Source organism: Massilia sp. DWR3-1-1 (assembly GCF_049898325.1).
Classification (GTDB): Bacteria; Pseudomonadota; Gammaproteobacteria; order Burkholderiales; family Burkholderiaceae_D; genus JAFCUW01.
Map to the genome: position 1 here is coordinate 112,020 of NZ_JAFCXL010000003.1, position 57,671 is coordinate 169,690.

47 protein-coding genes and 1 riboswitch (2 of these 48 cut by a window edge) are annotated in these 57,671 nt (G+C 67.6%); of the genes, 32 read left to right on the forward strand and 15 right to left on the reverse strand.

Annotated elements, in window-relative coordinates; translation table 11 throughout:
• From ACP7EY_RS04645 to ACP7EY_RS04675, 7 genes are all read left to right on the forward strand, one after another.
• Positions 1–35: the end of a sodium:solute symporter gene (locus ACP7EY_RS04645; protein ID WP_426190957.1), read on the forward strand. It extends 1,447 nt beyond the left edge of the window; 35 of the gene's 1,482 nt are visible here — the last part of the coding sequence; its start codon lies beyond the left edge, outside the window; its stop codon occupies positions 33–35.
• Between the two features lie 100 nt (positions 36–135).
• The gene (gene sppA / locus ACP7EY_RS04650) at positions 136–1,992 is read left to right on the forward strand and encodes a signal peptide peptidase SppA (protein ID WP_426190959.1); all 1,857 of its coding nucleotides are present in this window, start codon (positions 136–138) and stop codon (positions 1,990–1,992) included.
• A gap of 227 nt (positions 1,993–2,219) precedes the next feature.
• Positions 2,220–3,635, forward strand: a complete 1,416-nt coding sequence (locus ACP7EY_RS04655) for an efflux RND transporter periplasmic adaptor subunit (protein WP_426190961.1) — start codon at positions 2,220–2,222, stop codon at positions 3,633–3,635.
• A 46-nt stretch (positions 3,636–3,681) separates the two neighbouring features.
• Entirely contained in the window at positions 3,682–6,843 is a 3,162-nt protein-coding gene (locus tag ACP7EY_RS04660) for an efflux RND transporter permease subunit (RefSeq protein ID WP_426190963.1), read from the forward strand.
• A complete protein-coding gene (locus tag ACP7EY_RS04665; protein WP_426190965.1) occupies positions 6,840–10,049 on the forward strand; it encodes an efflux RND transporter permease subunit in 3,210 nt (1,069 codons plus the stop codon). The genes ACP7EY_RS04660 and ACP7EY_RS04665 overlap by 4 nt, the downstream gene beginning before the upstream one ends.
• Before the next feature lie 22 nt (positions 10,050–10,071).
• Entirely contained in the window at positions 10,072–11,481 is a 1,410-nt protein-coding gene (locus tag ACP7EY_RS04670) for an efflux transporter outer membrane subunit (RefSeq protein WP_426190967.1), read from the forward strand.
• 437 nt (positions 11,482–11,918) lie between these two features.
• A complete protein-coding gene (locus ACP7EY_RS04675) occupies positions 11,919–12,965 on the forward strand; it encodes a WD40/YVTN/BNR-like repeat-containing protein (RefSeq protein ID WP_426190969.1) in 1,047 nt (348 codons plus the stop codon).
• Here the strand turns inward: ACP7EY_RS04675 and ACP7EY_RS04680 are convergent.
• Genes ACP7EY_RS04680 through ACP7EY_RS04705 form a run of 6 tightly spaced genes read right to left on the reverse strand, consistent with a single transcriptional unit; the run spans position 12,958 to position 20,240 of the window.
• Entirely contained in the window at positions 12,958–14,298 is a 1,341-nt protein-coding gene (locus tag ACP7EY_RS04680; RefSeq protein ID WP_426190971.1) for a sensor histidine kinase, read from the reverse strand. The two genes, ACP7EY_RS04675 and ACP7EY_RS04680, sit on opposite strands and share 8 nt — an antisense overlap.
• Positions 14,295–15,701, reverse strand: a complete 1,407-nt coding sequence (locus ACP7EY_RS04685; protein WP_426190973.1) for a sigma-54-dependent transcriptional regulator — start codon at positions 15,699–15,701, stop codon at positions 14,295–14,297. The genes ACP7EY_RS04680 and ACP7EY_RS04685 overlap by 4 nt, the downstream gene beginning before the upstream one ends.
• Before the next feature lie 18 nt (positions 15,702–15,719).
• A complete protein-coding gene (locus ACP7EY_RS04690; RefSeq protein WP_426190975.1) occupies positions 15,720–16,922 on the reverse strand; it encodes an ABC transporter permease in 1,203 nt (400 codons plus the stop codon).
• Positions 16,922–18,157, reverse strand: coding sequence for an ABC transporter permease (locus ACP7EY_RS04695; RefSeq protein ID WP_426190977.1), 1,236 nt, complete (start codon positions 18,155–18,157; stop codon positions 16,922–16,924). Before ACP7EY_RS04695 ends, ACP7EY_RS04690 begins: the two co-directional genes overlap by 1 nt.
• Positions 18,158–18,166: 9 nt before the next feature.
• Complete coding sequence (locus tag ACP7EY_RS04700; protein WP_426190979.1) at positions 18,167–18,829, reverse strand: ABC transporter ATP-binding protein; 663 nt, start codon at positions 18,827–18,829, stop codon at positions 18,167–18,169.
• Positions 18,830–18,854: 25 nt separating this feature from the next.
• Positions 18,855–20,240 (reverse strand): efflux RND transporter periplasmic adaptor subunit, encoded by a 1,386-nt coding sequence (locus tag ACP7EY_RS04705; RefSeq protein ID WP_426190981.1) that lies wholly within the window; start codon positions 20,238–20,240, stop codon positions 18,855–18,857.
• Between the two features lie 93 nt (positions 20,241–20,333).
• Here ACP7EY_RS04705 and ACP7EY_RS04710 point away from each other — a divergent pair, with 93 nt between their 5' ends.
• Complete coding sequence (locus ACP7EY_RS04710; protein ID WP_426190983.1) at positions 20,334–22,484, forward strand: S46 family peptidase; 2,151 nt, start codon at positions 20,334–20,336, stop codon at positions 22,482–22,484.
• Positions 22,485–22,555: 71 nt separating this feature from the next.
• Here the strand turns inward: ACP7EY_RS04710 and ACP7EY_RS04715 are convergent, their stop codons facing one another.
• Positions 22,556–24,514, reverse strand: coding sequence for a S9 family peptidase (locus ACP7EY_RS04715; protein ID WP_426190985.1), 1,959 nt, complete (start codon positions 24,512–24,514; stop codon positions 22,556–22,558).
• Between the two features lie 156 nt (positions 24,515–24,670).
• On the opposite strand from ACP7EY_RS04715, the gene ACP7EY_RS04720 reads away from it, so the two are divergent.
• Genes ACP7EY_RS04720 through ACP7EY_RS04735 form a run of 4 tightly spaced genes read left to right on the forward strand, consistent with a single transcriptional unit; the run spans position 24,671 to position 26,876 of the window.
• Positions 24,671–24,952: a helix-turn-helix domain-containing protein gene (locus ACP7EY_RS04720; protein WP_426190987.1), complete on the forward strand. Its 282-nt coding sequence runs from the start codon at positions 24,671–24,673 to the stop codon at positions 24,950–24,952.
• Positions 24,949–25,566, forward strand: a complete 618-nt coding sequence (gene pnuC, locus ACP7EY_RS04725) for a nicotinamide riboside transporter PnuC (protein WP_426190989.1) — start codon at positions 24,949–24,951, stop codon at positions 25,564–25,566. Before ACP7EY_RS04720 ends, pnuC begins: the two co-directional genes overlap by 4 nt.
• The gene (locus tag ACP7EY_RS04730; protein ID WP_426190991.1) at positions 25,563–26,090 is read left to right on the forward strand and encodes an AAA family ATPase; all 528 of its coding nucleotides are present in this window, start codon (positions 25,563–25,565) and stop codon (positions 26,088–26,090) included. The genes pnuC and ACP7EY_RS04730 overlap by 4 nt, the downstream gene beginning before the upstream one ends.
• Before the next feature lie 21 nt (positions 26,091–26,111).
• On the forward strand, positions 26,112–26,876 hold the full coding sequence (locus ACP7EY_RS04735; RefSeq protein WP_426190993.1) for a hypothetical protein: 765 nt from the start codon (positions 26,112–26,114) through the stop codon (positions 26,874–26,876).
• Positions 26,877–26,906: 30 nt separating this feature from the next.
• Here the strand turns inward: ACP7EY_RS04735 and ACP7EY_RS04740 are convergent, their stop codons facing one another.
• Positions 26,907–29,042 (reverse strand): TonB-dependent siderophore receptor, encoded by a 2,136-nt coding sequence (locus ACP7EY_RS04740; protein ID WP_426190995.1) that lies wholly within the window; start codon positions 29,040–29,042, stop codon positions 26,907–26,909.
• Positions 29,043–29,120: 78 nt separating this feature from the next.
• A riboswitch (TPP riboswitch) is annotated at positions 29,121–29,218 on the reverse strand.
• Between the two features lie 73 nt (positions 29,219–29,291).
• Positions 29,292–29,819, reverse strand: a complete 528-nt coding sequence (locus ACP7EY_RS04745; RefSeq protein ID WP_426190997.1) for an SRPBCC family protein — start codon at positions 29,817–29,819, stop codon at positions 29,292–29,294.
• Positions 29,820–29,946: 127 nt separating this feature from the next.
• Here ACP7EY_RS04745 and ACP7EY_RS04750 point away from each other — a divergent pair, with 127 nt between their 5' ends.
• Positions 29,947–30,654, forward strand: a complete 708-nt coding sequence (locus ACP7EY_RS04750; RefSeq protein ID WP_426190999.1) for a glutathione S-transferase — start codon at positions 29,947–29,949, stop codon at positions 30,652–30,654.
• Between the two features lie 4 nt (positions 30,655–30,658).
• Here the strand turns inward: ACP7EY_RS04750 and ACP7EY_RS04755 are convergent, their stop codons facing one another.
• A complete protein-coding gene (locus ACP7EY_RS04755) occupies positions 30,659–31,060 on the reverse strand; it encodes a thiol-disulfide oxidoreductase DCC family protein (protein ID WP_426191001.1) in 402 nt (133 codons plus the stop codon).
• 261 nt (positions 31,061–31,321) lie between these two features.
• On the opposite strand from ACP7EY_RS04755, the gene ACP7EY_RS04760 reads away from it, so the two are divergent.
• Entirely contained in the window at positions 31,322–31,780 is a 459-nt protein-coding gene (locus ACP7EY_RS04760) for a DUF3429 domain-containing protein (RefSeq protein WP_426191003.1), read from the forward strand.
• A gap of 24 nt (positions 31,781–31,804) precedes the next feature.
• Here ACP7EY_RS04760 and ACP7EY_RS04765 read toward each other — a convergent pair whose 3' ends face one another.
• Both ACP7EY_RS04765 and ACP7EY_RS04770 read right to left on the reverse strand, forming a co-directional pair.
• Entirely contained in the window at positions 31,805–32,179 is a 375-nt protein-coding gene (locus tag ACP7EY_RS04765; protein WP_426191005.1) for an Hpt domain-containing protein, read from the reverse strand.
• On the reverse strand, positions 32,176–32,814 hold the full coding sequence (locus tag ACP7EY_RS04770) for a response regulator (RefSeq protein WP_426191007.1): 639 nt from the start codon (positions 32,812–32,814) through the stop codon (positions 32,176–32,178). The genes ACP7EY_RS04765 and ACP7EY_RS04770 overlap by 4 nt, the downstream gene beginning before the upstream one ends.
• 275 nt (positions 32,815–33,089) lie before the next feature.
• Between ACP7EY_RS04770 and ACP7EY_RS04775 the strand changes: the two genes are divergently transcribed.
• From ACP7EY_RS04775 to ACP7EY_RS04835, 13 genes are all read left to right on the forward strand, one after another.
• Positions 33,090–35,009 (forward strand): methyl-accepting chemotaxis protein, encoded by a 1,920-nt coding sequence (locus tag ACP7EY_RS04775; protein WP_426191009.1) that lies wholly within the window; start codon positions 33,090–33,092, stop codon positions 35,007–35,009.
• Entirely contained in the window at positions 35,009–36,538 is a 1,530-nt protein-coding gene (locus ACP7EY_RS04780; RefSeq protein ID WP_426191011.1) for a chemotaxis protein CheW, read from the forward strand. The genes ACP7EY_RS04775 and ACP7EY_RS04780 overlap by 1 nt, the downstream gene beginning before the upstream one ends.
• Positions 36,539–36,547: 9 nt before the next feature.
• Complete coding sequence (gene cheB, locus ACP7EY_RS04785) at positions 36,548–37,609, forward strand: chemotaxis-specific protein-glutamate methyltransferase CheB (protein WP_426191013.1); 1,062 nt, start codon at positions 36,548–36,550, stop codon at positions 37,607–37,609.
• A gap of 14 nt (positions 37,610–37,623) precedes the next feature.
• The gene (locus ACP7EY_RS04790; RefSeq protein WP_426191015.1) at positions 37,624–38,250 is read left to right on the forward strand and encodes a HEAT repeat domain-containing protein; all 627 of its coding nucleotides are present in this window, start codon (positions 37,624–37,626) and stop codon (positions 38,248–38,250) included.
• A 2-nt stretch (positions 38,251–38,252) separates the two neighbouring features.
• Positions 38,253–39,095: a CheR family methyltransferase gene (locus tag ACP7EY_RS04795; protein ID WP_426191017.1), complete on the forward strand. Its 843-nt coding sequence runs from the start codon at positions 38,253–38,255 to the stop codon at positions 39,093–39,095.
• Positions 39,092–39,463, forward strand: a complete 372-nt coding sequence (locus tag ACP7EY_RS04800) for a response regulator (RefSeq protein ID WP_426191019.1) — start codon at positions 39,092–39,094, stop codon at positions 39,461–39,463. The genes ACP7EY_RS04795 and ACP7EY_RS04800 overlap by 4 nt, the downstream gene beginning before the upstream one ends.
• Positions 39,460–41,823: an ATP-binding protein gene (locus ACP7EY_RS04805; RefSeq protein WP_426191021.1), complete on the forward strand. Its 2,364-nt coding sequence runs from the start codon at positions 39,460–39,462 to the stop codon at positions 41,821–41,823. Before ACP7EY_RS04800 ends, ACP7EY_RS04805 begins: the two co-directional genes overlap by 4 nt.
• On the forward strand, positions 41,823–42,062 hold the full coding sequence (locus tag ACP7EY_RS04810; RefSeq protein ID WP_426191023.1) for a hypothetical protein: 240 nt from the start codon (positions 41,823–41,825) through the stop codon (positions 42,060–42,062). Before ACP7EY_RS04805 ends, ACP7EY_RS04810 begins: the two co-directional genes overlap by 1 nt.
• A gap of 14 nt (positions 42,063–42,076) precedes the next feature.
• Positions 42,077–42,451 carry a response regulator gene (locus tag ACP7EY_RS04815; protein WP_426191025.1) on the forward strand — a complete coding sequence of 125 codons (375 nt, stop codon included), beginning with the start codon at positions 42,077–42,079 and terminating at the stop codon, positions 42,449–42,451.
• Positions 42,448–43,623, forward strand: coding sequence for a methyl-accepting chemotaxis protein (locus ACP7EY_RS04820; RefSeq protein ID WP_426191027.1), 1,176 nt, complete (start codon positions 42,448–42,450; stop codon positions 43,621–43,623). Before ACP7EY_RS04815 ends, ACP7EY_RS04820 begins: the two co-directional genes overlap by 4 nt.
• An 83-nt stretch (positions 43,624–43,706) precedes the next feature.
• Positions 43,707–44,135: an ATP-binding protein gene (locus tag ACP7EY_RS04825; RefSeq protein ID WP_426191029.1), complete on the forward strand. Its 429-nt coding sequence runs from the start codon at positions 43,707–43,709 to the stop codon at positions 44,133–44,135.
• The gene (locus tag ACP7EY_RS04830; RefSeq protein ID WP_426191030.1) at positions 44,132–45,181 is read left to right on the forward strand and encodes a sensor histidine kinase; all 1,050 of its coding nucleotides are present in this window, start codon (positions 44,132–44,134) and stop codon (positions 45,179–45,181) included. Before ACP7EY_RS04825 ends, ACP7EY_RS04830 begins: the two co-directional genes overlap by 4 nt.
• 6 nt (positions 45,182–45,187) lie before the next feature.
• Positions 45,188–45,556 (forward strand): response regulator, encoded by a 369-nt coding sequence (locus ACP7EY_RS04835; protein ID WP_426191032.1) that lies wholly within the window; start codon positions 45,188–45,190, stop codon positions 45,554–45,556.
• A gap of 17 nt (positions 45,557–45,573) precedes the next feature.
• On the opposite strand, the gene ACP7EY_RS04840 is transcribed toward ACP7EY_RS04835, so the two are convergent.
• Positions 45,574–46,770 (reverse strand): MFS transporter, encoded by a 1,197-nt coding sequence (locus ACP7EY_RS04840; protein WP_426191034.1) that lies wholly within the window; start codon positions 46,768–46,770, stop codon positions 45,574–45,576.
• Positions 46,771–46,867: 97 nt separating this feature from the next.
• Here ACP7EY_RS04840 and ACP7EY_RS04845 point away from each other — a divergent pair, with 97 nt between their 5' ends.
• From ACP7EY_RS04845 to ACP7EY_RS04860, 4 genes are all read left to right on the forward strand, one after another.
• On the forward strand, positions 46,868–47,782 hold the full coding sequence (locus tag ACP7EY_RS04845) for a LysR substrate-binding domain-containing protein (RefSeq protein ID WP_426191036.1): 915 nt from the start codon (positions 46,868–46,870) through the stop codon (positions 47,780–47,782).
• Between the two features lie 89 nt (positions 47,783–47,871).
• Positions 47,872–49,674, forward strand: a complete 1,803-nt coding sequence (locus ACP7EY_RS04850; protein ID WP_426191038.1) for an amidase — start codon at positions 47,872–47,874, stop codon at positions 49,672–49,674.
• A 214-nt stretch (positions 49,675–49,888) separates the two neighbouring features.
• Positions 49,889–50,671: an N-acyl amino acid synthase FeeM domain-containing protein gene (locus ACP7EY_RS04855; RefSeq protein WP_426191040.1), complete on the forward strand. Its 783-nt coding sequence runs from the start codon at positions 49,889–49,891 to the stop codon at positions 50,669–50,671.
• 281 nt (positions 50,672–50,952) lie between these two features.
• Entirely contained in the window at positions 50,953–53,907 is a 2,955-nt protein-coding gene (locus ACP7EY_RS04860; RefSeq protein WP_426191042.1) for a putative bifunctional diguanylate cyclase/phosphodiesterase, read from the forward strand.
• 26 nt (positions 53,908–53,933) lie between these two features.
• Here the strand turns inward: ACP7EY_RS04860 and ACP7EY_RS04865 are convergent, their stop codons facing one another.
• Positions 53,934–54,359, reverse strand: coding sequence for a DUF4124 domain-containing protein (locus tag ACP7EY_RS04865; protein ID WP_426191044.1), 426 nt, complete (start codon positions 54,357–54,359; stop codon positions 53,934–53,936).
• A 336-nt stretch (positions 54,360–54,695) separates the two neighbouring features.
• Here ACP7EY_RS04865 and ACP7EY_RS04870 point away from each other — a divergent pair, with 336 nt between their 5' ends.
• Positions 54,696–57,233 carry a PAS domain-containing protein gene (locus ACP7EY_RS04870; RefSeq protein WP_426191046.1) on the forward strand — a complete coding sequence of 846 codons (2,538 nt, stop codon included), beginning with the start codon at positions 54,696–54,698 and terminating at the stop codon, positions 57,231–57,233.
• Positions 57,234–57,240: 7 nt separating this feature from the next.
• On the opposite strand, the gene ACP7EY_RS04875 is transcribed toward ACP7EY_RS04870, so the two are convergent.
• On the reverse strand, positions 57,241–57,671 hold the 3' portion of the coding sequence (locus ACP7EY_RS04875) for a peptide MFS transporter (RefSeq protein ID WP_426191048.1). 1,093 nt of this gene lie beyond the right edge of the window; only the last 431 of its 1,524 coding nucleotides appear in the window; the start codon falls outside the window, past its right edge; its stop codon occupies positions 57,241–57,243.

Sequence of the window (57,671 nt, forward strand, 5' to 3'; positions counted from 1 at the left end):
CGCAACAGGTGACGCGGCTGGCCACGGCGGCGTAGCCGCCACCGGCACTTTGTCGTACAGTGATAAGTAATGGTCGCTGCGTGCGCAGCGTCCTTCGTGCTTTATTTAATATTTAACCTTGCCGGTGGAGAACCGATGTCCTTCAAACCCCTGTCAGCCCTGCGCCGTGGTTTCGGCTTGTTCTGGCGCACCCTCGACGCCACCCGGCGCACATTTTTCAACCTGCTGTTCCTGCTGATCCTGGTCGTGCTGGTGATGGCGCTCTTTAGCGGCGGCATCAAGCCGCTGACACCGAAGACGGCGCTGGTGATCAACCTCAAGGGCGCCATCGTCGAGCAGTCCAGCGGCAGCGTGCAGGACACCTTGCTGGCCAACGTCAACGGCGAATCGCGCCGCCAGGTGCAGTTGCGCGACATCCTCACCGTGCTCGACGCGGCCGCCACCGACAAGGGCGTGGGCAGCGTGGTGCTGATGCTGGAAGACCTCGATGCGGCCGGCATGGCCCAGCTCAATGACATCGGCGCCGCCATCGACCGCGTCAAGGCTGCCGGCAAGCCCGTCGTCGCCTGGGCCGGCAACTACGACCAGCGCCAGTACCTGCTGGCCTCGCACGCCACCGAGGTCTACCTGCACCCGATGGGCATGGTCAACGTCAAGGGTTTCGGCCGCTACCGCAATTACTACCGCGACGCCCTCGACAAGGTGGGCGTGACCGTCAACCTGATGAAGGTGGGCACCTACAAGAGTTTTGCCGAGCCCTACATCGGCAACGGCCCGTCCGACGCCGCCGCCGAAGCCGAAGCGGTGCTCTACAACGCCTTGTGGCAGGGCTACACGGCGTCGGTCGAGAAAAGCCGCAAGCTGCCCGCGGGCGCCATCAACGGCATGATCGACCAGTTGCCCCAGTTGATGGAGGCTGCCGGCGGTGATGGCGCCAAGGTCATGCTGCAAGCGAAACTGGTCGACGGCCTGACAACCCGCGACGAACTGCGCGCCATGATGATCAAGCGGGGCGAGTACGACAGCGACGGCAAGAGCTTCCGCCAGATCGGTTTCGACGATTACCTGGGCCGCCACCGGCCGAAAGTGTTCGGCGACGCCGTCGGCGTGGTCGTCGCTTCCGGTGAAATCACCGACGGCAGCGCCGGTCCCGGCGCCATCGGCGGCAACTCGACCTCGAACCAGATCCGCCGCGCCCGCGAGGACGATCAGATCAAGGCGGTGGTGCTGCGCGTCGATTCGCCCGGCGGCAGTGCGTTCGCCTCCGAGCTGATCCGGCGCGAACTGGAACTCACGCGGGCCGCCGGCAAGCCCGTGATCGTCTCGATGGGCAATGTCGCCGCCTCGGGCGGCTACTGGATTGCCATGGCGGCCGATGAAGTCATCGCCGACCCGGCCACCATCACCGGCTCGATCGGCGTGTTCGCCATCCTGCCCACGGCCGAGAAAGTGGTCGACAAGCTCGGCGTGCACACGGCCGGCACCACCACCACCTGGCTGGCCGACGCCTACAATCCCCTGCGTCCGCTCGACCCCCGCTTCCGCCAGCTGGTGCAGAGCAGCATCAACCATATTTACAGCGAGTTCACCACCCGCGCCGCCAGCGCCCGCAAGACCACGCCGGCGAAAATCGACGCCGTCGGCCAGGGCCGGGTGTGGACGGGCGCCCAGGCGCGTGAGCGGGGCCTGGTCGACCGCCTGGGCAGCTACGAAGACGCCCTGAAGGCGGCCGCCGCGCGCGCGAAGTTGCCGGCCGACTATCGGGTCGCCTACATCGAACGGGAAAGCAACCGCGTCGAACGCTTCTTGAACATGTTCGGCGCCTCGGCCTCGCAGGCCCTGACGATCCAGCTCAAACTGGGCATGCTGCCCACCGGCCTGCCCGCGTCGAGCGTGAAGGAAGTGGCCCGGGACATGGCATGGTTGTCGGAGCTCAATAGCGGCAAAGAGCCGTTTGCCGCCATCACCCACTGCCTGTGCAGCATGCCGTGACGGCGCCCGCGCAGGTTTTTATGTAGCGGTTTTGTAACACCATGTACGAACAGCCCGGCAACACCGCCTCCCTCGGGAGGCGGTGTTTTTTTTCATGCTTGTTAAACATCAATTCATGCCACATGACACGCTTTTGTACAGACATCTGTACGTTGTGAAACATAGTGAATGGGTCTGCCATGTTACAGTTTGCTGTGTATTTGTTACCATTTTGACCAAGGAAAAGCATGCAGCAGCCGCCCGTCGACAAAACCGTCCTCCCGAATTCTCCCCGTAGTGGCCGCAGCAAGCTGATCGGGACGATTGTCGCCATCGCCGCCATGATCGGGCTGGGCTGGCTGGCCTGGCACCTGACCCATCCCGCCGCCGACCCCGGCGCCGCGGGCGCGGGCGGCGCACGCGCCGGGCAGGGCGGTGGTGGTGGCGGGCCCGGCGGTGGCCGGCGCGGCGGCGCGCCCGCCACCACGGTGGGCGTGGCCACGGCCGAGACGATGGATATTCCCGTCGTCATCGATGCCCTCGGCACCGTCACCGCGGCGGCCACCGCCACCGTGCGTCCCCAAGTGTCGGGCGTGCTGCAAAAAATCCATTTCAGCGAAGGCCAGCTGGTCAAGGCCGGCCAGGTGCTCGCCACCATCGATCCGCGCGCCTTCGAGATGGCGCTGCTGCAGTCGAGCGGCCAGCGCCAGCGCGATGAAGCGCAGCTCGACAGCGCGCGCCTGACGCTGTCGCGTTACCGCACCCTGCTCGACCAGGATTCGATCGCGCGCCAGGACGTCGACACCCAGGCCGCCCTCGTCAAGCAGCTCGAGGGCACCGTCATGACCGACAAGGCGGCCGAAGGCGTGGCCCGGCTGAACCTGAGCTACACCCAGGTCAAGGCGCCCATCGCCGGCCGCGTGGGCCTGCGCGTGGTCGACATGGGCAACCTGGTGGGCAGCGCGGACGCCGCCGGCATCGCCGTCATCACCCAGCTCGCGCCCATCGACGTCGAGTTTGCGATCGCCCAGGACCAGGTGCCGGCGGTGCAGGAGCGCATCGTCGAAAGCACCGCGCTGCCGGCGCTGGCCTTCGACCGTACCCGCACGAAGCAGCTTGCGAGCGGCCGCTTCAACGCCCTCGACAACCAGGTCGACACCCAGACCGGCACCGTCAAGGCCAAGGCCCGCTTCGTCAACACCGACATGAAGCTGTTCCCCAGCCAGTTCGTCAACCTGCGCCTGGAAGTGCGCAACATCAAGGGCGCCGTGGTGGTGCCCGTCACCAGCTTGCGCCATGGCGCCAGCGGCGACTTCGTCTACGTCCTCAACGCCGACAAGACGGTGTCGGTGCGCGCCGTCACGCGCGGCCAGGCCACCGTCGACAAGGTGCAGGTCGCCAGCGGCCTGAAAGCGGGCGAACAGGTCATCACCGAGGGCGCCGACCGCCTCAAGGATGGCGCCAGGGTAACCTTGCCGGGCGACCGTCCGGCCGCCGGCGCGGGCGGCGCACGGCGCGGCAACCGGGCCGCCGCCGCGGCGGAGGGCGCCAGCGCGCCGGCTGCCACGCCAGCCAGCCCGGCCACCCCGGCCACCCCGGCCACCCCGGCCGCCCCGGCCGACGGCCAGCGCCGCCAGCGCCCCGCCGCCAGCACCGCCCCATGATCGTTCTACTTGAAAACCGGGGCGTGGCCCCGGTGGAGTCGCACCGATGAATCCTTCCGGTCCCTTTATCGCCCGGCCCGTCGCCACCTCGCTGCTGATGCTGGCGATCGTGCTGGCCGGCCTGGTCGGCTTTAAATTTCTGCCCTTGTCGGCGCTGCCGCAGGTCGATTTCCCCACCATCCAGGTGCAGACCCTGTACCCGGGCGCCAGTCCCGAGGTGATGTCGCGCACGGTGACGGCGCCGCTCGAGCGCCAGTTCGGCCAGATGTCGGGCTTGTCGCGCATGAGTTCGACCAGCGCCGCCGGCGTCTCCATCGTCACCCTGCAGTTCGGCCTGGGGCAGACGCTCGACGTGGCCGAGCAGGAAGTGCAGGCGGCCATCAATGCCGGCGGCTCGCTGCTGCCGACCGACCTGCCGGCGCCGCCCGTCTACGCCAAGGTCAATCCCGCCGACGCCCCCGTGCTGACGCTGGCGATCACCTCCGACACCATGCCCCTGACCGAGGTGCAGAACCTGGTCAACACGCGCCTGGCGCTGAAGATCAGCCAGGTGTCCGGCGTCGGCCTGGTGTCGCTGTCGGGCGGCCAGCGCCCGGCCGTGCGGATCCAGGCCGATACCGAGGCGCTGGCCTCGTATGGCCTGGGCCTGGACACCCTGCGCAGCGCCATCACCGCCGCCAACGCCAACAGCGCCAAGGGCAGTTTCGACGGCCCCACCCGCTCCTATACCATCAACGCCAACGACCAGTTGCTGGCCGTGCCCGAATACAAAAACCTGATCGTCGCCTATAAAAACGGCGCGCCGGTCCGCCTGACCGACGTCGCCACCGTCGTCGACAGCGCCGAGAACGTCAAGCTGGCCGCCTGGTCGGGCCTCAAACCTGCGATCATCCTCAATGTGCAGCGCCAGCCCGGCGCCAACGTCATCGCCACCGTCGACGCCATCAAGGCGCGCCTGCCCGAGCTGCAGGCGGGCCTGCCGGGCGCGCTGCGCCTGGACGTGCTGGTCGACCGCACCACCGGCATCCGCGCCTCCGTCGAACACGTCGAGCTCGAACTGCTGCTGTCGGTGGCGCTGGTGGTGCTGGTGATTTTCGCTTTCCTGCACAGCCTGCGCGCCACCGTGATCGCCAGCCTGTCCGTGCCGATCTCGCTCATCGGCACCTGCGGCGCCATGTACCTGCTGGGCTACAGCCTGAACAACCTGTCGCTGATGGCGCTGACGATCGCCACCGGCTTCGTCGTCGACGACGCCATCGTCATGATCGAAAACATCGCCCGCTACATCGAAGAGGGCGAGACGCCGATGGCGGCGGCCATCAAGGGCGCCGCGCAGATCGGCTTTACCATCATTTCGCTGACCGTTTCGCTCATCGCCGTGCTCATTCCCCTGCTGTTCATGGGCGACGTGGTGGGCCGCCTGTTCCGCGAGTTCGCCATCACCCTGTCGATCACCATCCTCATTTCCGCCGTGGTCTCGCTCACGCTGGTGCCGATGATGTCGGCGCGCTGGCTCAAGGCGCTCAAGGACGAAAAACCGTCGAAGCTGGCGCGCCACACCCAGGCCTTCTTCGACCGCGTCGTGCACCGCTACGACGGCGCGCTGACCTGGGTGCTGGCACGCCAGGGCCTGACCCTGATCGTCGCGCTGGCCACGCTGGTGCTGACGGTGCTGCTGTACATGCTTATCCCGAAAGGCCTGTTCCCCACCCAGGACACGGGCCAGCTGCAGGCGCGCATCCAGGCCCGCCAGGCGATTTCCTACGATGCCATGGCCACGCTGCAGCAGCAGGCCGCGCGCGAAATCCTGCGCGATCCGGCCGTGTTGTCACTGAGCTCGAACGTGGGCGTGGACGCCGCCAACAACACCATGCTCAACACGGGCAGCATGCTGATCAACCTTAAACCGGGGCGCGCCGACGACCAGGCCACCATCATGACGCGGCTGCGCCAGCGGGTCGCGCAAGTGGCCGGCGCCACCCTGTATCTGCAGCCGACCCAGGACTTGACGATCGACGCCGAAACGGGGCCCACCCAGTACCGCGTGTCGATCGAAGGGGCCGACAACGCCACCGTGACGCAATGGGCCAACAAGCTCGTGGCCCGCCTGCAAACGAGCAGCTCGGTCGTCAACGCCGTCAGCGACGCCGGCGCCAGCGGGGTGGCCGCCTTCATCGCCATCGACCGCGACAGCGCCTCGCGCCTGTCGATCACCGCCGCCACCATTGACGACGCCCTCTACAGCGCCTTCGGCCAGCGCATCGTCTCGACGATTTTCACGGAAACCAACCAGTACCGCGTCATCCTCGAAGCCAAGAGCGACCCGGCGATGTCGATCGAGAGCCTCAAGCGCCTGCCCATCAAGACCGGTTCCGGCAAGCCGACGCCGCTCGAGGCGATCGCCACCATCACCGAGCAGCCGGCGCCCCTGCAGATCACCCGCGTGGCGCAGTACCCGGCCACCACCATCGGCTTCGACACGGCGCCCGGGGTGTCGCTGGGCAGCGCCGTCGACGCCATCCGCGCCGCCAGCGAGGACATCAAGCTGCCGGCCACGGTGACCATGAAATTCCTGGGCGCCGCCGGTGCCTACCAGTCCTCGCTGTCGAACCAGCTGTGGCTGATCCTGGCCGCGGTGGTGTGCGTCTACATCGTGCTCGGCGTGCTGTATGAAAGCTATATCCACCCGCTGACCATCCTGTCGACGCTGCCATCGGCCGGCGTCGGCGCGCTGCTGGCGCTGCTCATTTCCGGCCAGGACCTGGGCGTGATCGGCATCATCGGCATCATCCTGCTGATCGGCATCGTCAAGAAGAACGCCATCATGATGATCGACTTCGCCATCGAGGCCGAGCGCGAACAGGGCAAGAGCGCGCAGGAGGCGATCCACCAGGCGGCCCTGCTGCGCTTCCGGCCGATCCTGATGACGACGCTGGCGGCGCTGTTCGCGGCCGTGCCGCTGATGCTGGGCTGGGGCGAGGGCGCCGAACTGCGCCGTCCGCTGGGCCTGGCCATCTTCGGCGGCCTGATCGTGAGCCAGTTGCTGACCCTGTTTACCACGCCCGTCATCTACCTGGGCTTCGACCGCCTGGCGCAGCGCTTCCGCCGCCGTTTCGGCGGCGACCGGGCCGACGCGCTGACCAATCAGTACTCGCATGGCGCGCTGCTCGAAAGCGCGCCGGTGCCGGCGCCCGAGGCGACGCCATGAATCTGTCGCAGCCTTTCGTGCGGCGGCCGATCGCCACCGTCCTGCTGACGCTGGGGATCGCGCTGGCCGGCATCGGCGCTTTTTTCGTGCTGCCCGTCTCGCCCCTGCCGCAGGTCGATTCCCCGTCCATCTCGGTGTCGGCCTCGCTGCCCGGCGCCAGCCCCGACACCATGGCCAGCAGCGTGGCCACGCCGCTCGAGCGGCGCCTGGGCGTGATCGCCGGTGTCACCGAGATGACCTCGAGCAGCGGCAGCGGCTCGACCCGCATCAGCCTGCAGTTCGAGCTCAATCGCAAGATCGACTCGGCCGCGCGCGAAGTGCAGGCGGCGATCAACGCCGCGCGCGCCGACCTGCCGTCTACCCTGCGCAGCAACCCCACCTACCGCAAGGCCAACCCGTCCGACGCCCCCGTCATCATCCTGGCCTTGACCTCGAAAACCAAGACGCCTGGCCAGATCTACGAAACGGTGTCGAACCTGGTGCAGCAAAAGCTGGCCCAGGTGCAGGGCGTGGGCGACGTCGAAATCGGCGGCGGCTCGCTGCCGGCCGTGCGGGTGGACCTGCTGCCGTACGCGCTCAACAAGTACGGCGTGTCGACCGAAGACGTGCGCGCGGCCATCCAGGCCACCAACGCCAACCGCCCCAAGGGCGCCATCGAAGGCAACGGCAGGCGCCTGCAGATCTATTCGCAGCCGGCCGGCGCCAGCGGCGGGCGCAGCGCCGCCGATTACCGCTCGCTGGTGGTGGCCTGGCGCGACGGCGCCGCCATCCGCCTGCAGGATGTCGCCACCGTCAGTGACGGCGTCGAAAACGTCAACACGCTGGGCCTGTTCAACGGCGAACCGGCGGTGATCGTGCTGGTCACGCGCCAGCCGGCCGCCAACGTCATCGAAACGGTCGACGGCGTGCGCGCCCTGCTGCCGCAGCTGCAGGCGCAACTGCCCAGCGATATCAAGATCGACGTGGCGTCGGACTCGACCAACTCGATCCGCTCCTCGCTGCACGAAGTGGAAGTGACCTTGCTCATCTCGATCGCGCTGGTGGTGCTGGTCGTGAGCGTGTTCCTGCGCTCGGTGCGCGCCACCGTGGTGCCGGCGGTGGCCACGGTGGTGTCCTTGCTGGGCACCTTCGGCGTCATGTACCTGCTGGGCTTTTCGCTCAATAACCTGTCGCTGATGGCGCTGACGGTGGCCACCGGCTTCGTCGTCGATGACGCCATCGTGGTGCTGGAAAATACCGCGCGCCACATCGAAGCGGGCATGGACCGCATGGAAGCGGCGCTGCTGGGCGCGCGCGAAGTCGGGTTCACGGTGCTCTCGATCAGCCTGTCGCTGGTGGCGGTATTCATTCCCCTGCTGTTCATGGGCGGGCAGGTGGGCCGGCTGTTCCGCGAGTTCGCCGTCACGCTGTCGGCGGCGGTGCTCATTTCGCTGGTCATTTCGCTCACCACCACGCCGATGATGTGCGCCTGGCTGCTGCGCAAGACCGATGTCAACAAGCGGCCCGGCCCGCTGGCGCGCTGGTCCGAGCGGGGCTTCGACAAGCTGCAAAAGGGCTATGAGCATGCGCTCGACTGGGCGCTCGACGCCAAGCTGCTGGTGATGGTGATCCTGGTGTTCGTGATCGGCCTGAACGTGTTCTTGTTCTCGGCCGCGCCGAAGGGCTTTTTTCCCCAGCAGGACACGGGCCAGATCAACGGCGGTATCCGCGCCGACCAGTCGATCTCGTTCCAGGCCATGCAGGGCAAATTGCGCCAACTGGTCAACATCATCAAGAGCGACCCGGCGGTGGCCACCGTGGTCGGCTTCACGGGGGGCGCCCGCGCCGGCGGTGGCTTCATGTTCATCAACCTGAAACCGGTCGCCGAGCGCGCCAAGGGCGACGCCGGCCAGGCCGTGATCGCCCGCCTGCGCCCGCAACTGGCCAAGGTGACGGGGGTGTCGCTGTTTCTCAACCCGGTGCAGGATTTGCGCATGGGCGGACGGCAGTCCAACTCGACCTACCAGTACACCCTGAAAAGCGACAACCGCGAGGACCTGAAAAAATGGGCCACCCGGCTGGCCGACGCCATGAAACGCCAGAGCGCGCTGGTCGATGTCGATACCGACCAGGCCGAGAACGGCGTCGAGACCTTCGTCACCATCGACAAGGACAGCGCGGCGCGCCTGGGCATCAGCACGCGCGATGTCGACAACGCCCTGTACAACGGCTTCGGCCAGCGCCAGGTCGCCACCATTTACGATGAGCTCAACCAGTACCACGTGATCATGGGCGTGGCGACCCAGTACGCGCAGTCGCCCGAAGCGCTCAAGGATGTGTACGTGCCGGCCAGGGCGACCACCACCAGCGCGGCCGCCAATCTCACCGCGGCGCGCGATCCGTCGAGCGGCTCGGCGCTGGCCGGCACCGCCTCGAACATGGTGCCGCTGTCGGCCATCGCCAGCTTCGCCGAAAGCGCGACCCCCACCTCGGTGAGCCACCAGGATGGCGAACTGGCCACCACGGTGTCGTACAACCTGGCCGCCGGCAGCAACACGGCGGCGGGCGAAGCGGCGGTGCGCCAGGCGGAGGCGGAGATCGGCATGCCGAATAATGTGCGCGGCAGTTTCCAGGGCACCGCCAAGGCGGCGCAGGACTCCAACAAGGAGCAGCCCTACCTGATCGCCGCCGCCATCGTGGTCATTTACATCGTGCTGGGCATTCTCTACGAATCGCTGGTGCACCCCATCACGGTGCTGTCGACGCTGCCGTCGGCGGGCGTGGGCGCGGTGCTGGCGCTGCTGCTGTTCAAGATGGAGTTTTCCATCATCGCCCTGATCGGCGTGTTCCTGCTGCTGGGGATCGTCAAGAAGAACGCCATCCTGATCATCGACTTCGCCCTTGAGGCCGAGCGTTCGCGCGGCTTGTCGGCGTTTGACGCCGTGCGCGAAGCGTGCCTGCTGCGCTTCCGGCCGATCCTGATGACCACCCTGGCCGCCGCGCTGGGCGCCTTGCCGCTGGCGATCGGTTTCGGCGAAGGCTCCGAATTGCGCCAGCCGCTTGGCATCGCCATCATCGGCGGCCTGATCGCCAGCCAGGTACTGACGTTGCTGACCACCCCGGTGGTGTATGTATTGATGGACAAGCTGCGCCGGCGCGGTCCCGAGGAAGCCGCCTTGAGCCGCGTCGCCACTGCCACCGCGGCCCCGGCCCCGGCGCATTCCTAACCCCGACTGTGACTGACATTTGATGAATTCGACTTTGCGCCCGACCCGCCTTGCCACCCTCGCAGCCTGCCTGCTCGCCGCCGGCCTGCTGGGCGCCTGCGCCGTCGGCCCCGCCTACCAGTTGCCGGCCACGCCGCAGCCGGCCGCCTTCAAGGAAGCCGGCCCGTGGCAGCTGGCGGCCCCCGCCGACGCGCTCGAGCGGGGCCCCTGGTGGACCTTGTTCAACGACGAGCGCCTCAACGAACTGGCCGCACGCGTGCGCGTCGACAACCAGAACGTCGCCGTCGCCGTCGCCAATTACGCCGCCGCCCGCGCCGCCGTGTCCCAGCAGCGCGCGCAGTTGCTGCCGGCGGTGACGCTCAATGGCGGCGCCGACCGTTCCGGTGGCGGCGGCAGCGGCGCCAACAACAAGAGCTATCGCCTGTCGATCGGCGGCAGCTGGGAGCCCGATGTGTGGGGCCGCCTGCGCGCGGGCGTGACGGGCGCCCAGGCCAGCGCCCAGGCCAGCGCCGCCGACCTGGCTTCGGCCACCCTGTCGGCGCAGGGCGAGCTGGCGATCAATTACTTCAGCCTGCGCGAGATCGACGCCGAACGCGCCCTGGTCCGGCAGACCATCACCGGCTATGAGCGGGTGCTGCAGATCACCCGCAACCGCTTCGATGCCGGCATCGCCGCCAGGACCGACGTGCTGCAGGCGCAGACGCAGCTGGCGCAAACGCAGAGCGACGACCTGGGCCTGGAGCGCCAGCGCGCCCAGCTCGAGCATGCGATTGCCATCCTGCTGGGCCGGGCGGCGTCCGACTTCAGCCTGCCGGTGGCGCCGTGGGTGGTCAATGTGCCGGCGGTGCCGGTGGGGGTGCCGTCGAGCCTGTTACAGCGCCGTCCCGACATCGCCGCCGCCGAGCGCCTGGTGGCGGCCGCCAATGCCGACATCGGCGTCGCACAAGCCGCTTATTATCCGAACATCGGCCTGTCCGGCTCGTACGCCACGGGCGGCTCCGCGGTGAGCGACTTGTTCAGCGTATCGACTGCCGTCTGGTCGCTGGGCCTGTCGGCCGCGCAGACGGTGTTCAATGGCGGCGCCACCCGCGCCGCCGTCGCCGGCGCCAGCGCGCGCCAGGAAGCGGCCGCCGCGCGCTACCGCCAGACCGTGCTAACCGCCTTCGCCGACGTCGAAGACCAATTGACCGCCACCCGCATCCTGGCCCAGCAGCAGGTGCTGCGCCGCCAGGCCTCGGACGCGGCCGACCAGGTCGAAACGCAGATCTTGAATCGCTACAAGGCGGGCCAGGTCAGCTACACGGAAGTGGTGCAGGCGCAGGCCACGGCGCTGTCGGCGCGCCGGTCGCTGGCGCAGTCGCAGGCGGAGCGGCAGACGACGGCGGTGGCGTTGATTCAGGCGTTGGGGGGGGATTTTGGCAAACAAAAGTGAAAACCTACTTTTGTTTGATTTGATTTGAGATGCTGAGGGGTACACCGGCTTAGAGGCGCAAAGATGGTCAGGTAAAAATCACTGGCGGAGCCAGATGATTTTTTAGGGGACGCAGACCCGAGTCTGATCTGGCGTCGCCTCGTAGAGTCAATCGATTCGTGCGCGCGGGTTTACTGCGAATCACCGGCGGAGCCAGATGATTTTTTAGGGGACGGAGAGCCGAGTCTGATCTGGCGTTGCCTCGTAGGTTGCCGCGATTTGTGCGCATCGTTTTACTGCCGGGGTAGAATTGTGCTTCGTTGCATGCGCTGTTCCCCGAGGCGATGGCAGATCCGAATCGGGTTTGCGTTCATCTCAAAAAGGCCCGGCTTCGCCGGGAATTTTTGCCTGACTAAACCAAACAAAAGTAGGGTTTCACTTTTGTTTGAAGGAGTTTTATGCGTCTCTTCCTGTTGCCCTTCGTGTCCTTGTTGCCCCTCTTGTTCTCCGCCTGCGCCAGCGTGCCGGCGGGGCCGCCGTGGGTGGCGGTTGCCAGTAATACCAGCGCGGAATTGCGCGGGCTGTCGGTTGTCAGCGCCAGCGTTGCCTGGGCCAGCGGCGCCCGTGGCACCGTGCTGCGTACCGTCGACGGGACCCACTGGCAGGCGCTCCAGGTGCCGGGCGCCGACAAGCTCGATTTTCGCGACATCCACGCCATCGACGCCAACAGCGCCATCGTCATGAGCGCCGGGCCCGGCGAGGCCTCGCGTATCTACCGCAGCGACGACGGCGGCGCCAGCTGGCGCCTGCTGGCCACCAACACCTTCGCCGACGGCTTCTGGGACGCCATCGCGTTCTGGGACAAGGACCACGGCCTGCTGTTCGGCGACCCGGTGGCGGGCCGCTTTCAAACCTACGCCACCAGCGACGGCGGCGTGAGCTGGCAGGCACTGGCCAGCGCCGGGCTGGACGCGCTGCCCAAGGAAGGCGCCTTCGCCGCCAGCGGCAGCTGCCTGTCGGTGGCCGGCAGCCAGGATGCCTGGATCGTCACCGGCGGCGCCGCCAGCGCGCGCGTGTTTCACTCGAGCGACCGGGGCGCCAGCTGGCGCGCGGCCAGCTTGCCGATCGCCGCCGGCGCACCGGCGCGCGGGGCGTTTTCCGTCGCCTTCGCCGACCCCCGCCACGGCATGGTGGCCGGCGGCGACTACAAGGAAAAAACCATGGCGGGCGTGAACGGCGCGCGCAGCGACGACGGCGGCGCCAGCTGGACGCCGGTGGCGATCCTGCCAGTGGGCTATATGTCGGTGGTGACGCCCATCGCCGGCACCCCCAGCTACGTGGCGGCCGGCCTGGCCGGCTCCGGCTACTCGCGCGATGGCGGGCGCAGCTGGACCGTGCTCGACACCACGCCGCTCAACACGGTGGCCTTCGCCAGCCCGGCGACGGGGTGGGCCATCGGCCCCAAGGGCCTGTTGATGAAGTACGTGGGGCCGTCGCTCAAGTAAAGGCGATCTCGAAGCGGGTCATGCCCTGGTCCGCCGCCAGCCGGTAGCCAAAGCCGTGGCGGCTGAGCACCTCGCGCACGAACATCAGGCCGATGCCCTGGCCGCCCTTCTTGGTGCTGAAAAACGGGGTAAACAGTTGGCGCGCGGGCGCTTCGCCCAGCAGGTTGCCGCTGTCGCTGATGGTCAGCCGCGCGCCGGCCCCGCTGGCCGCCAGCGCCAGTTCGATGCGCCGCTCGGGCGCAGCGCTGGCGGCGACCGCTTCGATGGCGTTCTTGACGATGTTGATGAGCGCCTGCTCGATCAACTGGGCGTCCATCGGCCACGGCGCCAGCGCGTCGCGGCGCGTCCATACCAGCGCGATGCCCAGCCGCTTGCACTGCTCGCGATTGAGCCAGACGATGTCGTCGACCATGGCGCCAATGTCGACCGGGCGCAGTTCCGGGTCGGGCATCTTGACGACGCGGGTGAAGCGCTCGATGAACTCGCCCATGCTGCGGTTGCGGCGCTGGACGGCGTCGATGGCGGTGGCGAAGTCGACGCCGTCGTCGGGCGCGAGCTGGGCGCGGTAAAACAGCAGCGAATCGAGCACCGAGCCGGTGGCCGCCACCGTGTTGTTCACTTCGTGCGCCAGCACCTTGATCAATTTGTCGTAGGTGGCCCGTTCCGAGCGTTCGAGCTCGATCGTCAATTCCTCGACCATCAGGAAATCGCGGGCGAAACCGCGGTCGAAAAACTGGCCCCGCTGGGCGCGGTAGCGGCGTCCTTCGAGATCGGTCAGCAGCGTGCCCGGGCCCAGCGTGAGCGCCTCCAGTTGCGCCAGCAGGGCGGCGCTGCGGGCGCTGCCGGCCGCCGCGGCCAGCGGCCGCCCCTGCGGCGCCTGCAACTGCAGCAGCGCCACGGCGCTGGCGTTGACCAGGCTGACGGCGCCGTCGAAGTCGAACACCACCACCGCCGCCGGCGTCGCATCGAGCAACTGGGCGAGAAAGCCGCGCTGCTCGCCGATCGCCAGGCGCTCCTGGTACAGCGCCCCCAGCATGGTATTGAAGACGTCGATCAAGCGATCGAGCTCGGGCGTGCCGGTCAGGGCCAGGCGGCCGCTGTACTGCTGCTCTTGCAGCAGGTCGCGAAAGCGCTCCGTGTAGCCCAGCGGCTGCAGGGCGCGCTGCATCAGCCACACGCCGCCCGCCAGGCTGGCCAGGATCAGGAGTTCGACGCCGACGAACAGCAGGGGCGATGGCAGCAACAGCCTGGCCGCCAGCAGCAGGCCGGCGCCGTGCACCAGCAGCAGGTAGCCCAGCAGGCGCTGGCGCAAGGTCAGTCGCATGACGCTCATGCGGCGATGCCGTGCCGTTCCAGCCGGCGGTACAGGGCCGCGCGCGACAGGCCCAGCGCGCGCGCCACCGCCGAGATATTGCCCAGGTGCTGGGTCAGCGCCGTTTCGATCATGTGGCGCTCGACCTGGTCGAGCGTCATGCCGCCCACCGCCAGCGCCGGCTCGCCCGCGGCGGCGCCGTCGCCGGGTTCGCCGGCGAGAAAGTCGGCGTGGGTGAGCTGGCTCGAGCCGCACAGCAGCATGGTGCGCTCAAGCGTTTGCTTGAGCTGGCGGATATTGCCGGGCCAGGGCTGCGCCGCCAGCCAGTCGAGCGCCTGCGCGCTGATCGACGGCGTCGGCAGGGCGTAGCTGGCGGCGACCTCGGTGACGATGTGGCGCGCCAGCGCGGCGATGTCGCTGCGCCGCTCGCGCAGGGGCGGCAGGCGGATGGTGATCAGGTTCAGGCGATAGAACAGGTCTTCGCGAAAATCGCCGCTGGCCACCAGTTCGGCCAGCTCGCAGTTGGTGGCCGACACCACCCGCACGTCGGCCTGCTCGCTGCGGCTGGCGCCCACCGGCTGAAAGGTCTGGTCCTGCAGCACGCGCAGCAGCTTGACCTGGTCGGCGCGATTGAGTTCGCCGATCTCGTCGAGGAACAGGGTGCTGCCGTCGGCGCAGGCGATGTGGCCCTTGCGGTCGGTCCTGGCGTCGGTGAAGGCGCCGCGCACGTGGCCGAACATCTCGCTCTCGAACAGCGAGGACGTGATCGCCCCCATATTGATTTTGACGGCGGCGCGCCGGGCGCGCGGGCTGTTGGCGTGGATGGCGTCGGCGATGAGCTCCTTGCCGGTGCCGCTCTCGCCCAGGATCAGCACGGGGGCGCGGGTGGCGGCGACCTGGCCGATGGTGGCCAGCACGCGCAGGATCGCCGGGTGCTCGCCGACGATGGCGGAGAAATCGAATTTCTTGTCGAGCGCGGCGCGTCCGCCGTGGGCGGACAGCTCGCCCGCCGCCGGCGCTGGCGCCTGCGCCTGCAAGGTCGCCTGCACCAGTTGCACCAGTTGCAGATTGTCCCACGGCTTGGTGAAGAAATTGGCGGCGCCCGCCTGCACGCCCTTGACCGCCAGCGCGATCGAGCCCCAGGCCGTCATCAACAGCACCGGCAGCGCCGGCCAGCGCTGGCGGATCTGGCCCAGCAGGTCGAGTCCTTCCTCACCGCTCGTTTGCAGGGAAAAATTCATGTCCTGCAGGACCAGGTCAAAGGCCGCGTCGGACAAGCGCGCCAGCGCCGCCTCGGCGTCGTCACAGCAGGCGGTGGCGTAACCGGCCTGCTTGAGCAGCAGGGCCAGCGAAATTTGCACGGCCTGGTCGTCGTCGACGATCAGGATCCGGGCGCGTGGGGGCGGCATGTCGGGCGGTTTCAACGAAGGGGATCCTGCAAACTATTCATAGTGGAGCGCCTGGGTAGGGCTCATGCGGCTGGCGCGCCAGGCCGGGTACAGCGAGCAGGCCAAGGATAACAGATAGATCACGCCCATCGACAGGGCACTGGCGGCGCCGAACACCTGCCAGTTCAGGCTGTCACCGAAGGCGCGCGTGAGGGGCAACTGCACCAGCAAGAGCAGGGCGAGCGCCATCGCCAGCGTCGACAGCAGCAATTGCTCGCCGATGATCTGGCCGTAGATGGCGGCGCGGGAGGCGCCCACCGCGCGGCGCAGGCCGATTTCCGGAATGCGCGCGCTGGTGCTTTGCCAGAGCACCCCGAACAGGCCGAACGCCACCATCAGCAGCATGAACACGGCGATCACGGCGAACACGATCAGGGGAATGAAGGCGCTGTTGAGGATGTCCGCGCGCAGGTCGGCCAGCGGGGCGATCTCGTAACTGAGATCGTTGCGCACCAGTTTCAGGCGCCGGTTCAGGTCCGCCTCGAAGCCACGCGCGGTGCCGGGACGCGTCTTGATCAGGATGGTGCCGACGCTGTCGCTGGAGGTGGCCGCCACGAAGCGCACGAACATGAAGTACACGGGCGACATCAGCTCGCCCTGGCTGCGAAAGCCTTCGATCACCCCCACCACCTTCAGAGTGCGCGGCGACTTGTCATCGGGCTCGCTGTCGGAGAATTCGCGGCCCAGCGCCGACTGGCCGGGGAACAGGCGCTGGGCCAGGCCGCGGTCGATCACCACCGGGATGGCGCCGGCGCCATCGTCCTGCGCCGAGAACCAGCGCCCCTGCAGCAGCGGCACGGCGGCGGTGGCGGCATAGTCGTCACTGGCCGATTGCATGTGGACGAACACGCGGCCGCCGCCGCCGGGGGCGACAAAATCGGTGCGCTGGATCTGCCGGCCATACGGCGAGTAGGTGGAAAAGGCCACTTTTTCCACTTGCGGCATCGCTTCCACGCTGCGCCGGAAGGCGTCGTAGCGGGCCGGATCGCTGTTGCGGTAGTCACGGTCGGCCGTGCGCATGCGCACCGACCATACATCGGTGTAGGAAAAGCCGATCGGCATGCTGTAGAGCTGTGCCATGCGGGCGCCGAAAGCGAGCACGCCGAACACCAGCACAAAGGCGATCAGTATTTCCAGGCTCACCATCAGGTGGCGGGTCTTGCGCTTCCACACCAGCTTCATCATATGGTTCAACATCAGGCAGCTCCCTTGAGGGCATGAACAGGATCGAGGCGCGCCATCTTCCAGGCGGGGATCACCCCCGACAGCAGGCCGAATATCAACGTGAGCAGCATGCCCCAGCCGAACACGGCCAGGTCGATGTCGACGGCCAGGTAGGGAATCAGCTGGGCCCCTTCGATCCACCACAGCGCCAGCCGGGCGCCCACCAGGCCGAGCAGGCCGCCGACGCCGCACAGCAGCAGGTTTTCGACGATCAGCTGGCGCACCAGTTGCGCGCTGGTGGCGCCGAAGGCCTTGCGCACGCCGATCTCGGCGCGCCGCTCCATGATGCGGCCCATGTTCAGATTGACCAGGTTGAGCGCCGGCAGCAGCATGAACAGCAGCATGGCGACGGCGATCAGGATCACCAGCGTGGCGGCGCCGGAGTCGGCGCTGGCGTTGTTGCCGATCAGGTTGCGGGCGAACAGGTCGATCTTGCTGTCGGCCCACAGGTGCGTGCTGCGGATTTTTTTGGGGTCGTCGTGGACGATGGTGGCGGAAATGGCCGCCACCTCCTGGACGATCAGCGGCAGGTCGTCGGCATGGCGGGCCAGCAGCAGGGCGGTAAATTCGCCCGAGAACTGGGTGCGGTAGTCGGACGACGGCGCGCTGGTGAGCGGGACCCACAGGTCGGCGTAGGCGTTGACGTGGATTTCGTCGGCCACCACGCCCACCACGGTGAAGCTGCGCCCGCCCACGCTGAGGCGCTGGCCCGGCGCGGTGGCGCCGCCGAACAGCCGCTTGGCCGTGCTGGCGTTGATCACCGCGTTGAGTCGCCCCTGGGCGACGTCGTCGGCGTCGAGCACGCGCCCGGCCAGCACGCGGAAATCGAGCACCTTCCAGTAGGCGGCGTCGGTCAGGCGCATTTGCAGCTTGCTCACCCGTTCGCCCTGGTAGACCGACACCGTCTGCGGCAGGCCGGACACGGCTACCATCTCCACGCTGCGCATGGGTTGTAAATATTTTTCGATGATCCGGTAGCCCAGCGGGCTGTTGATGGTGGTGTGCGGGCCCTCGGCGTTGAGCGTGAACACCTGCAGGAAGCGGGCGCTTTTGCCCTCCACGCCGCGCGGATGGAACGCGTGCTCGAGCAGGGCGGTGACGACCATCAGCACGGTCAGGGTGAGAACGATGCACAGCAGGTTAATCGCCGTGAACATCTTGCGGCGCATGAAAACGCCCCAGGCGTTGAGCAGGGTATGACGCAGCATGGCGGCCCCTTACGCGACGAGCTGGCCGTCGAACACGCGCACGGTGCGCCCGGCCAGTTTGGCCTCGCGCTCGTCGTGGGTGACCATGACGACGGTGGTGCCGGCGCGATGGAGCTCCAGCAGGATCTCCATCACTTCGGCGCCCATCTTGCTGTCGAGGTTACCGGTGGGCTCGTCGGCCAGCAGCACCTGCGGCCGTCCCACCATGGCGCGGGCGATCGCCACCCGCTGCTGCTGGCCGCCCGAGAGCTGGTTCGGGTAGTGGTCCATGCGCGCGCCCAGGCCCACCTGTTCGAGCGCGGCGCGCGCTGCCGCCCGCCGCTGGCCCGCCGCCATGCTGCGGTAGAGCAGGGGCAGCTCGACGTTGTCGATCACGCGCAGATCGGGGATCAGGTGAAAGCTCTGGAAGATGAAGCCGAAGGTGCTGTTGCGCAGCTGGGCCACCTGCTTGTCGCGGTAGGTCTTGATGGGGATGCCGTCGATGGCGACACTGCCCGCGCCGGGCCGGTCGAGCAGGCCGATCAGGTTGAGCAGGGTGCTCTTGCCGCAGCCGCTGGGGCCCATCATGGCGACAAATTCGCCCTTGCGCACGTGCAGGTCGATGCCACTCAGGGCCAGTGTCTCGACCTTGTCGGTGCGGTAGGTCTTGCTGACGTTGTTCAGTTCGATCATGCTTGTTTCCTCGGTAGTGACAGGGTTATTCGGTGATGCGGATGCGCTGGGCATCCTTGAAGCGCGCCACGCTCGAGACGATCAGGCGCTCGCCCTCGCGCGCACCTTTGACAATCTGCAGCGACTGGCCGTCGCTGGCGCCGATCTCGATGTCGCGTCGCTGCGCCTCGCCGTTGCCGACGACGAACGCCGCTTGCGCGCCGCGCCCGTTGAAGGCCTCGCCGGCGTCGACCAGCAGGGCGTTGCCGGTGGTGGCGGTGACGATGTCGACATCGACCCGCATCTTGTTGCGCAGCTGCGCATCGTGCGGCGCGGCCAGCGTCAGCAGCAGCTTGATGGCGCCGTTTTGAATCTCGGGCAGGATGGTTTGCACCTGGCCGTCGATGCGGCGGCCGTTCTGCGTCACCGTCACGCGCTGGCCCGCCTCGATGGCGCGCGCATGAAAGTCCGACAGCGTCGCTTCGACCCGGTAGTTGTTCATCTCCGACACCTTCGCCACCAGTTGGCCGGTGGCGACACTGGCGCCTTCCTCGGCCATCAGGGCGCTGACCATGCCGGCGAACGGCGCGCGCACGCTGGTATGGGCCAGCAGCACTTGCTGCTGTTCGAGCTGCTTGCGCAGGATCGCCTGCTGCAGGCGGGCGCCGTCGACGTTGCTGGCGGTGGCGCGCTTGCCGTCCTCGATCGCCTCACGGCTCTGGCGCAGCTGGATCTGGGCGCGCTCGACGTTCAGCTCGGCCGTCAGCAGGTCTTCGCCCGACACCGCGCCGCTCTTGCGCAAGGTGTTAAAGCGCTGCAGCCTGGCCTGGGCGCTTTGCAAATCCAGCGCCAGCAGTTCGATGCTGCTGGCGAGCTGCTTGCGCTTTTGCTCCATCTCCAGCGTCAGCGAGACGATGCGGTTGTCCTGTTGCGCCAGTTGTTCCTTGACGGCGTCGAGCGCCAGCCGCACGGCGGCGTCGTCGAGTGTGAGCAGCAGTTCGCCCGCCTTGACCTCCTGGCCCAGTTTCGCGTGCACGTGCGCCACGTGGGTCTGGATCGGGCTCGACACCAGTTCCTCGTGCACGGGAATGACCACGCCGGCGGCGCTGATGGTGTTGGCGATGTCGCCGCGCCGCACCGTCGCCACGCGCAGCTCGGCGGCGCCGATCGATGGCTGGACGGCGCGCTGCACGGCCCAGGCGGCGGCGGCGCAGGCGGCCAGCGCCAGGCACACGGCGGCCATTTGCAGGGCGCGGCGGCGTTCAATCAGGGCGGGGGAGAGGGCGTGGTCCATGGGGTAGTGGAGCTGGCGATCCTTTGATACAGCAAGCGCCGTGCCAGCGCCGCCGCGCGGTGCAGCAGGGGCGTCGCAGGGCAGGGCGCCGGCGCCACCTGTGCGGTAGCGGCCAGCGCTGTCCGAATCCGGACACATGGCGCCGCGTGCCCCTGTCGGGGGCGATTGCGCTGATATATACTGCCGGGTCGCAGTACCTGATACCTAATAAAACCATCCGGGGATTTCATCTTGTTCAAATCGATCGTCTTGCCTGTCGCCTTGCTGGGCGCCGTTGTCGCCACCCCAGCCCGCGCCGACGAAGGCCAGTGGCAACCGCACCAGCTTACCCAGCTCAAGTCCGAACTCAAACGCATCGGCATCACCATCCCGGTCGACAAACTGACCGACCTGTCGAAGCACCCGATGAGCGCCATCGTCTCCACCGGCGGCTGTTCGGCCGCGTTCGTCTCGACCGATGGCCTGATCGTCACCAACCACCACTGTGGCTACGCGGCGATCCAGCGCAACTCGACGCCCGAGCACAATTACATCGTCAACGGCTTCCTGGCCAAGGACCGCGCGGCCGAACTGCCGGGCGGCCCCACCTTGCAGGTGTACGTGACGGACAAGGTCGAAAACGTCACCGAGCGCGTGCTCAAGGGCCTCTCGCCGACCATGCCGGGGCGCGAGCGCCACGAAGAAGTGCAAAGTCGCATCAAGGCCTTGACCGCCGAGTGCGAGTCCGACAAGGCCTATCGCTGCTCGGTGCCGGCCTTCCACCGGGGCCTCGAGTACTACCGCATCCGCCAGATGATGATCCGCGACGTGCGCCTGGTGTACGCGCCGTCCGACATGATCGGCAACTACGGCGGCGACATCGACAACTACGAGTTCCCCCGCCACACGGGCGATTTCTCGTTCCTGCGCGCCTACGTGGGCAAGGATGGCCGCCCGGCCGATCCGTCGCCCGATAACGTGCCGTACAAATCGAAGGATTTCCTGGTCGTCTCGGCCGAGGGCCTGAAAAACGGCGATCCGATCCTGCTGGCCGGTTATCCGGGCCGCACCAGCCGCTACAAACTGCCGGCGGAAATCCGCTTCGCCCGCGACAGCGACTTTCCCATGCGGGTGGCCGGCATGCAGGCCGACCTGGCCGTCATCGCCGCCGCCACCATGGGCAATCCCGCCTACGACGTGCGCTACGCCAGCGTCGTCAAGAGCATCAACAACGTCATGAAGAAGACCCAAGGCCTGATGGACGGCTTCGCCCGCAAGGACGTCGCTGCCATCAAGGACGTGCAGGACGCCGAGTTCCGCGCCTGGCTGGCGAAAAATCCGGCCGCCGCGCCCAACCGCACCATGCTGTCCGACCTCGACGCCGTGATCGCCGCCGACATGGCCATGTCCGACGAGGACTACGCCTGGTCGGTCGCCAACCACAGCGACCTGCTCTACAGCGCACGCATCCTGTACCGCCTGGCTATCGAACGGGCCAAGCCGGACGCCAAGCGCGAGCCCGGCTACCAGGAACGCGACCTGCCCTTCATCAAGGCGCGCCTGACCCGCCTCGAGCAGTCGTTTGTCGCCAGCGTCGACGAGGCGCGCTACAGCGCCGCCCTGCAGCGCTACGCCAGGCTGCCGGCGAAGATGCGCCCGGCCGGCCTGGACGCGCTGATGCCGGCCGCCGCCGCGGTGCCGGCCATGTACAAGGGCACCGAACTTGGCGACACCGCCAAGCGCCTGGCCTGGCTCACGCGCGACGCCGACGCCTTCCGCAAGTCGGACGACCCTATGATCAAGCAGTCCGTCAAGATGCAGGACGTGTCGATGGCGCTGGAAAGCCGCCGCAAGGAAGTGGCGGGCAACCTGGAAAAGGTGATCCCCCAGTACATGAGCGCCGTCATCGCCTGGAAGAAGAGCCAGGGCAAGCCGGTCTACCCGGACGCCAACTCGACCCTGCGCGTCACCTTCGGCACGGTGGCGCCGTACGTCGCCCGCGATGGCGTCATCAAGGGCCCGTTCACCACCGTCGACGGCATCGTCGAGAAGCACACCGGCAAGGACCCGTTCAACGCGCCCAAGCCCCTGCTCGAAGCGATCAAGGCGCGCCGCTTTGGCGTGTACGCCGACCCGGTACTGCACACCGTGCCGGTCAACTTCCTGTCGAGCGCCGACACCACCGGCGGCAACTCCGGCTCGGCCGTCATGAACAAGCGCGGCGAACTGGTCGGCCTCAATTTCGATTCGACCTATGAATCGATCACCAAGGACTTCTATTTCGACAGTGCCATCACCCGCGCCATCCACGTCGACATCCGCTACATGCTGTGGGTGATGCAGGAAGTCGACCACGCCGATAACCTGATCAAGGAAATGACGATCAAGTATCCGAAAAAATAAGCACCAGACGGCATCGTAAAAAGGCCGCACCGGCAATTGCCGGTGCGGCCTTTTTGTATGTGACGGTGCGCTTATTTGCCGATGTTCTTGGCGAGGAAAGCCTCGAGCGTCTGGTACATCTCGGTGGCGTTCCTGGTGTCGTAGAAGCCGTGGCCTTCGTTGGGCGCGAACAGCCACTCGGGCGGCCGGCCGGCCTTGATCAAGGCTTCGCGCATGACCTTGGCCTGCACGGGCGGCGCCGTTTCGTCATTGCCACCGTGGATCAGCAGCACGGGCACGGTGATTTTTTCGGCCAGGGTGACGGGCGAAAAGCGCGCCAGTTCGGCGTCGTCCAGGCCGATCGCGTTGACCCAGTAGTTATAGGTCGACTTGCGCCGGATCGTGGCGTCTTCCTTGAAGATGCGTTTGAGGTCGTACACCCCGGCGTAGCCGACCGCGCACTTGAACAGGGTCGGTTCGCGCGCGGCCAGCATCAGCGCCGAATAGCCGCCGAAGCTGGCGCCGTACACGCAGCCGCGGGCCGGGTCGATCTGGCCGTTGGTCGAGACCCACTTCACGGCGTCGACCAGGTCGTCCATGATCTTGCCGCCCCACTGGCGATAACCGGCATTTTCGAAGTTCGCGCCGCGACCGGCCGAGCCGCGGAAATTGACCTGCACGACGGCGTAGCCGCGGCTGGCCAGGAACTGGGCGTCGCGGTCGAAATACCAGCGGTCGGCGGAGATCGGACCGCCATGCGGCAACAGCACGAACGGCACCTTGGCGCCGGCCGCATGGGCCGGCATTGTCACATAGCCATGCAGATCCATGCCTTCGCGGTTCTTGAAGGTGAACGGGCGGCGGGGCGCCATGTCGTCCGGTTCGATGTCGGGCATGGCGCTAAAGAGCAGATCGGCCTTGCCGGTCGATTTGTTGAACAGGTAATAGCTGCCCGGGTCGCGATCGCTATCGACGGCGAACAGCACCAGCTTGCCGTCTTCAGTGAAATCGATGAAGTGCACCACGTCGTCGGGAAACTGGGCGGCGAGCAGCTTGTGCAGCTTGGCGCCCTCATCGGCGTCGTTGAAATACACCGCTTTCGGCTTGCCGACGGCGATCAGGCCGGCAAACGGCAGCACCTTGCGCGAGGTGCTCATCAGGGTGCCAATACCGGCGCCCGGGTCCTTGTAGATCGTCGTGCGCTGCCCGCTTGCCAGGTTTTCCCGGATCAAGCTGGGGGCCTCGCCATTGGCTGAATAGCTGGCGATAAATTCGCCGCCGTCGGGCGAAAACCGCAGCGGCGCCATTTGAAACCCCTTCGGATCGATTTTCTCGAAATTGCCGGTGGCGTCGACGAAGCGGTACAAGCGTGGATTGTGGTTCTCGTCGCTGCCGTAGGCGAAGCGGGGTGTGCCGTCCGGTTGCATGGCGAAGCGCAGGCCTGATTCGGCGACATCGGCGAGCTGCTTGCGGGCGCCGGTACGGGTGTCGACATCGTACAAATAGGTGTGTGCGCTCTTGTTGTCGTTCCACGGATTGGCGCGGATATACAGGTGATTGTTCAACACGGGCGGCAAGGCGGCGATGCTGCCGTGGGCGTGGTCGTCGCCGTAGCGCGCGCCGCGGCTGCTAAACTTGAACATCTCGTAGCCGAACAGATACTCCTGCTTTGAGCCGTCCACTTCGGTGGCGACGATTTCTCCGGTCGAAACGGGGGCTTCGCGCGAACCGAGTTCACGCCCCTTGGTGATGGCCAGGCGGGTGTTGCTGACCCACTCATAATCGAGCGGCAGCTGGAATACGGGAAAGCGCATCTGGCCGACAACCTTCAGATCGGGCAGGGAATAAAAGGTCAGGATGGGGATGAAGCGGTCGCCCTGCGCGATGCGCACGATGATGGCGATGTGTTTGCCGTCGGGGGAAAGGCGCGGATTGCTAAATTGCGGCTCCTGCACGAAGGCGGACAGCGGCACTTTCGACGGCGCCGCTTGCGCAGCAAGGGTAAAACAGGCTGCAAGCGCGGTAAACAGCAGGGACGAACGCAAAGTCATCAGGGTCTCCATGGCAGGCGGTGTGCCTTTGTAAAAATTGACAAAAAATTATATCGACTTTGCATGCGAAATTGAAAAAATATTTCTCATGCGGCAATAAAGAGACATTTATGCAAAATGTTGCATAACTGGCGCGCAGTTGGCATACTCGCTGGCATGAATGAATCGACTTTGCAAGCAAGTTCGCCCGGGCCGGAAGAGCTGGCCATGCGCGCCGCCCTCGGCGCCGCGCTCGAACTGTGGCTGCGCGGCGCCGGCCTGACCCAGCGCGCGGCCGCCGCCGTGCTGGGCACGACGCAGGCGCGCGTGTCTGAAATCAAGCATGGCAAGACGGCCCACTTCAGCCTCGACCTGCTGGTGCGGCTGGCCGCGCGCGCCGGCCTGCAGCCGCGCCTGTCGCTGACGCTGCCGCCGGCGCCGGCGGAGGGCGCGCGATGAACGATCCCCTCGTCCTGCTCGGCCTGCACACGACCCTGTTCGAAGTGCTCGCCTTCATCCTGTCGGTGACCACGGTGGCGCTCAATATCCGCCAGAACCACTGGGCCTGGCTGTTCGCCATCGTCTCCTCGGCCGCCTACGGCGTGGTGTTTTTCAATTCGCGCCTGTATGGCGACGCCGGCCTGCAGCTGGTGTTCATCGTCGTCTCCGTGTGGGGCTGGTACAGCTGGCTGCACGGCGGCGCCGATGGCGGCGGCCGGCGCCAGCTGGCCGTGTCGAGGCTCGACCGGACCGGCTGGATCGCCGCCGGCGTCGGCTGGCTGCTGGGCTACCTGCTGCTGTCGTGGTTCCTGCGCAGCTACACCAACACCGATGTGCCGCACACGGACGGCTTCCTGACCGCCGGCAGCCTGGTGGGGCAGGTGCTGCTGTCGCGTAAAAAGCTGGAGAACTGGCACGCCTGGATCGTCGTCGATGTGCTCTACGTCGGCCTGTACGTCTACAAGGGACTGCTGTTGACGGGGGTGCTGTACGCGCTGTTCGTGGCGATGGCGGTGGCCGGGCTGGTGGCGTGGCGGCGCACCATCCCGCGCGCCGGGAGCACGCTGCCGTGAGGGCGCGGCGCATCGCCGTGCTGGGCGCCGAGTCGACCGGCAAGTCGACCCTGACGGCGGCGCTGGCGGCGCACTGGGACACTGCCTGGGTGCCCGAATACCTGCGCGAATTCGTCGAGACGGCCGCGCGCGTGCCCTTCGAGCACGACCAGATCGGCATCGCCCGCACCCAGCTGGCGCACGAAGCGGCGCTCGCGACGAGCGCGCGCGGCCTGCTGTTTTGCGACACCACGCCCCTGATGACGGCGGTCTACAGCGAGATTTACTGGGGCCGCGTGCCGGCCGAGCTGGAGGCGCTGGCGCACGGCCACGATTACGCGCTGACGCTGGTGGCGGCGCCCGACGGTCCGTGGATTGCCGACGGCCTCCAGCGCGAGTCGGCCGCCGTGCGCCTGCAAGTGCACGCGGCCCTGCTGACGCGCCTGCACCGCCAGCACATCGCCTACACCCTGCTCACGGGCAGCCTGGCGCAGCGGCTGGCGCACAGCGCGCCGCTGCTGGCCGCCTTGTCCGCCCCCGCCTGAACCGCCACCTGCGAGAACACTATGCGCCGTACGCCACTGCCTGCCCGATGCCTGCACCTTGCCCTTGCCCTGAGCCTTGTGCTGGCGGGCGCCGGCGTTGCCGCGCCGGCGGCGGCCGGCACCGGCTACTACCTGGTCACCACCTATCCCGACGAAGGCCAGCGCGCCGTCGATTTCAAGTACTGGGCCTCGAAGCTCGACGGCAGGGTGCTGCTGGCCTCGCCCGAAATCGGCCTGGCCTACAACGTCAGCGCGCGCTGGTACACGGAGCTGACGGCGGTCGGCTTTAAAGCGGGCGCCGCCACTCACCGGCTGGTGGCGGCCGAGTGGCAGAACGACTTCATGCTCACCCAGGGCGAGTATCCCTTCGACCTGGCCATCCACACCAATATCGAGCGCGCCACCGACGGCTCGGGCGAAGTGGGGGTCGAATACGGCGCGGTGCTGCAGACGGAAGTGGGGCGTACGCAGTTCAATGCCAATCTGTTCTTCCAGCGTGAACTGCACGGCAAGGTGCGCGAGCCGACCGAACTGGTCTACCAGTGGCAGATCAAGTACCGCTGGAGCGAGAAGCTGCAAGGGGGCGTGCAGGGCTTCGGCGAAGTGGGTCAGTGGAATGCGTGGCTGCCGCGCGCGCAGCAGTCGCACCGGGCCGGGCCGGTGCTGGCGGGCGCCTGGCGCCTGGGCGGCAAGCAGGAGCTGCGCTATGAAGCGGCGCTGCTGGCGGGTACCAACGCGGCCACGCGGGGCAAGACGTTTTCGACCAGGCTGCAGTTCGTCTTCTGAGCGGGGGCGGCGTCGCCGCCCCCGCTCATCTTAAAAGTCCACTTGCGCGGACAGGCGCAGCGTGCGCGGCGTACCCGTCAACAGGTAGCCGCCCAGCGCCGGCGTCACGTCGCGCCAGTAAAACTTGTCGAACAGGTTCACCACCTGCAGGCGCACGGTGGTGTGCTTGCCGGCCAGGCGCGTGCTCCAGGCGGCGCCGGCGTCGAACAGGTGGTATGCCGGCACGTTGACGGTATTGGCGGCGTCGAACGATTTGCTGCCTGAATAGCGCCACAGGGCGTTGAGCTTGAGCGCCGGCAGCTGCGGCAGCGTGTAATCGAGCCAGGCGCTCGACTTGAAGTCGGGCACGTCGGTGACGCGCTTGCCGTCGAAGTCGGCCACGCCGGTGCCGCTTTGGCGCGTCTGCAGGGCCAGCAGCGAGGCGCCGTAGCGCAGGTCGGCGCCGGCACGGCCTTCGATATTGGCTTCGATGCCGCGGTGGCGCTCGTCGCCGGCGCGCACATAAAGATTGTCGGCGTTGGTAAATTCGTGGCTGCGGCGGATATCGAACGCCGACACGGCCAGCGTGGTGCCATTGCCGATGGCGCCCTTGACGCCCGCTTCGAACTGCTTCGAGCGGCTCGGCGCCAGCGCCGTCCCTTCGCGCGCCGTTTTCAAGGGCGCCACGCCGCCGTGTTCGAGGCCGTGAGTTGCCGACACATACACGTTCCAGTCGGGCGTGAGGCTGTATTGCAGGGCCACGGTCGGCAGCACGTAATGGTCCTCGCTGTGGGCATACGGCAGTCTTTTTGCGACGAATTCGTCGCGTTTCAGTTCGACGTAGCGCAGCCCCGTGTAGAGCTTGAGCTGGCCGGTCAGGGCGGCGATGTCCTGCACGTAGACGGCGCGCTCGTTTTCGCGCCGGCGCAGGTAGGCCGCGCCGGTGACGGGCTTGCCGGGGGCCGGCGCCGTCACCAGCGGGTGGTAGATATTGCTGTAGCCGGCGTAGTCGTAGACGTAGTCGCCGGCCTTGTCCTGGCGGGTAAAAATCGACATGCCGGCGGTCAGCTGGTGGCTCACCGCGCCGGTGGCGAACTTTGCGTGCAGCTGCGCTTCGGCGCCCAGCGGCGTCTTGGTCTCGCCCGCGCTCTGGTAGTCGTACACATCGTAGTCGCCGTTCGAGCAAAAGCCCGGATAAAAGCCGGCGCCTTCGTTGGAACAGCCATACGGGAAAGCGGTGTAGTCGTCGCGCTTGAACCAGTGCTTGTTGATGGCCACTTCGGCGTCGAGCGTCTCGTTGAAGCGGTAGCTAAAGCGCGCGCCCACGTTGGTCGAGCGGGTGTCGACGGGGCGCGCCCACGGCTGGTCGTTGAGCAGCAGGGTTTGCGAGATGTTCGACGGCAGGGCCACGCCGGCAATGAGCTGGTAGCCGGGCGCGGTCAGCTGCGACTTGTGCTGGTAGTCGGCATCGACCTGCAGCAGGGCGTCGGGGCTGATCTGCCAGTCGAAGGCGGCGGCGACGAACTGGCGCTCGCCGTCGGCACCCTTGACGTAGGAGCGCAGCTTTTCGGCGGCGGCGTTGATGCGGTAGCCGAAACGGCGGTCCTCGAAGCGCCCGCCGACGTCGACCGCGCCGTACACGGTGCCGCGCTCGCGCACTTCCACGGTGGCCGTGCGCAGGTCGGTGTTGGTGGGGCGCTTGGTGACGAAGTTGATGATGCCGCCGGGCGCGGCCACCCCCGCCTGCAGTCCGGCCAGGCCCTTGAGCACTTCGATGCGCTCCTTGTTCTCGAGCGGGATCTGGGTGTCGCCGGGGATGGCCAGGCCGTCCTTGCGGTAGCTCGACGTGTTATCGAGATTAAAGCCGCGGATGGAGAAATTCTCGGCGTAGCCGATGGCGTTGTAGGCGTCGCTGACGCTGGCGTCGAAAATCATCGCCTCGGTGGCGTTGCGGATGCTGAAGTCCTGCAGCTTCTGCTGGTCGACGACGGTGATCGACACCGGGGTTTGCAGGACCGACGCTTCGCCGAAGCCGCCGATGCTGGCGCGGTCGGCCGGGTTGGCTTTTTCGCCCTTGATGATGACTTCGGCGATGCCCGAGGGCTGGGGCTGGGTCTGCGCGCCGGCGGCGCAGGCCTGCATGACGGCGAAGGCGACGACGGTGTATTTCAGGTGTTTCGATGACATGGTGTTTGCTCGTTGTTCTGCGCCGGCGAACCAGCGCGATCATAAAACCGGAGCCAAACGGGAGGAGCGAACAAAGGAGGGACCTGCTTTGCGCTTTCCTTCGCTGGCATTATCCAGATCAGGTACGGAGGGTATTTCTCACCCGGAAACAAGTTCCAGGACCCCTAGCGAAGGCGGATCATAGCATGAACAACAAGCGTGTCAAATTGACCGGGGTCAGGTTTTTCGATCCCCGGCGTGGCGCGGTCCTTACTTTTCGGCGGCCGTTTTCAGCTGGGCCAGGCCCTTGTCGAAGTCCTTGCCGATCAGCGTGTCCATGCTGACGAACACCGTCATCAGCTTCGACACGAACAGCATCGGCCCCGTCATGGTCCAGCTGACGGTGGTGCCGGCGCCGGCCGGGACGAGCAGGAATTCGGTCACGTTGCTCGAGGCGAAAGGCTCGATGAAATCGAGCTTGACGACGGTGCGCGCGGGCGTCGCCGCCTCGAGGATTTCCATGCGCCCGCGGCCGACCTCCTTGTTGCCGCGCCATTCGTAGACGGCGCCCTTGCCGCTGGGCGCGCCGCTGAAACTGCGCTGCATGGCGGGGTCGAGATGTTCCCACGGCGACCACGCGCGCCACCGGTGAAAGTCGGTGATCAGGGCGGCGATTTTTTCGGGCGGCGCGTTCACCGTCGTCGAGCGGACAATGGTGAAACTGTCCGGTTTCATGGCCGCCATCAGCAGGATGACGATGACGATGGCAAGCACGCCGAGTGCGAATTTTTTCAACATGGTGGTCTCCGATTGGTCGCTGTCCGCCTCTGTGATGGTGAGCGGTAGCGCGAGATTAGCACGTGGCGCCCCTGATTCGGCAATTGCACGATAATCAAGTTCATCAGCCATTTCCCCGGGAGCGTGCATGCCTTATCAACTGTATTACTGGCCCACTATCCAGGGCCGCGGCGAATTCGTGCGGCTGGCGCTGGAAGAGGTCCAGGCGCCCTACACCGATGTCGCGCGCGGCAAGAACGGCATCGCCCGCCCGATGGAAAAAATGGCGGCAGGGGCGACGCCCCCGTTTGCACCGCCTTTCCTGGTCGCGGGCGAGCAGACGCTGGGACAGGTCGCCAACATCCTGCAGTTCCTGGGCGCCGCCCACAACCTGGCGCCGCGTGCGCGCGCGGGCCGCCTGTGGGTCAACCAGTTACAGCTGACCATCGCCGACCTGGTCGCCGAAGTGCACGACACCCACCACCCGATCGCCGTGTCGCTCACCTACGAACAGCAAAGCGGCGCGGCGAAAAAGCGCGCCGCCGCCTTCGTCGACGAGCGCCTGCCCAAGTTTCTCGATTATTTCGAGCTCGTGCTGAGCAAGGCGGGCAAGGGCGGGTTTCTGCTGGGCGCCAGGCTCAGCTACGCCGACCTGTCGCTGTTCCAGCTGATCGAGGGCCTGCGCTATGCCTTCCCGGCCGCGATGGCGCGCCTGCAGGCGGCGTATCCCCGCCTGGCGAACTTGCGCGAGCAGGTGGCGGCGCGGCCAAACATCGCCGCCTACCTGCGCTCGGCGCGGCGCCTCGCCTTCAGCGAGGAAGGCATCTTCCGGCACTACGCGGCGCTCGATCGCTGAAGCCTCAGCGCGGCGCCGTATCGAATTTCCTGGCCAGCCACTGCATGCGGGGCCGCACCCGCAAAAAGCCCCGGTAGGCCAGTTCCAGCACGGGGCGCATGCCCGGCAGCATGCCGAATTTGCCCAGCCAGCGCCAGCCGGGAAACAACAGCCACAGGGCGATGAAGGCGGCCGCGCCGCTGAGCATGACGCCCTGGGCCGTGCGCACGTGAAAGCGCGCCATCAGGTCGCCGCAACGGGCCCCGCCAACGTCAGCGCCATCGGCGGCGCTGACGTCGACCCAGTCGATGGGGGCGGCGGGAACGGCGCGCCGGTAGACGCTGATTTCACGCCGGCACAAGGGGCAGGAGCCATCGAAGTAGACGGTGGTGCTGGTGCTGGTGCTGGTGTTGGCGGGCGGGAGCATGAAGTGCCTTGTTCGAGCAAACGTGAAATGTGAAATGCGAAATGACCCGCTGGCGGCAAAAAATCCGCCAGCTATCGCTCAATGAACCGCTATTGACGCAGTACTGGGGCGCCAATGACGGTTCATTATAGCTAAGATCTTGCTTTCGGCTTGACGCCGGCGATGGGCGCCGTTTGCGCCTGCCCGCAAGGAAAACATCATGCAACAACCATTGGGCTGGAACCGTTTCGCCGTTCACCCGGCAGCGCTGGCGGGGCGGGCATGAGCACCGTGGCCGCACTGAAAGCGCCGCCGCTGGTGGCGGCGCTGGCCTATGGCGGCCTGCTGCCCTTCATTGGCCTGATGGCGGCCAGCCTGCTCGACACGGCGCGCAGCGGGGTGTGGCAGCAGGGTGCGCTCAATTACGGCGCGGTGATCCTCAGTTTCGTCGGCGCCCTGCACTGGGGCTTTGCGATGGGCACGCTGCGCATGGGCGAGCGGGCGCGCAATGTCTGCTTCGCCTGGAGCGTGGTGCCGGCGCTGCTGGCCTGGCTGGCGCTGCTGCTCGATCCGATTGCCGGCAGCGCCCTGATGGCCGCCGGCTTCGCCGCCCACTACCTGCAGGACCGGCGCCTGGCGCGCCACGCCGCCTTGCCTGCATGGTATCTGCCCATGCGCCTGCGCTTGTCGCTGGTGGCCTCGCTCAGCCTGATCGCCACCAGTTTCGCCAGTCGCGCCTGAGGCCGGCAGCCGGCAGTGGCGGTCTCAGCCTGCCTGCGCCTGGCGGCTGTTGAAATGCACGAGGCTGTCACTCACTTCGCCCGCCACCGCCGCGTAGAGACGGTGCAGGTGCGCCATGTCGGGCGCGCGGGGGCGCCAGTCGGCCACGCCCGCCTGCCGCTCGAAGTCGGTCAGCACGGCCGATAACTGGTCCGCGCCGATCAGCACCGTGGCGCCGTGCAGGGCGTGGGCGGCAACGGCGATCGCGCGCGCCTCGCCGCGGGCGATGGCCGCTTCGAGCTTGGCCAGCATGGCCGGCGCGATCGTCAGATACATGGTTGAGAGCTTGCGAAACGCGCCGATGTCGCCATCGAGCACGAGCAGCAGTTTTTCCGGGTCGATGTGACAGTAGGGGCTCATCGGGTCCTTGCGCGGCGCGCCTTGTGCGCGCAGCAGGCGCGCAGGTAACCGCACAGCTCGTCGTAATTGATCGGCTTGCGAAAGAACACCACGCCGTCGGGCACGCCGCCACGCCGCGCCACGTCCTCATGCGTCAGGCTCGACAGGATGGCGATGTCGATCTCGTGTAGCGTCGGGTCGGCCAGGATGGTCTGGACCACTTCGTAGCCGTCGATGCCGTCCATGACGATGTCGGCCAGCAGCACGTCGGGCGGCGTGCGCACGATCGCGATCAAGGCCTGGTAGCCGTTGTCGAAGAAGTTCAGGGTAATCGGTAATTTCCACGAGGTGATTTTCTGCTCGTAAATCTCGCGTTGCATGGGATTGTCTTCGATCACCAGCACCGCCAGCGGCCCCGGCGCGGCCGTCTCGCCCGCACCCGCACCCGCACCCGTCCCCTGGGTCGCCTTGTACGCCATCACCGCCGACAAGGCGATGCGGCGGTGCCCGCCCCGTGTCTTCCAGGCGGCCAACGCCCCCGCCTCCACCAGTTGCTGGACGGAGGTGATCGACAGGCCCAGGATCTGCGCCGCCTTCTGCGTGGTACACACCGCGTCGTCGGCCATGCCTGTCAGTGGTCCCGGTTTTACTTCCATGGTCTTGCTCCCGTTTTCTTGCCAATGCCTGCCGTTCACCCGGTCACCGGCCCCGTGATGATGCGGCAGATTGCCGCGTCTCAGTATGGCACGTTTGAATAATACCGATTTTAGCAACAGATTTCACAAAATTCACAAATATATGTTGTATTTGAGAAATACGAGGTACTATCGAGCACGTCGATGTTGCACGTCCGGCCCCTATGGCGGACACGTCGAGCGATTGACCTTGCCAATTCCGGCGGCGGTATCGACCCACCCGAAAGGAGCGCACCATGGCGCTAGTAAAGAAATTTTCCTCCGCTGCTCCGTTGCGTTTGAATGACGGCGCCCGGCTCAACCCCGCCAGCACCCGCGACGCCGAGGTCCAGCGCAAGAAGGCACGCACGCTGGCCAAGCAGCAGCAGGCGGCCGAGCGGGTTGCCGCCGCCACGGGCGAGCTCTCGTCCGGGATCAACGAGGCCTCGTCGGCGGCGCAGCTGCTGCGCCGCGCATCCGACCAGATCGCCAGCGGCGCCGAGCAGGCCGCCGGCGCCGCGCAGGAGGCGCTGGCCGCCCTGCAGCAGGTGGAAACGGCGATCGCCCGCCAGCTGCAAAACGCCGACATCAGCCAGCTCAAGGCCGAGGCGGTGCAAACCCTGGTGGCGCAGATCAATGGCGAAGTGACGAGCCTGATCGCCAACGTGGGCGTGGCCGCCGAGCGCCAGGGTGCCTCGGTGACCATGGTGGCCGAGCTGGAAAAGCAGGCCGCCAATATCGGCGACATCGTCAAGGCGGTGGCGCGCATCGCCGACCAGACCAACCTGCTCGCGCTCAACGCGGCCATCGAGGCAGCGCGCGCCGGCCAGCACGGCAAAGGCTTCGCCGTCGTCGCCGACGAGGTGCGCACGCTGGCCGAAACGTCGGAAAAAAGCGCCAAGCAGATCCAGGACCTGGTGGGCCAGATCCAGCAGGAGGTCAAGCTGATCGCCGAGGGCATGGGGGTGTCGGTCGAGCGGGTGCTGGCCGAAGTCGACAACGGCAAGCGCATCACGGGCGAGCTCGAACAGATTCGCATCGACGCCATCGAGATCGTCAGCGGCGTGCGCGACATCGCCACCGGCGCGCTGCAGTCGAACAACGCGGCCAGGCAGTCGCTCAAGGGTTCGCAGGAGATCGCCGCCGCCGCCGAGGAGCAATCGGCGGCCGCCGAGGAGTCGGCCAAGACGGTGCAGCAGCAGACCGATGCGCTGGGCGAATGCGAGCAGTCGGCGCAGACCCTGGCCGAACTGGCCGAGGACCTGAAAAACTCCACCGATGTGGCCAAGAGCGCCGAGGAAGTCGCTTCGGCGGCCGAGCAGCTGTCGTCGGCGGTGCAGCAGATTAACCGCTCGGGCGCGCAGATCACCGCCGCGCTCGACCAGATCCAGAAAGGCGCCCAGGTGCAGTCGGCCGGCACCGAGCAAGTCGCCGGCGCCGTCGCCCAGATCGACCGTGGCGTCGAGATCGCCCAGCAGCGGGGGCGCACCAGCGGCGTCAAGGTGGCGGCCATCAAGGCGCTGCTTGGCACCAACAAGAACAGCATCGACGGCCTGATCGACGGCATCTCGTCCTCGGTGCAGGCGTCGCGGGGCAGTCTCAAGCAGATCAAGGAACTCGAACTGGTGTCGCGCCGCATCGACAAGATCGTCGACGCCATCACCACCGTGTCGATCCAGACCAATATGCTGGCCGTGAACGGCTCGATCGAAGCGGCGCGCGCGGGCGAATTCGGCAAGGGCTTCGTCGTCGTCGCCACCGACATCCGCAACCTGGCCCACGACTCGGCGGAAAACGCTGACCGCATCAAGGACCTGGTGCGCGCCGTGCAGGACCAGATCGGCATCGTCGGGCGCGACCTGGAAGAAATCATGGCCACCGCCTCGAACGCGGCCGACAAGGCCAAGACCATCACCAGCAGTCTGGTGACGATCGAGTCCGACATCGCCGCCGTCGACCAGGGCACCAGCGAGATCATCGCCGCCGCCAACGAGATCGCGGTGGCCATCACCCAGGTCAAGACGGGCGTCGACCAGATCTCGGCGGCCGCCCAGCAGGCCGACAAGGCCGCCAGCGAAGCGGCCACCGTGGCCGCCCAGCAGTCGCAGGCGGCCGAACAGCTGTCGGCGGCGGTCGAGGAAATCGCCTCGCTGGCCGACGAACTGCAGAGCGCCTGATGGACAGCCTGCCCGACAGCGGCGTGGTTGCCGGGGCCGGCGCCAGCGTGCGCCAGTTCGTCACCTTCATCGTCGGCGACGAAGTGTTTGCCGTCGACATGGCGCCTGTACAGGAAATCATCCGCGTGCCCGAGGTCGTCAAGGTGCCGCTGGCGCCGGCGCTGCTCGATGGCCTGGCCAACCTGCGCGGGCGCGTGCTGCCCATCGTCAGCCTGCGCCGCCTGTTCGGCTTCGCCGAGCGTGTCAACGACGACGCCACCCGCGCCGTGGTGATCGACCTGGGCCAGCCGCTCGGCTTCGTCGTCGACCGCGTGGTCAGCGTGGTGGGCGTGGACGCCGCCCAGATCGAGGACACCGGCGCCATCCGCGCCGCCGTCGACACGGAACTGGTATCGGGCCTGCTCAAGAACGTCAGCGGCCACCCGATGGTGATGGTGCTCGATGTCGAGCGCATCATCGCGGCGCAGTTTGCCGGCAGCGCCAGCGCAGCCCGCGGTGTCGTCAGCAGCAGCATCAGCGAACCGGCTGCCAGCGCCGTGCTCGAGCACGGCAGCGACGAGCTGCACCTGGTTAATTTTGAGGTGGCGGGGCAGGAATATGCCATCGCCATCGACGACGTGCAGGAGATCGTCCAGGTGCCGGCGCAGATGGTCAAGGTGCCCAACGCGGGCGCCCACGTGCTGGGGGTGATCGTGTTGCGTCAGCGCCTGCTGCCGCTCATTTCACTGCGCTGCATGTTCGGCCTGCCCGAGCGCGCCCTCGACGAGCATAGTCGCATCGTCGTCGTCACCTTCGGCGGCGCCGCCGTCGGCGTCGTCATGGACCGCGTCAACGCCGTGCTGCGGGTGGCGCGCGCGGCCGTCGACGCCATGCCGGCCCTGCTGGCCGGCGACGACGCCATGTCCGACATCACGCAGATTTGCCGGCTCGAGGGCGGCAAGCGGCTGGTGGCGATCCTGTCGGTCGACAATCTGTTTCGCCACCAGGCGGTGCGATCGGCGCTGGCTGGCGCCGACGCCATGGCGGCGGCCGACACGCTGGCAGCTGCCGCCGACAGCGGCGGCAGCGACGACGAGGAGCAGGTGGTGGTATTCCTGCTGGGCGAGGAGGAATTCGCCGCGCCCATCGACAGCGTGCAGGAAATCGTGCGCGTGGCCGACACCTTGACGCGCGTGCCGAAGGCGCCTCCCGAGGTGGAAGGGGTGATCAACCTGCGCGGCGCGGTGCTGCCGGTGATGGACTTGCGGCGCCGGCTGGGCCTGGCCGCGATCGCGCGCAGCGACCGCCAGCGCATCATGGTGTTCCTCGTCGATGGCGCCCGCACGGGCTTTATCGTCGACTCCGTGGTCGAGGTGCTGATGCTGCCCAAGGGCGCCATCGTGGCCGCGCCGCGGCTGGCGGCAACCGCGCCGGCCCTGCTGGCGCGCATGGCCAACCTGGAACAGGCGGGCCGCCTGCTGCAGCTGATCGATCCGGACCACCTGGTCGACGCGGGCGGACGCGCCGCGCTGGCGAGCATGGCGGCCTAGGGAGCACGCATGATCAGGTTGCTCATCGTTGACGACTCGGCGCTGATGCGGCGCCAGCTGGCCGCGCTGTTCGACGGCGAGCCCGATTTCGAGGTGCGGCTGGCCCGCAATGGGGTCGAGGCGGTGCTCGAAAACCGCCGCTTCGAGCCGGACGTGATCACTCTCGACATCAATATGCCGGAGCTGGACGGGCTGACGGCGCTGGCGATGATCATGGCCGAGCGCGAGGTGGCGGTGGTGATGGTCTCGTCGCTGACGGAGAAGGGCGCGCTGATCACCTTCGAGGCGCTCAACCTGGGTGCGGTCGATTTCATCGCCAAGCCGGGCGGCACCATCTCGCTGTCGATCGACCTGGTGCGCGCGGCCATCATCGAAAAAGTGCGCACGGCGGCGCAGGCGCGGCCGCGCCGGACCGCGCGCCGCCCCGTCCCGCTGGCGCTGCCGGAGGCGGCGTGGGCGCCAGCGCCGGCGCCAGCGTCCGCGCCGGCGCCGGCGCGCGAAGGGGTGGTGGTGGTGGGGGTCTCGACGGGTGGCCCGAATACGCTCGAACAGATCCTGCCGCTGCTGCCCTTGACGCTGCCATGGCCGGTGCTGGTGGCCCAGCACATGCCGGCCAGTTTTACCGCCTCGTTCGCCAACCGCCTGGACGGCCTGTGCTCCCTCAAGGTGGTCGAGGTCAATCGCCCGATGCCGCTCGAAGCGGGCACGATCTATATCGGCAAGGGCGGCGCCGACATGGTGGTGGTGCGCCGCTCCGGTCGCCTGACCGTGATCGCCAAGCCGGAAAACGACGCCTTCCTGTGGCATCCCTCGGCCGAGCTGTTGGGGCGCAGCGCGCTCGAGCAGCTCGAAGCCGCCAATGTGGTCGGCGTCATGCTCACCGGCATGGGCTCGGACGGCGCCAACGCCTTTGCCGATATCCGCCGCCGGGGCGGGCGCACGATCGCCGAGTCGAAAGAGTCGGCGGTGGTGTTCGGCATGCCGGCCGAATTGATCAAGCGTGACGGCGCCACCGTCATCTTGCCCGCAGAAAAAATCGCCGCCCAGGTCAATGCCTGGCTCGGCTGCTAAGCGAAGGAAACGCCATGGCTTTTGTTTCATCGACCCCCGCCGGCGCCGCTGCCGACGACACCAGCACCAGCACCAGCGCCAGCTTCGCCGACCTGGTCGCGCAACTGGACGCCGCCGACGCCACCGTGCGGCGCTGGGCCGCGCGCGACTTGCAGGGCCGCGACGGCGCCTCGGCCGTGCTGGCCGCGCGCCTGGCCGGCGAGAGCGACGCCGCCGTGCGCGACGTGATTCTCACCAGCCTGACCCGGCGCGGCGACGCCGACGCCGTCGCCGCGCTGGTGGCGGCCCTGCGCAGCGAAGACGCGGCCCGCCGCAACGAGGCGATCGAGGCGATGAAGGCGCTGCCCGACGAGGTGGCGCCGGTGATGGGCGCGCTGCTGGCCGACCCGGACTCGGACGTGCGCATCATGGCCGTCAATGTGCTCGAGTCGCTGCGCCACCCGCAGGTGGAGGACTGGCTGATCGGCGTGATCGAGCACGACGACGTCGTCAATGTGTGCGGCGCCGCCGTCGACCTGCTGGGCGAAGTGGGCACGGCGGCCGCCCGCACACCGCTGGCGCGCCTGCTGGCGCGCTTCGCCGATGAACCCTACATCGTGTTCGCCGCCCAACTGGCGCAACAGCGTATCGGCCAGGACTAGCCATGGCAAAAGTGACCATCAGCGAAGACGATTTCCAGAAATTTCAGGAATACTTTTATCGCAAGACCGGCATCCAGTTCGACACCGCCAAGCGCTATTTTGTCGACAAGCGCCTGGTCGAGCGCATCGAAGCGAATGACTGCGACGACTTCCGCAGTTATTTCACCATGCTGCGTTTCCAGGCATCGGGCGCCGAACTGCAGGCGCTAGTGAACCTGATGACCATCAACGAGACGTATTTCTTTCGCGAGGAATACCAGTTCGATTGCCTGGTCAATTCCATCCTGCCCGAACTGGTGGCGCGCAAGAAAGACCGCGCCCCCATCCGCATCTGGGTGCTGCCCTCGTCCTCGGGCGAGGAAGCCTATTCGATCGCCATGTGCCTGCTCGAACGCTGGCCCGGCATCGTCCAGTGGGACGTCGAAATCATCTCGTCGGACATCGACACGCGCATCCTGGCCCAGGCCCGCGCCGGCTGCTACAGCGAGCGCTCCATCAAGCACGTGCCGCGCGCCTACCTGCAGCGCCACTTCAGGACCACCGCCGACGGCTACCAGCTCAGCGACGACTTGCGCTGCGCCGTCGAATTTACCCGCGTGAACCTGATGGATGCGGCCGACGTGCGGCCCTACCGCAATTTCGACGTGGTGTTCTGCCGCAACCTGCTCATTTATTTCGACGACCTCTCGCGCAAGCAGGCCGCCGAAACGTTTTACGACGCGCTGGTGCCGGGCGGTTTTATCTGCCTGGGCCATTCGGAGTCGATGAGCCGCATTTCCTCGCTCTACAAGATACGCAAGTTTCCTGAAGCGATTGTTTATCAGAAACCCCGGGAGACCCCATGAAGCACATCCTGATCGTCGACGACGCCGCCACCGTGCGGATGTACCACCGCGCCATCCTCGAGGGCGCCGGCTACCGGGTCGACGAGGCGATCAACGGCTTCGAAGCGCTGGAAAAGGCGCTGTGCCAGGCCTATGACCTGTACCTGGTCGACGTCAACATGCCCAAGATGGATGGCTACACCCTGGTACGGGCGCTGCGCGCCGAAGGAGAGATCGCGCAGGCGCCGGCGGTGATGGTGTCGACCGAGGCGCAGGCTGCCGACCGCGACAAGGCCTACCAGGCCGGCGCCAACCTGTACCTGATCAAGCCGACCCGGCCCGAAGTGCTGCTGGCCCATGTCGCCTGCCTGCTGGGGGACGACTTGTGACAGCGCTGCTGCAGCAGTTTCTCAGCGAGGCGCGCGATGGCTTGCAGGGCATCGGCGAGCGCCTGATCGAGCTCGAAGCGGCGCCCGCCGACAGCGCCCTGATGAACGAGCTGTTCCGCCTGGTCCACACCCTCAAGGGCAACGCCGGCCTGTTCGAGCTGCCGGAAGTGTCGCGCGTGCTGCACGCGGCCGAGGACCTGATGGTGGCGGTGCGCGATGGCGCGCGCGGCTTCGACGTGGCGCTGGCCGACCGCCTGCTGGCGGCGATGGATTTTGTCAGCCTGCTGCTCGACGAACTCGAGGCCGATGGCGGCAGCGGCGGCGCCGTCCACGCGGCCACCTCGGCGGCGCTGGCGCAATCGCTGCGCGCGCTGATCGGCGCGCCCGCCGCCGATGCCGATGCCGATGCCATCGCCGCCGCCGACGCCCCTGCCGTGGCCGGGCCGGCGCTGGCGGCGCAGGCGGCGGCGGCCTTGCTGGCGGTGCCGCCAGCGCTGCTGCAGGCCTGGCGCGCGCGCAGCGCGGACGCGGCGCCCTTGTCGTGGGTCTGCTACGCGCCCGAACCGGAATGCTTTTTCAAGGGCGAGGATCCGCTCTACCACGTGCTGCAAAGCCCCGAGGTGCTGTGGCAGCGGGTGCAGGCGGGCCAGCCCTGGCCGCCGCTCGGGCAGCTCGACGCCTACCGCTGCGTGTTGCGCTTTGAATTTGTCAGCGCCGCCCCGCGCGCGGCGCTCGACGCGCATTTTCGCTACGTGCCCGAGCAGATCGGCGTGCTGGCGCTGACGCCGGCCATGCTGGCGCCAGCGCACCAGTCAGCCGCGCCGGCGGCACCGGCCGCGCCGGCGCCGTCGCCGAAGGCCGCCATCGCCGCCGCCATCTGCGCCGCCCAGCTGGGCGTGCTGGCCGCGCCCGACAGCGGCGCCGGGCTGGCCGGGCGCCTGCGCGCCACGGCCACCACGCTGGCCGGCTGCCTGCGCAGCATGGACCGGCGCGCGCGCCTGCCGGCACTGGCGGCGGCACTGGCGGCGGCGCTGGCGGCCGACAGCGCCGCGCCCCTGCACGACTGGCTGCTCACGGAGCTGGCGCCGGCGGACCCGGCGGAGCCGGTCGAGGTGAGCGCCGCCGCGTCCGAGGCCGAACCGGGCCCCGCGCAAAACCGCCGCCACGACGACACGGGCGCCGGCGCCGTCACGACGCTCAAGGTCGACCAGGAAAAGATCGACCGCCTGATGAACCTGATCGGCGAAATGGTGGTGGCCAAGAACAGCTTGCCCTACCTGGCCGCCCGCGCCGAGAGCGTGTTCGGCGTGCGCGAACTGGCGCGCGAGATCAAGTCGCAGTACGCCGTCATCAACCGCATCGCCGAGGAGATGCAGGACGCCATCATGCAAGTGCGCATGATGCCCGTGTCCTTCGTCTTCCAGCGCTTTCCCCGCCTGGTGCGCGACCTGTCGCGCAAGCTGGGCAAGGAGGTCCGGCTGGTGCTCGAGGGCGAGCACACCGAGGCCGATAAAAACATCATCGAGGCGCTGGCCGACCCGCTGATCCACATCGTGCGCAACAGCCTCGATCACGGTCTCGAGTCGCCCGCCGAGCGGCAGGCGGCCGGCAAGAGCGGCAGCGGCCTGCTGCTCATCCGCGCCGCCCAGGAAGGCGGGCGCGTGCTGATCGACATCAGCGACGATGGCCGCGGCATCGATCCCGAACGCATCAGGCGGCGCGCCCTCGAACGGGGCCTGATCGACGATGGCCAGTACGCGCGCCTGTCCGACCGCGAGGCCGTCAACCTGGTGTTCGCCGCCGGTTTTTCGACCGCCGAGGTGGTCTCGGACCTGTCCGGGCGCGGGGTCGGCATGGACGTGGTGCGCAGCGCCGTCGAACAGGTGCACGGCACCGTCGAGCTCGACAGCACGGTGGGGCAGGGCACCCGCCTGCGCCTGTCGCTGCCACTGTCGATGGCGCTGTCGCACGTGATGATCATCGAGGCGGGCGGCCAGATTTTTGGCGTGCCGATGGACATCGTCGTCGAGACGGTGCGGCTGCCGCGCACGGCCATCCACACCCTCAAGCACAGCCGCACGGCGGTGCTGCGCGAGCGCGTCGTGCCACTGCGCTCGCTCGACGAATTGCTGGTGCTCGGCTCGCCCCCGCGCGCCAACGCCTACGACGAACTGGCCACCCTGGTGATCCGCGTCAATGGCGAACCGGTGGGCGTGCTGATCGACGATTTCCGCGACGTCGCCGGCATCATCCTCAAGCCCATGGGCGGCATCCTGGGCGGCCTGCCCGGTTACAGCGGCTCGGCCCTGCTGGGCGACGGCGCCGTGCTGATGGTGTTGAATCTGAAGGAACTGCTCTGATGCCGATTATTTATACCGACGAGCTGGCCCGTTTTGACGGCATCGCCAGCGTCGAAGAGGCCGAACTGCTGCTGGAATGGGTGCAGACGCACCCGCACGGCGCCGCCGACCTGGCCGCCTGCACGCACCTGCACGCGGCCGACCTGCAAGTGCTGATGGCGGGCGCCGTGCGCATCGCCGCCTGGCCCACCGACGACACCCTGCGCAGCTGGCTTGGCTGCGCTCTCACCCCCACTTGAAACAAGGACCCGCAATGGCCAAGACCATCATGATCGTCGACGACTCCGTCACCATGTTAATGAGCTTACGAAACAGCCTGGAAATCGCCGGCTTCCTGGTGCTGGCAGCGGCCGATGGCGCGCTGGCGCTGACCCAGCTGAAAGGGGGCCAGCGGCCCGACCTGATCATCACCGACATCAATATGCCGAACATGGGCGGCATCGAATTGATCGGCAAGGTGCGCGCGCTGCCCGGCTTTCGCTTCATTCCCATCCTGGCGCTGACCACCGAGAGCGGCCAGGTGCGGCGCGATGAGGCCAAGGCGATGGGCGCGAGCGGCTGGCTGGTCAAGCCGGTCGCCAGCGCCGACCTGGTGCGCATCATCAAGCAGGTACTGCCGGGAGCATGAAAGTGGCCGCGTTCCCGTTCGCCCGCGCGCGCTGGGCCGGCCTGGCCGGCGTGGCGGTGGCGCCGCTGGCGCTGGCGCTGTGCGCACTGTTGCCGCGTGCCTGGTTCGCTGGCGCCGACCGCCTGCTGGGGCGCCCCGGCGGCGCCTTGCTGCTGCTGGCGCTGCTGTTGCTGATCGGGCAGGCGCTGCGGCGCGCGCGCGTGCCGGTGCCGGTGTCGACCACGACGGTGGCAGCGGCGGTGGCGCCGGCGCCCGTGGCCGCCATCCTGGAGAGGGAAATCGCGCTCGACCAGGCCATCGGCGTGCGCCTCGACGCCATCGTCGCCGACAGCGAGAGCGCGGCGCTGGCCATCATCGGCAATGTGCGCCAGTTGTACGATTCGGCCAGCGTGCTGGTCCATTACCTGGACAGCTCGGGCATGCAGGCGGAGGAACTGGGCAAGGAAATCAAGGACAGCGTGCGCTACCTGGTGGAAATCGGCGGCTTCATCGGCGCCATGCCGCCCAAGCTCGAGCGCGACCTGCGCAATGTCGGCAGCGTGGTCGAGGAAATTGCCGCCATGAGCGCGCTGGTCGAGGGCGTCCATGACCTCGGCCTGCAGTCGCACATCCTGTCGATCAATGCGGCCATCGAGGCCGGTCGGGCCGGCCCGGCCGGCGCCACCTTTGCCGTGCTGGCCACCCAGATGCGCCTGCTGGCGGCCGATTCGCAAGGGGTGGCCAGCCGCATCCAGGCGGGCCTGGCGCGCACCCGCGCCGTCATCGAGGGCGGCATGGCCACCGGGCTGGCCGAGTCGTCGGCGCAACTGGGCCAGGTAGCACACGCGGTCGCCTCGATCGACCGGCTCAAGGACAATTTCGAGGACATGAGCCAGTACTATAAAACCCGCTTCGCCGTCGTCAGCAAGCACAATGAAGACCTGGCCGGCGACATCTCGGCCGCGCTGGGCCAGATCCAGCACCAGGACGTGCTGCGCCAGACCATCGAGCGGATCGGGCACGCGCTGGACCAGCGCCACGCCGCGCTCAACGACACCATCGGCGGCGCCGCGGCCGCCGCGCTGCCGGCGCGGCTCGAGACGCTCACCGCCGATTACCTGCGCGAGGAACAGCGCCACCTGGCGCCAGCTGCCGCCGGCGCCGACGCGCCCCCGGCGTTCGAGCTGTTTTGAGCACCCTCTGCCGGCCGCCTGCGCTGCGTGCGCTTGCCAGGCTGCCCCACCGCGCCCGTATCCTTTCCTGCCAGGAGCCGCCCATGTCCCGCCAACTTCCCGTCGTCGCGCCGGCCAGCGTGCCGATCAACTGCGCCGCCGACATCGTGCAGGCGCGCCGCTGCGTGCGCCAGCTGGGCGCCGCGCTGGGCTTTGGCTACGCCGACCAGACCCGTCTTGCCACCGCCGTCGCCGAACTGGCCCGCAATGTCGTCGACCACGCCGGGGCCGGCGTGTGCCGGATCGACGATGTCTCCGACGCTGCCTGGCGCTGCGTGCGCATCGTCGTCGAGGACCACGGCCCCGGCATTGCCAGCATCGAGCGCGCCACCCAGGACGGCGTCAGCGGCGGCGGCGGCCTGGGCGCGGGGCTGCCGGGCGTGCGTCGCTTGACCGACAGCTTCATGATCGAGTCGCGGCCCGGCCTGACGCGGGTGACCATCAGCCTGTCCGCACGCAAGGAGCTGCCATGAGGCCGCACGCCTCGGCCACCCAGGCCGCGCGCTATTTCGACTTGCTCAGCGACGCCCTGTTCGGCGCGGACCCGGAACTGGCACTGGCCGGCGCGGCCGCGCTGGGGCGCGAATTTTTTGCGCAGGGACTGCTGCCCGAGGACTATGTCGAGGTGCACCACGGCGCCGTGCGCCGCCTGGCCCTCGAGCGCCCGGCGTTGCGCCTGGAGGCGGTGGCCGACGGCCTGATGGCGCCCCTGATGGAGCAGTCGATGGCCTACAGCCTGGCGTTTCGGCGCAAGCGCGAACAGACCGCGGCGTTCAAGGTGCGCGCCGCCCAGGCCGGCCGGCTCGAGGCGATCGGCACCATGGCCGCCGGCATCGCCCACGATTTCAATACCATCCTCGGCGTCATCAATGGCTACGCCGAATTGCTGCTCGATGAGATCGGCGAGGACCCCGTCAGCCGCGACTACGCCGAGGAGGTGCTGGCGGCGAGCATGCGCGCGCGCGACCTGATCGTGCGCATGCTCGCGTTTGCGCGCCAGACGCCGATCGCGCCGCGGGCGATCGACGCCGCCGAATTCGTCAAGGACGCCATCAAGATGATCCGGGTCAGCCTGGGCAGCGGCATCGTGCTGGCCTTCCATTCCGACTTCGAGCGCGTCGACACGCTGGCCGACCCCCTGCAGATCGAGCAGATCGTCATCAACCTGTGCATGAACGGCGCCGATGCGATGGACGGCCAGGGCAAGCTGGCCGTCGATATCGTCGCGGCGGCGCCCGTCGTCGGCGCGGGCGGCGCCGTGCTGCGGCGCTTTTGCATCGTCGTCACCGACCATGGCAGTGGCATGACGGCCGAAGTCCAGCGGCGCGCGCTGGACCCGTTTTTCACCACCAAGGCGCCGGGCAAGGGCAGCGGCCTGGGCCTGTCGGTGGTGTACGGCATCGTCGCCGACCTGGGCGGCGACATCCAGATTCAAAGTGAACCGGGCGTGGGCACCAGCTTTCACATTTTCCTGCCCCTGCAAACCCCCGCTCCGGCAGAACTCCACACAGAAAGATAGAACACCATGGCGCATATCCTGGTCGTCGAAGACGACACGCAATTTTTGCAGATGCTCGTCAAGATGCTGCAGGCGGACGGCCACCGGGTGGCCACCGCCGCCGACGGCGCGCTGGCGCTGGAGCAAGTCGAGCAATTGCAGCCGGAGTTGATCATCACCGACATCCTGATGCCCAACCTGGACGGGGTGGAAACCATCCTCGCCCTGTCGCAGCGGGGCCATGCCACGCCCGTGATCGCCATGTCGGGCGGGCGCCGCTCGATTTCGGCCGAATTCAACCTGGCCTCGGCCAGCCTGATGGGGGTCGAAGCGGTGCTCGCCAAACCGTTCACGCGCCAGGCCCTGCGCGAGGCGATCGGGCAGGCGCTGGCCTGAGCTGGCCCGGCCAGCGTTCACGCGGCCCGTTGGCGCACCGCCGGCGCCGCCCGCAGATCGCGCCGGTCCAGCTGGCCGGCCCGGCAGGTCAGGCCGAACGCCGCCGCCACCACCAGCGCGCCGATCCACGGCGTTGCCATCAGGCCCAGGTGGGCGACGATCAGGCCGCCGGCCCAGGCGCCCAGCGCGATGCCCACATTGAACGCGGCGATATTGAGGCCCGCGGCGACATCGATCGCCTGCGGCGCATCGAGCGTGGCGCGCTGGACGACATACACCTGCAGGCCCGGCACATTGCCGAACGCCACCGCCCCCCACACCAGCACGGTGGCCAGCACCAGCAGCGGGTGGGCCGCGCTCCAGGTCAGCACCAGCAGCACCAGCGCGAGCAGGGAGAACATCGTTTGCAGGGCGCGCACGGGACCGTGGCGGTCGGCCAGCTTGCCGCCCCAGATATTGCCGAACGCGACCGAGACGCCATACACGAGCATCACCAGGCCCACGCTCGAGGCCGAGTAGCCGGAGACCTGCTGCAGGATCGGCGCCAGATAGGTAAAAGCGATGAAACTGCCGCCGTAGCCCAGCGTGGTCATGCCGTACACCAGCAGCAGGCGCGGTTGTTTGAGCACCGCCAGCTGGGTGGCCAGCGAGGACGGCGCGCCGTTGGCGATGTTGCCTGGCACCAGCAGTGCGCTGCCCAGCACCGCGATCACGCCCAGCAGCGACACCGCCAGGAAGGTCGCCTGCCAGCCGAAGTGCTGGCCGATCCAGGTGCCCAGCGGCACGCCCGTCACCAGCGCCACCGTCAGGCCGGAAAACATCAGGGCGATGGCGCTGGCGGCCTTGTCCTTGGGCACCAGGCCGGTGGCGATGGTCGAGCCGATCGAAAAGAACACGCCGTGGGCCAGGCCGGTGAGCACGCGCGCGCCCATCAGGGTGGCGTAGCCGGGGGCCTGCCAGGCCAGCAGGTTGCCAATGGTGAAAATCACCATCAGGGCCAGCAACAACTGCTTGCGCGGGAGGCGACCGGTGAGGGCCGTCAGCACGGGCGCGCCGATGGCGACGCCCACCGCGTACAGGCTGACCAACAGACCGGCCGAGGGCAGCGACACGGCCAGGTCGGCGGCAATGGTGGGCAGCAGGCCGACGATGACGAATTCGGTGGTGCCGATGGCGAAGGCGGACAGGGTCAGCGCCCAGAGTGCGAGGGGCATGGCAAGCTTTCAAAAGTGGACAGGCAGGCAGTGTGGCGCACGGCAGGCGGCGGAAACAGCCGCTGCCGTACAATTGACTTTTGACTGGGAGTCATCAATGCTCGACTTGCCCGCCCTGATTGCATTCGACGCCGTCATCGCCGCCGGTTCGTTTTCCGCCGCCGCCGCGCGCCTGGGGCAGACCCCGTCCGGGGTCAGTCGCACCATCTCGCGCTTCGAGGCGCGCCTGGGCATGACGCTGATCGTGCGCACCACGCGCCGGCTCGACCTGACGGAAGAGGGCGCCTGGCTGCTGGAACGGGCGCGCAAGGTACTGGCCGAGCTGGCCGAGACGGAAGCGCAATTGCCCAGCCGGCGCGCGCAGCCGGCCGGGCTGGTGCGTGTCAATGCCGCCACCCCGGCCCTCGACTTTCTGATCGCGCCGCTGGCGGCCCAGTTCATGGATGCCTATCCGCTGGTGCGGCTCGAGCTCACCAGCGGCGAGACGGTGATCGACCTGATCGAGGAGCGCGCCGATCTGGCCATTCGCATCGGCAATCTGGCCGATTCGTCGCTGAACGCGCGCAAGCTGGGCACGAGCGCGCTGCGCCTGCTGGCCGCGCCCGCCTACCTGGCGCGCCACGGCGTCCCGCGCAGCGTCGACGCGCTCGTCAAGGAGCACCGCCTGCTGGGCTTTAGCGCGCCCGCCTCGCTCAATATCTGGCCACTGGCCGGCTCCGGTACCGGCGCTGGCGCCGCCGGCCTGGCCATCGAGCCGGTGCTGCGCGCCTCGAACGGCGGCAGCCTGCGCCAGCTGGCCCTGCACGGCGCCGGCATCGTCTGCCTGTCGCATTTCATGACCCGGCACGACCTTGCCAGCGGCGCCCTGGTGCCCGTGCTCGACGAACTGCGCCTGCCATGGACGCAGCCGATCTGGGCGGTGTTCTACAAGCAGGGCGCGCTGGCGCCGCGGGTGGCGGCGCTGGTCGATTTCCTGGCGCGCCGGCTGGCCGAGAGCGGTCTTGATTCCTGAACGGCAACGCTGCAGTGCTACCATCGCGGGGTAGCAGTGATCACCTTGTCTTTTCTTTTTCACCTTATTGTTTACCCACAAAGCCCCCCATGAGCATGCGTCGCGACTTCCTCATCAAAGCCCCCCTCGGCCTGCTGGCCGCCACCACGCTGGCCCGCGCCGGCGGACAGGCGGCGCCGCCGGCGCCGGCCGGCGCGCCGCCCACCTTCGGCGCCAGCGCCGCCAGTGGCCCGGAAGTGACGGCGGCCACCTTCGCCGAGGCGGAAAAGCTGATGCAGGTGGCCCTGAGCCCGGCCCAGCGGGCGCAGGCGGCGGGCAACTGGCGCGTGTCGATGGCGGCCCTGCAGGAACGCCGCACGGGCCCGCGCAAACTGGCCATCGCCGATGACGTGGCGCCGGCCACGCTCTGGCGGCCGCTGGCCCCGGCCGTCGGCGCCGCGCACCGTGCGCCGCCGGGGCGCGCGCGCTTCGTCGGCAGCACGGCGGCGCCGGCCCTGCCGGCGGCCGACGACGACATCGCCTTCGCCCCCGTCACCCACCTGTCGCGCTGGATTGCCACGCGCGCGCTCAGCGCCGAGCGGCTCACCGGCATTTACCTGGCGAGAATCGCCCGGCTCGACGGCACGCTGCGCAGCGTAATCACCGTCACCGCCGCGCACGCCATCGAACGGGCCCGGCTGGCCGACCGTGAAATCGCCGCCGGCAAGTACCGCGGGCCCCTGCACGGCATCCCGTATGGCGTCAAGGATCTGCTCGACACCGCCGGCATTGCCACCACCTGGGGCGCCGAACCGATGCGCAACAATGTGCCCGCCCGCGACAGCGCCGTGGTGGCGCGGCTCAACGCCGCCGGCGCCGTCATGGTCGCCAAGCTGAGCCTGGGCGCGCTGGCCCTGAACGACATCTGGTTCGGCGGCCAGACCATGAATCCGTGGTTGCCGCAAGAGGGCGCCTCGGGCTCGAGCGCCGGCCCCGGCGCCGCCACCGCCGCCGGCCTGGTGGGGTTTTCGATCGGCAGCGAAACGGGCGGCAGCATCGTCAGTCCCGCCATGCGCTGCGGCGTGACGGGCTTGCGTCCCACCTTCGGCCGGGTGGCGCGCAGCGGCGCCATGACCTTGTGCTGGTCGCTCGACAAGCTCGGCCCCATGACGCGCGGGGTCGAGGACGCCATGCTGGTGCTGGCGGCCATCCACGGCGCCGATCCCGGCGACCTGGCCAGCGTCGACGCGCCGCTCGCCTTCAATGCGAACGCCCCCGTGCGCGGCCTGACCATCGGCTACTTCCCCGACTGGATGAACGAGGCGCCCGCCATCGACGTCGACCGCGCCGCGCTGGCCATGGCGGTGGCGGCGGGCATGAAGGCGGTGCCGGTCAGCTTGCCCGACTGGCCGTACCAGAGCCTGAACACGGTGCTGTTCGCCGAAGCGGCGGCCGCCTTCGAGGGCTGGGCGCTGGACGGCCGCTTCGACCAGTTGACGGCGCAGGTGGCCGACGCCTGGCCCAACCTGCTGCGCCAGGCGCGCTTCCTGTCGGCGGTCGATTTTGTGCAGGCCGATCGCCTGCGCCGCCTGGTGGCGCTGGAAATGGCGCGCATTTTCAGCCAGGTCGACGTGCTGCTGGTGCCGTCGCTGCGCGACGAAATGCTGACCATCTCGAATTTTACGGGCCATCCGAGCCTGACCCTGCGTACCGGCACGGTGGGCGTGCGCCAGGCGCGCAGCGACTGGGCGAGCGACCCGGCCCGGCCCATGCCCACCTTCGCCAGCGAGCGCCAGGTGCCGCACGGCGTGACCCTGATCGGCCGCCTGTTCGACGAGGGCACCGTCGCCAGCGTCGGCCTGGCGCTCGAGCGCGCCGCTGGCGTGGTGCGCCTGCGGCCGCCGGGGTTTTAATGCTGGCGGCATGTAAATACTAACCGGGAGTATTTAAATGTCATGGCGAAGTGGTTCGGTAAAATAAGCGGGAGTATGGGTTAAATTGCAACTGGGCAACATTCAACACATTGATCGAATTGACATGGAAAAGCCATCTTTATCGCCATTTCGATAATGTTTGGAGGCTTGATAATTGATAAAACGCAATCTATCTTTTCTCAAGGAGTTTTCCATGGAACAGCTTTTCGCAGTGACCCCGACCCCGTCCAGCGCTTCGCCCATTCTGGCCGGTCGGCTCAATGAACAAGATGCGGTCGAGCGTTTGCCGTTCATCATCAAGCGGGTGGAAACGGCGGAAGACATGCGCAAGGCGGTGCAAGTGCGGCACGCCGCTTACGCCCGCCACGTGCCGGCGTTTGCCGAGACCTTGCTGTTGCCCGAGGACAGTGATTACGATGACAATTGCATCGTCTTGCTGGCCGAATCAAAGCTCGACGGCACGCCGCTGGGCAGCACCCGCATCCAGACCAATCTGTACGGGCCCTTGCACGTGGAGTCGTCGATTACCTTGCCCGACTGGCTGCAAGGGGTGCGCCTGGCCGAAGTGACGCGACTGGGGATCGACGAAGGGCGGGTGGGGCGCATTGTCAAGATTGCCCTGATCAAGGCCTGTTTTGAGTATTGCGAAAACCACCAGATCGAGCACGCCGTGGTGACCGGCCGCGCGCCCATCGACCGCCAGTACGAGCAACTGATGTTCCGCGATGTGTTCGAGGACAAGGCCTACGTGCCCCTGCACCACGTCGGTAACATTGCGCACCGCGTGATGGCCTTCGAGATTGCCACCGGCGAAGCGCGCTGGAGCGCGGCCAAGCACCCCTTGCTGAAATTTTTCAAACACACGCGCCATCCGGACATCGACATCGGCAAGAAATCGGCCACCCGACTGGTGCGCGGACCGGGCACCGATTTCGTGCCGGAGATGGGGCGCGCGCGCATGCACGCCGCCCTGTGACGTGGGGGCAGGGCGCGGGCGAGCCTGCCGCGCCCCCGGTGAATGTTTCTTGCAAGTCATTGATTATGGTGTAAATTGTTATGCGCGAGCTATCGCCGGCCGCTTGTGCGGCGCGTTCTTGCGCGATCGACAATGCGGCGCGCCGGGCCCGGGTACATACAGCAAAGATGGCAAAGAAATAATTTCGCACAGATAATGTTGCAAATCATCATTTGCATGTATGCTGATCGATTGCACCGCGGCAGCTGCGCCGCGGCCTTTCAGACCACAGAACCGCCTTAATGCAAAAGTTGTCGCAATCGTTACGCATCACGCTGCCCTTGCTTGCCCAGCGATGGCTGGACGCGGCTTTGCGCCTGTTTTCGTTTTACCTGGTCCCGCTGGGTATTGCGCTCATTTCGCTGATTGCCCTGCTGTTCTGGAACGACGAGTACGCCACCAAGGGCGACGTGCCGCTGGTGATGCGGGTGGTGCCCCACGAGGGCACGCCGTTCAGCCCCGACGGCGCGCTCACCGCGCTGCAGCAGACGGCGCTGGTGCCCAGCTATGACACGCGCCTGTCGGAAGCGCCGGTGTGGTTTGATTTCCACACTTTGCCACGGCCGGGCCGTGAATTCGTGGTGGAGTTTCCGTCGCGCCACGCGGTCGACATGGCCTGCTGGGATGCTGATAGCCTGCAGCAGATCGGCGAAGCGAGCCGCGGCGCGGCGCACCAGGCGCTGTCGGTGGCAAAGGCGGGCTTCGTGCTGAAAATGGCGCAGATGCCGCCGCATATCCTGTGCCGCGCCGCATTTATCGGCCCCGCCCGCCTGTCGGCGGTGCAATGGCCGGACACCGATTTCGACCTGTCGACTGAGCACTATCATCGCAAATCGGGCCTGCTCGACGGCGGCATGATCGTGCTGGCCCTGTTCGTGCTCATTACCGCGGCCATCAACCGCCAGCGCCTGTACGTGCTGTTTGCCGCCTGGCTGATCCTCAACCTGCGGGTGGGCGCCCTGTCGGCCGGCTGGGACATCCAGTGGCTGGGCCAGGTGGTGCCGGAATCGTGGCTGCTGATCAGCCGTCCCGTGTCGATCACGCTGCACGGCATGTGCACGCTGACCCTGTACCAGACATTGTTGCAGGAAAATTTCCGCCACACGCGCTACCGACTCGCCATGCGCTTCATGCAGTGGTGCTGCCTGCCCCTGCTGGTGGCGGCGGTGGCCTTGCCATACCGGGTCTTCCTGCCGATCCTGTGGATGATCCTGGTGGCGGGCTGCTCGGTCACCACGCTGGGCCTGGTGAGCATCATGTTCAAGGCCCGCACCCGGGCCGCGTCCTGGATCGCCGCCTCGTTCTCCGTCACCTTCGTCGCCTCGCTGTCCGAAGTGGTGGCGGCCGCGTTCGGCATGCGCGAGCTGACCGGGGTGATCAACTCGGTGACCGCGGCGCTCGCCTCCAGCCTGCTGGCGGCGCTGGCCGTTGCTGAACAGATGCGGGCCGAGACGGAGCAGCGCGTCGATGCCCAGCAGGAGCTCGAACACACCTACAGTGCAATGCCGGTCGGCCTGTTCACCCTCGATATGGATGGCAACTTCCTCAGCGCCAATCCGGCCCTGCAAAAAATGTTGGGCGCACCCATCGAACTGAGCCGCACGCGCTGGAACCAGTTCTTCGAAGACGCCGTGTGGAACCGCTTGCACGAGGTGGTGCACGCGGACGCCGATGCCGAACTGGAAATTTGCGACCGCGACGGCCAGCGCCGCTACATGGTGCGCGCCATCCTTGCCCGTGGGCGCATCGAAGGGGTGCTGCAGGATGTGACGGAGCAGACCAAGGCCACCGAGCAACTGCGCTTCATGGCCAACAACGACCCCTTGACGAAGGTGTTCAACCGGCGCGGCATCGAGAAGATGTTTGCCAGCGCAACGGGCGCCGGCGCCGGCGGCAAACCGGTCGCGCTCGCCTATATCGACCTCGACCGCTTCAAACTGATCAACGATCTGTTCGGCCACGCGGCCGGCGACGAAGTGCTCAAGCAGGTGTGCGAGCGCATGGCCACCATGCTGGCCGGCGGCCAGCAGATCGGTCGCGTGGGCGGCGACGAATTCGTCATCGTCATGCCCGACACGGCCATTCCGCTGGCCTCGCTGATCTGCCGCGGCATCGTCGATTGCATCGGCAACACGCCGTACCGGGTGGGCGACAAGGCCTTCACCGTGCGCGGTTCGGTGGGGCTGATCGAGGTCAGCGCCGGCATGCAGATGAAGGACGCCGTCTCGACCGCCGACCGGGCCTGCCGCGAGGCCAAGACGGGACGGCGCGATGGCCTGGTGGTGTACGAACGCAATGCCTCCGCCTTCCTCGAACGCGAAGCGGAACTGAACCTGGTGGCGCGGCTGGCCTCGACCAATGCCACCGAGGGCATGTTCCTCGAAATGCAGCCCATCATGTCGCTCAAGTCGCCCCACGAGTCGCTCAATTTCGAGGTGCTGCTGCGCATGCGCGAGGCCGACGGCAGCATCATGACGGCCGGCCCGATCATCGCCGCCGCCGAAAAAAGCGGGCGCGCCGGCGTCATCGACCGCTGGGTGCTGGCCACCACGCTGGCGTGGATCTCGGCCAACCTGCACAGCCTGCCCAACACCCGTTTCGTGTGCATGAACCTGTCGGGCGCCTCGCTCAACGACGAGCGCTTCGTGCAGGACACCATCGATATCCTGGGCCGCCACGTGCACGTGGCCAGCCGCTTGTGCATGGAGATCACGGAAAGCGTGGCCCTGCATGACCTCGACAACACGCGCCGCTTCATCGACCAGGTGCGCGCCTTCGGCGTCAAGGTGGCGCTCGACGACTTCGGCGCCGGCTACACTTCGTTCTCGTACCTGAAAGAGCTGCCCGCCGACGTGCTGAAAATCGACGGCAATTTTATCGTCAACATCAATGACCACCCGGCCAATGTCGCCATCGTCGAGGCGATCGTCAACCTGGCCGTCAACCTGGGCATGAAGACGATCGCCGAATGGGCCGAAGACACGGCGACGGTGCGCACGCTGGCCGAGATCGGCGTCGACTACGTGCAGGGTTTCGCGGTGGCCCGCTCGCAGGCGCCGGAAGCGATGCTCACGGCCACCTCGTCGGCCAGCTTCATCCAGAACGAGGAACTGGCCATGCTGGTGCGCACGCTGGGGGCGGAGGCGCAGCAGCCGGCGCTGGCGGCGCCGCTGTCACGGGTGCGCGACCTGCACTGACACGGGCGGCCCGCGTCCAGTTTTGCTTAGTTCAGTCTTGCCAGGCGCTGCTGGCGCATCGCCGCCGCCGCGTCGTCGAGCACCTGCAGGCTGCTGCGCGCCGCGCGCAGGGTGGCCGCATCGCGCGCGAGCAGCTTGCTGTGCGGGCGCGGATCGCGCCAGTTGTCACGCTGTACTGGTGGCTGGCCCGCGGGCAGCGGCCGCGAGCCGGTGCGCGCCGCCCTGGTGCCAGCTCCCTTGTCACTTGCCACCTTGTCACTTGCCACCTTCTCGTTTGCCACCTTCACGCCTGACGTCGCCGCCGTGCCGCACTGGTGATCGGTGATGGTGACGCCGCCGTCGGCGTCCACGCACTTGACGATGTCGGCGCCGGCCAGGGCGGGCGCGGCCAGCAGGGCGGCCAGGGCGGCGCCCAGCACGGCGGTCATGAGGGGGCGCAAGGGGGCGGGCATGGCGAACTCCGGCAGGTCAGGGTGAACGAACAAACAATCAGGTGCCCATGCTAATTGTTATTTGTTCGGCATCATAGAGAGTCTGGATCGTCCTTCTGTAGGACGATGCCTGCAGCGGCGCCATTGCCGGAAATACGACAGTGGGCTAGCCCGAAGGTATTAAAGTTACTCTGTGGCATTAACATTGTCTTTTATTTTCAGGCGGCGCCCCTTATCATGGAGGGCGCCGCCTAATTCCTGCTGCAAGTTACGTTCCACGCCCTGCGCTGACCGACCGCGCCCCAGCGCGCGGAACGTCCGTGTTCCTCCGGGGACGCTTCACGCATCGGGAATCGCATGACAAAACAAGACACGAACGAGCAGGCACGGCTGGCCGCCCTGTGCGCGCTGGGAATGCTCGACACCCCGGCCGAACCCCGCTTCGACAAGCTCACCGCGCTCGCCAGCGCCGCCCTTGGCATGCCCATTGCGCTCGTCTCGCTGATGGACAGCCAGCGCCAGTGGTTCAAGTCGCGCCACGGCATCGACCTGGCCGACACCCCGCGCCCGGTGGCGTTTTGCGGTTACGCCATCGACAGCGGCGACATCTTCATCGTCAACGACGCCACCCAGGACGCGCGCTTTCTCGACAATCCGCTCGTCACCGGTTACCCCCACATTCGCTTTTATGCCGGCCAGCCCCTGTTCAGCCACGATGGCCAGGCGGTGGGCACCTTGTGCGTGATCGACGCCGTGGCCCGCCAGCTGGCGCCGGCCCAGCTGGCGCTGCTCAAGACGCTGGCCGGACTGGTCGAAGCCGAGCTTAACCGGGACAGCCTGGCGCTGGTGCGCAGCCGCGCGCTGGGACAGAAGACCGAAGCGCTCAACCGTGAAATCCGCCAGCGCGCCGACGTCGAGGCCAGCCTGCGCCGCAGCGAAGAGCGGGTGCGCGCCATGATCGAGACCTCGGCGGCGGCGTTTGTCGCCACCGACGCGGCGGCCCACATCATTGAATGGAATGGCGCCGCTGAGGGCATGTTCGGCTGGTCGCGCGCCGAGGTGCTGGGCCGGCCATGGTCGTCGATCATGGTCGGCATGGCGCCGCCGCACGCGGCGGCCAGGCACAGCGTGCGGCTGGTGGCGCGCACCAGCGCCGGGGCCGAGATCGTCGTCGATGTCAGCGTCAGCGGCTATGTCGTCGATGGCCAGCATTGCCAGGGCGCGTATATCCACGATGTGAGCGCGCAGATCGCCAGCGCCCGCGCGCTGGCGCGCCAGCAGCAACTGCTCGACGCCGTGCTCGAGACGGTCGATTGCGCCATCGTCACCTGCGACAGCGACGGCACGCTGTCGCTGTACAATCGCGCCGCCCACGCCATGCTCGGGCGCGCGGCGGCGGGCCTGGCCGGCGTCACCGTCTGCCAGGCCGACGGCGAGACCGTGCTGCTGCCACAGCAGGCGCCGCTGGCGCGTGCGCTGGCGGGCCAGTCGGTCGGGCCGACCCGGCTGGTGCTGGCCGGCCCCGGCCTGGCGCGTCGCACGGTGAGCGCCAGCGCGCGCCCCTTGCGCGACCCGTCGGGCCAGGCGCAGGGCGCCTTGCTGGCGCTGCGCGACATCGGCGAGCTGGTCGACGCCGAGGACAAGCTGGGCGAAAGCGAACAGATGCTGCGCTCGATCGCGGAAAACCTGCCGACCCTGATCGCCCAGGTCGACAAGCAGGGGCGCTTTGTCTATCTGAACGCGCGCTCGCGCAATTTTTACGGACTGCCGCCCGACCAGCTGCTCGGCCGCAGCGTGCGTTCGGTCTACAGCGAGGCCGACTACGCCAGCATCGCCGGCTACATCGAGACGGCGGCGGCGGGCAAGGGCGTCTCGTTCGAAAGCGATATCGGCGTCGGCGACCGGCATATTTATTACCACGCCGCCCTCGTGCCGCACCGCGACGTCCACGGCGCGCCGGACGGCTTTTTCGCCATGGCCTTCGACATCACCGCGCGCCGCCACAGCGAGATCGCCCAGCGCGACAGCGAGGAACGGCTGCGCACCATCACCGACAATGTGCCGGTGCTCATTTCCTACCTGGACAGCGAGATGCGCTACCAGTTCGCCAACGCCATGTACAAGGAATGGCTGGGGATGCCCAGCGCGCAGATGATCGGCCGCACCGTCAGCGAGGTGTTCGGCGCCGATTATTTTGACGAGCGCGCCCCCAGCATCGCGCGCGCCATGGGCGGCCATATGTCGAGCGTCGAAGTGACGGTGCTGCGCCGCGGTCACGAGCGCATCCTCAACACCACTTACATGCCGCACCACCGCGACGGCAGGGTGGTCGGCGTGTACGTTCTCGGCACCGACGCCACCGCCGCCCGCGCGCACGAGCGCAAGCTGCTGGCGCTGGCCAACGCCGACCCGCTGACCAACCTGCCGAACCGCCGCATGTATGAATTCCAGCTGGCGAAGGCGCTGGCCGTGTCGAAACGCCAGCACAGCCGGCTGGCGCTGATGTACCTCGACCTCGATGATTTCAAACGCATCAACGACACCTACGGCCACGGCGTCGGCGACGCCGTGCTGGTCGAATTTGGCAGGCGGGTGGGCGCCAGCCTGCGCGCGAGCGACCTGCTGGCGCGCCTGGCGGGCGACGAATTCACGGTGGTGCTGGAGGCGGTCGACAGCCTGGCCAATTGCGAAGCGGTGGCCCACAAAATCGCGCTGGCCCTGCGTGAGCCCTTCCACGTCGATGGCCTGGCGCTGCTCGTCACCGCCAGCATCGGCATCGCGCTGGCCGACCCTGGCGCCACCATCGCGTCGCTGTCGGCGCGCGCCGACGAGGCGCTGTACGTGGCCAAGCGCAAGGGCAAGAACCGCTACGTGGTGCAGGCGCTGGCCGACTGAGCCTGGCCTAGCAGCCCGCCTGGGCGGCGCGCGCGTCGACCTCGCGCGTCGCCGCGGCCGCGCCGGCGGGCGCCGGCGCATCCTTGATCAGTTTGTTCAGGAACGGCACCAGCAGGGCCAGCCCGGTGCCCACTGCCACGCTGCCCCAGCCGAGCGCGGCGAACAGGCTGGCGTAGCCGGCATTGGTCTGCAGGGGCGAGCCGGCGCCGGGGTCCGGCACCATGCTGGAAAAATCACCGGCGAACAGCGAGGCCACGCCCGTCACCAGCATCCATGCGCCCATCATCGAACCCTGGTACTGGCGCGGCGCCAGGCGGCCGATCATGGCGTAGCCGATGGGCGAAATGAGCAGTTCGCCCACGCTCTGGAACACATACGAGAGCAACAGCCAGACAAACGCCGACTGGCCGCTGACGGGATCGGCCAGCCGGATCCCCA

Bases quoted from the DNA above. Each gene is read 5' to 3' on its own strand.
- ACP7EY_RS04850 (WP_426191038.1), top strand. From the start codon at position 47,872: ATGAGCATGCGTCGCGACTTCCTCATCAAAGCCCCCCTCGGCCTGCTG.
- ACP7EY_RS04825 (WP_426191029.1), top strand. From the start codon at position 43,707: ATGTCCCGCCAACTTCCCGTCGTCGCGCCGGCCAGCGTGCCGATCAAC.
- ACP7EY_RS04670 (WP_426190967.1), top strand. From the start codon at position 10,072: ATGAATTCGACTTTGCGCCCGACCCGCCTTGCCACCCTCGCAGCCTGC.
- ACP7EY_RS04760 (WP_426191003.1), top strand. From the start codon at position 31,322: ATGAGCACCGTGGCCGCACTGAAAGCGCCGCCGCTGGTGGCGGCGCTG.
- cheB (WP_426191013.1), top strand. From the start codon at position 36,548: ATGATCAGGTTGCTCATCGTTGACGACTCGGCGCTGATGCGGCGCCAG.
- ACP7EY_RS04860 (WP_426191042.1), top strand. From the start codon at position 50,953: ATGCAAAAGTTGTCGCAATCGTTACGCATCACGCTGCCCTTGCTTGCC.
- ACP7EY_RS04750 (WP_426190999.1), top strand. From the start codon at position 29,947: ATGCCTTATCAACTGTATTACTGGCCCACTATCCAGGGCCGCGGCGAA.
- ACP7EY_RS04680 (WP_426190971.1), bottom strand. From the start codon at position 14,298: ATGAGCGTCATGCGACTGACCTTGCGCCAGCGCCTGCTGGGCTACCTG.
- ACP7EY_RS04735 (WP_426190993.1), top strand. From the start codon at position 26,112: ATGCGCCGTACGCCACTGCCTGCCCGATGCCTGCACCTTGCCCTTGCC.
- ACP7EY_RS04780 (WP_426191011.1), top strand. From the start codon at position 35,009: ATGGACAGCCTGCCCGACAGCGGCGTGGTTGCCGGGGCCGGCGCCAGC.
- ACP7EY_RS04740 (WP_426190995.1), bottom strand. From the start codon at position 29,042: ATGTCATCGAAACACCTGAAATACACCGTCGTCGCCTTCGCCGTCATG.
- ACP7EY_RS04665 (WP_426190965.1), top strand. From the start codon at position 6,840: ATGAATCTGTCGCAGCCTTTCGTGCGGCGGCCGATCGCCACCGTCCTG.
- ACP7EY_RS04655 (WP_426190961.1), top strand. From the start codon at position 2,220: ATGCAGCAGCCGCCCGTCGACAAAACCGTCCTCCCGAATTCTCCCCGT.
- ACP7EY_RS04720 (WP_426190987.1), top strand. From the start codon at position 24,671: ATGAATGAATCGACTTTGCAAGCAAGTTCGCCCGGGCCGGAAGAGCTG.
- ACP7EY_RS04660 (WP_426190963.1), top strand. From the start codon at position 3,682: ATGAATCCTTCCGGTCCCTTTATCGCCCGGCCCGTCGCCACCTCGCTG.
- ACP7EY_RS04795 (WP_426191017.1), top strand. From the start codon at position 38,253: ATGGCAAAAGTGACCATCAGCGAAGACGATTTCCAGAAATTTCAGGAA.
- ACP7EY_RS04835 (WP_426191032.1), top strand. From the start codon at position 45,188: ATGGCGCATATCCTGGTCGTCGAAGACGACACGCAATTTTTGCAGATG.
- ACP7EY_RS04775 (WP_426191009.1), top strand. From the start codon at position 33,090: ATGGCGCTAGTAAAGAAATTTTCCTCCGCTGCTCCGTTGCGTTTGAAT.
- ACP7EY_RS04705 (WP_426190981.1), bottom strand. From the start codon at position 20,240: ATGTGTCCGGATTCGGACAGCGCTGGCCGCTACCGCACAGGTGGCGCC.
- ACP7EY_RS04840 (WP_426191034.1), bottom strand. From the start codon at position 46,770: ATGCCCCTCGCACTCTGGGCGCTGACCCTGTCCGCCTTCGCCATCGGC.
- ACP7EY_RS04865 (WP_426191044.1), bottom strand. From the start codon at position 54,359: ATGCCCGCCCCCTTGCGCCCCCTCATGACCGCCGTGCTGGGCGCCGCC.
- ACP7EY_RS04790 (WP_426191015.1), top strand. From the start codon at position 37,624: ATGGCTTTTGTTTCATCGACCCCCGCCGGCGCCGCTGCCGACGACACC.
- ACP7EY_RS04745 (WP_426190997.1), bottom strand. From the start codon at position 29,819: ATGTTGAAAAAATTCGCACTCGGCGTGCTTGCCATCGTCATCGTCATC.
- ACP7EY_RS04820 (WP_426191027.1), top strand. From the start codon at position 42,448: ATGAAAGTGGCCGCGTTCCCGTTCGCCCGCGCGCGCTGGGCCGGCCTG.
- ACP7EY_RS04800 (WP_426191019.1), top strand. From the start codon at position 39,092: ATGAAGCACATCCTGATCGTCGACGACGCCGCCACCGTGCGGATGTAC.
- ACP7EY_RS04695 (WP_426190977.1), bottom strand. From the start codon at position 18,157: ATGCTGCGTCATACCCTGCTCAACGCCTGGGGCGTTTTCATGCGCCGC.
- ACP7EY_RS04855 (WP_426191040.1), top strand. From the start codon at position 49,889: ATGGAACAGCTTTTCGCAGTGACCCCGACCCCGTCCAGCGCTTCGCCC.
- ACP7EY_RS04755 (WP_426191001.1), bottom strand. From the start codon at position 31,060: ATGCTCCCGCCCGCCAACACCAGCACCAGCACCAGCACCACCGTCTAC.
- ACP7EY_RS04815 (WP_426191025.1), top strand. From the start codon at position 42,077: ATGGCCAAGACCATCATGATCGTCGACGACTCCGTCACCATGTTAATG.
- ACP7EY_RS04830 (WP_426191030.1), top strand. From the start codon at position 44,132: ATGAGGCCGCACGCCTCGGCCACCCAGGCCGCGCGCTATTTCGACTTG.
- pnuC (WP_426190989.1), top strand. From the start codon at position 24,949: ATGAACGATCCCCTCGTCCTGCTCGGCCTGCACACGACCCTGTTCGAA.
- ACP7EY_RS04700 (WP_426190979.1), bottom strand. From the start codon at position 18,829: ATGATCGAACTGAACAACGTCAGCAAGACCTACCGCACCGACAAGGTC.
- ACP7EY_RS04845 (WP_426191036.1), top strand. From the start codon at position 46,868: ATGCTCGACTTGCCCGCCCTGATTGCATTCGACGCCGTCATCGCCGCC.
- ACP7EY_RS04810 (WP_426191023.1), top strand. From the start codon at position 41,823: ATGCCGATTATTTATACCGACGAGCTGGCCCGTTTTGACGGCATCGCC.
- ACP7EY_RS04770 (WP_426191007.1), bottom strand. From the start codon at position 32,814: ATGGAAGTAAAACCGGGACCACTGACAGGCATGGCCGACGACGCGGTG.
- ACP7EY_RS04870 (WP_426191046.1), top strand. From the start codon at position 54,696: ATGACAAAACAAGACACGAACGAGCAGGCACGGCTGGCCGCCCTGTGC.
- sppA (WP_426190959.1), top strand. From the start codon at position 136: ATGTCCTTCAAACCCCTGTCAGCCCTGCGCCGTGGTTTCGGCTTGTTC.
- ACP7EY_RS04765 (WP_426191005.1), bottom strand. From the start codon at position 32,179: ATGAGCCCCTACTGTCACATCGACCCGGAAAAACTGCTGCTCGTGCTC.
- ACP7EY_RS04690 (WP_426190975.1), bottom strand. From the start codon at position 16,922: ATGTTGAACCATATGATGAAGCTGGTGTGGAAGCGCAAGACCCGCCAC.
- ACP7EY_RS04675 (WP_426190969.1), top strand. From the start codon at position 11,919: ATGCGTCTCTTCCTGTTGCCCTTCGTGTCCTTGTTGCCCCTCTTGTTC.
- ACP7EY_RS04715 (WP_426190985.1), bottom strand. From the start codon at position 24,514: ATGACTTTGCGTTCGTCCCTGCTGTTTACCGCGCTTGCAGCCTGTTTT.